The following is a 57,671-nucleotide window of genomic DNA, read 5'->3' as shown; positions in this document are numbered from 1 at the left end:
TGAACAAAAACGCCCTGTAGATATACTTTTTGATAAATATGCAGAAAGTCACCAGAACCAAACTAATGAATTAATTCATTGGATTTGTGTTCCGCTAATTGTTTTTAGTTTATTGGGTTTAGTATGGCAAATCCCTTTTCCACATCTAGATTTTTTAGGGCAGTATAATGGTTATTTAAATTGGGCTTCTTTTTTAATTGCCTTTGCTATGTATTACTATTTTACCCTTTCTCCGGTCTTATTTTTTATCATGATCTGGATTATTGGCTTAATGAGTTACATCATTGTTAAAATAGAATTAATGGTAGGTTTAGGAAGTTCAACGGCTTACCTAATTTATACATCAATATTTGTTTTGGCGTGGGTAGGTCAATTTATTGGTCATAAAATAGAAGGCAAAAAGCCATCGTTTTTAGATGATGTTAAGTTTCTTTTAATTGGTCCAATTTGGCTTTTGCATTTTGTGTGCAAAAAAGTAGGACTAAGATATTAAATTAGAGTAGAGCTCTGAAATGATATTAAGCTAAACCAAATAGTAGGTAGCTAAAATGTTGATTATAATTTGAAGCGCAACACCTGTACAATTATTAATGTTGGTCCCGCTTTTCGTTACAAGTTTTTACCCCTAAATCCCCTAAAGGGAACTTAGGGCAAAAAATCTTTCCACTGCAATCGGGGCTAAAAAATTAGGGCATTGCACCATACAAAGTCGCCGAAGAACAGCAACTCTATACTATAAACTCCTTCCTGTGCGTTAGGCAGGCGATTACAAAGCGGGGCTGCAATTGCCGGACAAGTAACACCATGGTTTTTCAAAACTTCGCTAAAAATTCATCATCTTAATCAGCAATCGGTACATTGAGAGGCGTTATGCCTAAGTTAATTTTAAGTTAATAGCTATTTATTCATTTGATTAACAATGTTGTCGAAAAAATTACCTCAGAACCTAAATTAACTTATCATTTAACAATGAGTTAACATGATGGTAAACGAATGGTAATTTGTAGCTAACATATAGCTAACATTGTGGTAATAGTTTTGCCTAAACAAAAAATAGGCAAATTGAAATCACAATTAACTCTTAAAAAAGCATTCATAACACTACTATTTGTAGTTGTTGGTGCAACTGTTTTCGCTCAAGGAACAGGCAAAATTGCAGGAACTGTAACAGATAGTAAAACAGGCGAAACACTAATTGGTGTTTCTGTTAAAATTGCAGGTACTACAAAAGCTGTTGGTACAGATGTAGAAGGTAGATTTTCATTGGGTGGGTTAGCTAATGGAAAATATGTTCTGGAAGTTTCTTATATCAGTTACGCTAAAAAAAATATTACTGATGTTGAGGTTAAAAACGGACTTACTACTACTGTAAATGTAGGCTTAGAAGAGGCAGGTTCTACCCTCAATCAAGTTGTAATTACTACATCAGTAAAGCAAGAGTCTGTTAATACGCTTTATGCTGCACAAAAAAATAGCATTCGCATTTCAAGCGGTATCTCTGCAGATCAAATAAGAAAATCTCCTGATAAGAACACATCTGAAGTATTAAAAAGAGTAAGTGGAGCAAGTATTCAAGATGGAAAATTCTTAGTGATAAGAGGTTTGTCTGACAGGTATAACGTAGCTTTAATAAATAACTCTTTATTGCCAAGTACTGAGCCAGACAGAAGAGCATTTTCATTCGACATTATTCCGTCGAACATGATCGACAAAATTGTGATCAATAAAACGGCTAGTCCAGATTTGCCAGGTGATTTCGCAGGTGGTGTTACTCAGGTAGTAACAAAGGATATTCCTGATAGCAAATTCATTAATTTTTCTGTGTCTACGGGCTACAATACCCAATCTACTTTCAGAGATTTTGTTTCAAACAAAAGGAATAGTACAGATTTCTTAGGTTTTGATGATGGAACACGTAGTTTGCCTACAAATTTCCCATCTACAAGAGCAAAATACAATAGTGCATCAACAGATTTAAGGCTTGCATTCTCTCGCCTTTTACCTAATTTATATGCTGATAAAACAAGCACAGCTTTACCATTGCAAAACTATCAGTTTACATGGGGTAATGTGGCGAAGTTTAAAAACGAAGGTACTTTTGGTAGCATAATTTCTTTAAATTATAGAAGAGAACAAAATCAAAGACAGGCAGAAAGAGAGTCCTTTGATGGGATTAACTTCATCAATAAATACGAAGATTTAAACTATAGATATAATGTTGCTTTAGGTGGATTAGCTAATTTCTCATATAAGATTAAACGTAACAAGATATCCTTTAAAAACTTATTTAACCAATCTTTTGAAGATAGCTATATTAGTAGAACAGGATTCATTAATCAGAATACGGATATTAGGTATAACTCATCAGAAGTAAACCAAAAGTCACTATTAAGTTCTCAATTAGAAGGTGAGCATCAAATTGGCACTAAAAGTTTAAAATTAGACTGGAACTTAAATTATGCATTAATTAAAAGAGAGCAGCCTGATTTAAGAACTATTATGTATGGAAGCATCCAAAATTCAAATGCTCCTTTTAGTTTAATAGATAATAATACCAAGAGGTTTTTCTCAGACTTGAATGAAGATAATTATGGTGGAAATGTTGCTTTAAGTATGCCATTTACATTTCTTAATAATAAAAGTTTAGTTAAGGTTGGTGGTTTAAAGCAAGTTAAAAAGAGAGAGTTTGATGCAAGAATATTCTTGTATACTGAAGCTAGTTCTAGTCAGTTTGATAACGGAAAATTAATTTTACCAAAAGACTTAATATTTAGTGAGGCAAATATTGCTCGCAACGGTTTCGTATTAGATGAAATTACAAATAATCAGGATAGTTACACAGGAGAAACAGACCTAAATGCTGGATTTTTAATGTTAGACAATACTTTAACTGATAAATTGAGATTAATATGGGGTGCTAGAGTTGAGGGTTATAACCAAACTATAAATGCACTAAACAGCACTGGAAGTAGAGTTTCTTATGATCAAAACTTTTTGGACGTGCTACCTTCTGCCAATTTAACTTATACACTATCGCCAAAAGCAAATTTTCGGTTGTCTGGTTCTAGAACAGTAACAAGACCTGAATTAAGAGAGTTAGCACCGTTTGTGTTTATTAACCAAGAAGAAAATGTGCAAATTGCAGGTAACCCAGATTTGGTTAGAAGTCAAAATACAAATGCAGATATTCGTTATGAATTTTATCCTTCTCCTGGAGAGGCTTTAACTTTATCAGTTTTTTATAAAAACTTCCAAAAACCTATTGAGCAGGTAACAGATGGAACATCAACTGCTGACAATTTAAAATTTAGCTATCAAAATGCCGATGAAGCATATATGTATGGTTTTGAGTTAGATGTTCGCAAAAAATTAAATTTCATTTCAGATGCAGCATGGTTAGAGAACTTTATCGCTTTCGCAAACTTTACTTATTTAAAGTCTGAAGTAAAATCTACTACACCTGGTTTTAAAACAAGACAATTACAAGGGTTATCGCCATTTTTAATTAATGCAGGTATACAGTACAATTCTACGCAAACAGGTCTTTCCTTTAATGCACTTTATAATAGAATAGGTGATAGAATTGGTAAAGTTGGTAATGAATCGGTGCCAAACATCTATGAAAAAGGAAGAGATATTTTCGATTTCCAAGTATCAAAAAAGGTGTTAAAGAATAGGGGAGAAATCAAATTAAATGTTTCTGATATTCTAAACCAATCTAATGTATCATTCTTAAATTTTGGTCCTGACGATAAGAAATTCAACAGGGCTGATGATGCTGTTTTTTACAGCTATAAAAGTGGAACAAACTTTACTTTAGGATTCACTTATAACATAGACTTTAAAGGCAAATAATTATTTAACAATAAGTTAACCAACCGTTGTCTTTAAGTTTAAAGTAGCATGGTTAATTTGTACAAAGAAAAAATAATAAATAAATATGAAAAATTTCAAAGTATTATTAGCAACGTTTTCAATCGTAGCTATCATTATGTCTGGCTGTAATAAGAATAATGATGAACCAGAAGTTATCGAACCAGTTGCTCCAGAAACTATTCCAAGCAATATTTCTGCAAATAAAACTTTAACTAATGATAGGGTTTGGATTTTAAAAGGTGAAACTCACGTTCAAAGCGGAGCGGTTTTAACGATTGATGCTGGTACAATAATTAGAAGTGATGTTTCTAGCAAAGGAGCCTTGGTTATTGATAAGGGAGCAAGAATTGAAGCGGTGGGTACTGCAGATAAGCCAATCGTTTTCACCTCTGGTAGACCAGTTGGAGAAAGAAACCCTGGTGATTGGGCTGGAATTACAATAATTGGTAATGCACCAACTAATAGAACCTCGGTAGGTATTGTTGAGGGTGGTGTTACTGGTACTTTTGGATTAGGTACGGTAAGTAATGATAATTCGGGAACATTAAAGTATGTTCGTATTGAATATGCTGGTGTTGCTTTTAGTACAAACAGTGAAGTAAATGCGTTAAGTTTATATGCGGTTGGTAGTGCTACAACATTAGATCATATTCAAGTTTCTTACGCACAAGACGATGCTTTCGAATTCTTCGGAGGTACAGTAAATGGTAAATATTTAGTTGCTTATGGTACTAAAGATGATGACTTCGATTTTGATTTTGGATATTCAGGTAAATTGCAGTTTTGTGTAAGTTATAAATTAGCGAACTTTTACGATGCTGCTGACCAGAGTAATGGTATTGAGTGTGATAATGAAGGTACTGTTCCTACAACTGGTCCATCTGCACCAATCACAAAACCAATCTTATCAAACTTTACATTTGTTGGTACTAATGGTAATGATGCCGTTGGTTCTACAAACAACTTCGCAGTTCGTTTCAGAAGAGCTTCTAGATTTGCATTACACAATTCGGTATTACTAGGTTATAAAGCTGCTGGTTTTTCTATCGAATCTTCATTTACAGCAGCCGATTATTTATCAGGTGCTGCAACATTTAAAAATAATTTGGTTCATGCAGTAGCTAATCCTTACCAATCTTTTGATGCAAGTGCTCAAGGTATAATTACAAGTGCTGCTATTAAAACTAAAGCAGAATTAGAGGGGTCTGTTACATTAGCTTCAGCTACTGACGCAAACTTAAAAGCACCATTTAATGCAACTGCACCAGATTTAGTGCCGAACACTGGTTCTCCAGCTTTAGCAGGTACTTGGGTTAGCCCAGATAATTCTACTTTCTTCACCTCGGTAACCTATAGAGGCGCATTTAGTGCAACTGATAATTGGATGGCTAACTGGACTAACTTTAATCCAGGTCAAAAAGTTTATTAATACATCTTTCAAAATATAAAAAATGCCGAAGTTTTAAACTTCGGCATTTTTTTTTGGCTTATTATTTTTTACTTGCTACTGCTTTTTTAACCGCCTTTGGTTTGGCTACTTTTTCCACCTGTACTTCTTCAGTTTTTGCTATCGGAGCTGGTTCTTCAACAACTTCTTTAGCAAGCCCTAATTCAACTTTTTTGCTTAACTGTTTTGCGAATTTCTCAATAATTGATTTCGTTTTTTTGGCTTTTCCGTATTCAGCAACAACGGCTGTAAACGCACTTATAAGTTTATCTTCTAGTTCTTTCTTAGCTTTTTTGGTTTCAGATTTCGATTTTTCTTTCTTCATAATGATCAAATTTTAATAATTCCAAAGATAGGCAGCATAGAAATTCGTTAGTATTATCATTATGTTAACTCAACCGAGTGATTTAACACAAATTGACGATGCTATTTTAGTGTAGATGGGGCATAGGCATACACAATTTGGTAGGGCGTGTTTTTAAATTCTGCAGACAATTGTCCAATCTTTAATTTTTGCTTTTGTGGTGTTGGTTCGCAAACAGAATATGATTTTCCTTGGTAGACCACTACATCTCCAACTGGCTTTTCAAATTCAACAGCCATTGTTAAATGAGTAGGATATAAAATAGCAATCATTGGTAAATTATAGATCTCTTTCACTAAATAAAAAAATAAAGCGGCTCTATCATCGCAATCACTTGCTTTAGTTAATAATGTTTGCTCAGGTGATAATCGCTTTTCTTTGCCAAAATTAGTTTCATCATCTTCATACAAAAATGCATACCTGGTAAATCGCATCAAATAATCAACTCCGTTTTTTGTATTCATCTTTTTTAAGTTTTCCTTTAACGTTGGGATAAATGAATGATAAGTTTCTCTGCTTAAAGGAATGTTGAAGTAAGTTTCAAAATCAACAACTGGATAATTGGTGAAAATACTTTCGACCTCATCACTGATTTTGATCTTAAAATGATAAGACTTTTGTTTGTAACTAAACTCAATTTGTTTATCGCTGTAATTTTCCGGCTTAAAATCTGGCAGTCTTGTTACTTTATAACTAAACGGTTGATTTGCTTGGGGAATGTCGATTTTAACAGGAACATACACACTTTCCCGATTAAACAATTTACCAAAATCATGGTAATTTAAGCACATGTATTTTTTCTGGTCAACCGTAAAGGACGGAATGTCAGAAATATCTTCATCATTACATACATAAAAAATGAGTTGATTATTTCCTATGGCCAATTTAGCATCATAACCAGATTTAACCATTAAAAACCATTTATATAAAGTGTATCTATTGTAGTTATCCCTTTTCGGACTAAGTTGTTCAGCTGTTTTTCTTATCAATTGATAATACAACCAATCATTCAGTTTATATTCTGTTTTATACTTTAAAAGAGCGTTGATAAGAGTTTGGTGATTACTTTTGCTAATTTCTGTATAAAAAGACCAAACTGCTTCTTTGTTTAATTGTGAATTAAAACTAATATTTACCGTTTCATCTGCCGTAAAATTAAAAGTGTGCTCATAAAAATCTACAGCATATTGTTGGGCTTTTGTATTGCTGTTGTTAAGTATCAATATCAATATAAATACAATCAAACTTTTGGCAAATGTTTTCATGCTGTTAATATTTAGTTAACATTAAATGTAGTTAAAATTAACAATCAATCAATATTAAGTTTTTCATTAACATAACTGATACTTAACATCAGTTTAACATCCTAAATCTACTTTTGTGGTGTTAAATATTTGGTTAATAAATAACAAGTTTAGGTTAGTTAGTAAAGCAAAAAGCCACGATGGATGTCGTGGCTTTTGTTATTTGTACTCATGGGATGAATATAAAAATTGTGCTATATTCATCCGATGACTATTTCCGAGCAATGTTTAAAAATTCTTTCCAATTTTCTCCAACATCTCTGCCGGAATTTTATGCGCATCAACCACTAAAAATCCATCTAAACAATCAGAAAATTTAGGATCAATATTAAAGCAGATAATTTTGGCATTTAAATTCATATACTGTCTTAGTAAAACAGGAATTTTAATATGAGAATTTTCAATATCACCAATTAATCCATCTAAATCTTTAAGCGATTCACTACTTTCTACCAATAAATCTCTATCAATTGCGGTTAAATCTGCTTTAAATTTATTCTTAGGTTTTACGTAAGATGCCAATTCATAATCAAAATGGTTTTTAATGATGTAATCTACAATCAGCGATTTAGATAATTTCGAGAAATTATTGCTAATGCTTACCGGTCCAAACATGTAACGGTATTGGGGATTGTCAATCAAATATTTTAAAATCCCTTTCCAAAGCAAAAACAATGGAAGCGGTTTCTGTTGATATTCTTTTCTAATCCACGATCTCCCTAATTCTATACCTTGTCTTAATATCGGGTAAAATGGCTCTTTAATTTTAAACAATTCCGATAGGTAAAAACCTCTTCGGCCCATGGTATCCAAAATTTCGTCGCCCTTGCCAATTCTATAAGCACCAACAATATTTTGTAAATCTTTATCCCAAATAAATAAGTGATTATAATAGATGTCGTAATTATCTAAATCTATTTTCTTATTGGTACCTTCTCCAACTTCTCTAAAAGTAATTTCACGTAAACGACCAATTTCTCTTAAAATATTGGGGATACTTGCCGTTGGCACTATATAAACTTCATAGTTTTTTTCTTCCCAAACCCTAAATTCTTCTAGTTTAGTAACCTCTTTAACAATTAATTCTCGATCAGTTTCTGGTACAATGGCATCAGGTTTTTTCTTTATCTTAAATAAATTTATCGGGTTAAAAAGCTTTTTCTCTTGTTCTAGGCTTGTTCCAAGTGCATAAGTTCTTGCCCTTAAAAAATCTAGTAATTTATTAGTGTCCTTTTTATAACTGATATCTTCAATTTTAATAGGCTTGCCAATTCTAACTTTAATTTTAAGTCCTTTTTTGTTTAAAAATTCTGATGGTAATTTGGCAGTTCTTAAAGTTGGATGAATAAAACTTAAGATGTTAAAAAGTACGCCGTTATTGCCATGAAAATAAATTGGTACAACCGGAACTTTTGATCTAGAAATTAGCTTGCCAACCACCGGGTGCCACAATCTATCTGTAATTTCTTGAGTTTCTAAATTAAAGGTAGAAACCTCTCCAGCTGGGAAAATCCCGATAGGAGTACCACTTTGCAATAAATCGAAAGTAGCCTTTAAACCGCTAATGCTTGATGAATGCTGAACATTTTCAAATGGATTTACGGCCACAAAAAACTCACTTAGATTAGGGATTTTTTTAAGAATAAAATTAACCATTACCTTGGCCTCTGGTCTCACTGTACACAAAAGCTTTACCAAAGCTAAACCTTCTACGCCACCATATGGGTGGTTTGCAATGGCAATAAAACCGCCGGTTTTTGGTATATTTTTTAAATCATCCTCATCAAAATCTATAGATACGCCAATAGTTTCTAAAATTTTGTCTACAAACTCTAAACCTGCAAAATGCTCATTTTTACTAAAAACCTTATTAATGTCATTCAGCTTCATCAGCTCCATTAATAAAGTAGCCAGACCAGGTACACCTAACTTATCAATATTAGTTGCTTTGGCAAATTCTTGTTTGGTAATAATCTTCATCTAAATAGCTTGCATTAATTTATAAAGCAATTTCAAAAATAAAGATTTATATTTAGACTACGTATGCTAAATTTAAAACATACCAGTTTTTAGCTAAGTTTTACATCCGTAACACAATAACATTAATATATATATCAAATGCTATTTAAAAAATGGTTAGTAGAGTATTTTAGCTTTACCAAAAGAGAATATAATGGCTTACTTACGCTAACGTTCATTTTAATTCTCATTACAGCATTTCCGTATGCCTATAAACAATTTTTTCTAAGTCCAACTTTTATGACTACTACAGCGCAAAATGCTTTGACTAAGTTGATATTAGTTAATAAAAACCAATCAAATTATTCTTATCAAAATACCCAAAATGATATCGAAGATGCCGATTTAAAAAAATCATTCACTCTTTTTAATTTTGATCCCAATACCATTGATGCTTCAGATTGGCAAAAATTAGGTCTATCTGCTAAACAGGCTCAATCTATTATCAATTACCGCAATAAGGGTGGCAAGTTTTACAAACCAGAAGATCTGCAAAAAATGTACACTATCTCATCAGAAAAATATCAGGCTTTGCTGCCTTACATTCGAATCGAGGGCAAAGATTTTGGTGGTAATTTTGAGAAAAAAACTTATCCTGATAAGGTTCCTTATTTAAAAAAGGAATTAGCGATTATAGATATCAATAATGCAGACACTTTACAATTAGATGAAATTAAAGGTGTTGGAGCTGCTTTTGCAAGGCGAATTGCCAATTACAGAAATAAATTAGGTGGCTTTTACAAAAAAGAACAACTGCTAGAAGTTTTTGGGTTAGATACTGCCAAATTTATCGAAATTAAAGATCAGGTTAAAATTGATGCTTCAGCTATTAAAAAAATCAATATCAATACGGCAACTTTTGATGATCTGAAAGGTCATCCTTACCTAAAATTTAAACAAATTAATGCAATTATACAGTATAGAAAACAGCATGGCAACTTTAATAAACCAGAAGATTTAAAGAATGTGCTTATCTTATCGCCTCAAACAATTCAAAATTTAACACCCTATCTTACATTTTAAAATGCTGCAAACCAAAATTAAACAAACCTTACGTGACGTTGCCGATTTCCCAAAGCCTGGTATCATTTTTAAAGATATTACTCCCGTTTTAAAAGATGCGTCGCTTTGTGCCGAAATTACCGAAGCATTAGCTTTTCAACTTAAGGATATTAAAATAGATGTTGTTGCGGGTATAGAAAGTCGCGGATTTTTGTTTGGTTTAACATTGGCTCAAGCTTTAAAAGTACCATTTGTACCTATTCGCAAAGCAGGTAAATTACCTTATAAAACCATCCAGCAGTCATACAATTTGGAATATGGTAGCGCAACTCTAGAAGTTCATGAGGATGCATTCACTGCCGGACAAAATGTTCTAATTCACGATGATTTGTTGGCAACTGGCGGAACAGTTGTTGCAGCATCTAAATTGGTTAGTCAATTGCAAGCCAATGTTGCGGCATATTCTTTTTTAATTAGCCTCGATTTTTTAAATGGAAAGCAGAAACTAGATCAATTTACCAAACATACTTTTTCCTTAGTAAGTTATTGAGTTATTTTGCAAAGTTAGTGTTTACGTTGATTAACATTTGTTATTTATTTATTCATAATTTGAAAAAGAATGTTAGTGTTTTATCGGCAATTTTAGCCCCGCTATACATTTATCCCGATAAATCGGGATTCATTGCTATCGGGTTTATAAAACTACCTTAGTGTAAAAAACAACCATTTCACTGCAAAATCTATTAATTAGAAAAAATTTCTCAAATTATTTTCAAAAAATATTCAGCTCAAATTCGTTGTATGTTTCTCCGCAGACAAAAGAAATGAACCAAATACCAAATCATTCTACTTTTTAATAGGGCAATTCGCTTTGATGGTATCATTTTATTTGTCTATAATTGTATCAAACCAAATATAAATCTTAAGAAAAGTTTAAATCCAAACGCTTATTTATTGGCGTCGGTTTAAACTTTTCTTTATTTAAAACCAAATCGTATATGCACACAGGCTTAAGCTTTGAAGTAGCAGAAAATCAAGAAATCATCAAAAAAATGGTGAGCGACTTTGCCGAAAAGAACATTCGTCAAAACGTAATGGAATGGGATGAAGCACAACACTTTCCGGTAGAAATTTTTAAACAGTTAGGTGAGCTTGGCTTAATGGGTGTTTTAGTGCCAGAAATTTATGGAGGCTCTGGCTTTGGCTATCAAGAGTATATAGATGTTATTGTAGAAGTTTCTAAAGTTTGTGGTTCTATCGGTTTATCTTTAGCAGCCCACAACTCACTTTGTACTGGTCATATTTTAGCTTTTGGTAATGAAGAACAAAAAATGAAGTGGTTGCCTAAATTGGCTACTGCCGAGTGGATTGGTGCTTGGGGTTTAACAGAAGCTAACACAGGTTCTGATGCTTTAAGAATGACTACAACTGCTGTTTTAGATGGTGATGAATATATAATTAATGGCGCAAAAAATTGGATTACTCATGGCAAATCTGGCGATGTTGCTGTGGTAATGGTACGTACCGGCGAAGCAGGAAGTTCTAAAGGCATTTCTGCTATTGTTGTAGAACGTGGCACACCAGGTTTTAATGCTGGTAAAAAAGAAAATAAATTAGGTATGCGTGCTTCAGAAACAACCGAAATGATTTTCGATAACTGTCGCGTACCTAAAGAAAATTTATTGGGTAATGAAGGTGATGGTTTTAAACAAGCCATGAAAGTATTAGATGGAGGTCGTATTTCTATTGCAGCTTTATCTTTAGGTATTGCAAAAGGAGCTTACATTGCTGCTGTAAATTATGCTAAACAACGCCATCAGTTCGGTGTGCCAATTTCAAGCTTTCAGGGTATTAGTTTTAAGCTGGCAGATATGGCTACAGAAATTGAAGCCGCAGAGTTATTGATTCGCCAGGCAGCAGATTTAAAAAATCGTCATCAACCTATGACTAAAGAATCAGCAATGGCTAAATATTATGCCTCAGAAGTTGCGGTGCGTTGTGCTACAGAAGCTGTTCAGATTTTTGGTGGCTATGGTTATACTAAAGATTTTCCAGTAGAAAAATTTTATCGCGATAGCAAATTGTGTACAATAGGAGAGGGTACTTCAGAAATTCAGAAACTAGTAATCGCTAGAGAGATTTTAAAGTAAGATTATAAAAGATTTAAACAGAAATAGCCACAATTGCGGCTATTTCTGTTTAATATTAGATATTATTTAATTCATAGGTTCTCTCATGGTAACAACACTGTCTACCACGTAAACGCTAAAGCCTCTCCAAGGCAAAGTCCCTTTATATTCTTTATAATGGAGCTCAAATATTTTGCCGCTGTTCAGCATCATCTTTTTAGCTACTTCTTCATCTGCAACAGAAAATTCAAACTCATTAGATTGTACTGTACCAGTTTGTCTAGATCTTATACCCGATTGGATTAACTTTCCTTCGTAGGTTTTAAATAAATAGCCTTTTTTAACAATGTAATTTAGCTCGCCAGCTTTTACACCTTCGCCAAAAACAAAATAAAATCTGTAATAAAAAAAGATAGCAATAATTAATACAACAATTACAGCTATTATTGAGGTAATTTTTTTTCCAGTTGTCATGGTATGATATGTTTAATTTAGGTTTTTAAATGTATGAAATTAATTGATGACAAGGTGAATTGAAATTAATTCCTTTTTAAAGGTATCCACTTATAAAGAAGATTTAAATTTCAAAATCACTTACTAACTAAATTATTGCCAAAAATGTTTGTTTTTTTAATTAGAGAATAAACAATTATTGCATTGAGAATAAAGCTAAATTAAATTTTCAATAAAAACTTTCTCTGTTTCAATTATTTGCTTACATTTGCAACCCCAATTACAGGGTATTTTAAAAACATCGAGAGGAGGTATTTCTACGTTATGATTATCATTAATATTAAAGACGGCGAATCATTAGATAAAGCGCTTAAACGTTTCAAGAAAAAGTTTGAAAAAACTGGAGTTTTGAGAGAACTACGTAGCCGTCAAGCATACGAGAAAAAATCTGTTGCTCGTCGTACAGAAATTAAACACGCTGTTTATATTCAGAACATGAACCAAGAAGGAACTTTATAGTCTTATCTTGTTTAAATAGATATTAAACGTCTCGATTTTAATCGGGACGTTTTTTTTTGGAAAAAAACGAGCAACAAATGGTAAATTTTGTATATTCACATTTAACGAATATCGAATAAAGCCTATGCTTATTGAAAGTTTTTTAATCTACCTGCAGCATGAGAAGCGCTATTCTCCTCATACCATTATCTCATATCAAACAGATTTATTGCAGTTTGTAGATTTTCTTAAAAAAGATTTCGAAATCAATCCTGATCAGGCAAAGGCAACCCATATTAGAAGTTTTATGGTTTTTCTGTTAGATCATCAAATCTCAGAAAATGCAGTTGGGAGAAAAATATCAACCCTAAGAAGTTTTTATAAATATCTATTAAGGGAGGAAGGTTTAAAAACTAACCCAATGGCTTTAATCAAAGCGCCTAAAGTTCCTAAACGTCTACCCGTATTTATAGAAGATGCCAAGATGGATCTATTGTTGGATGGCGGGGTAGAGGGTAACCTAATCTTCGATGAAAGTTTTGCTAGTCAGCGAGACAAAATTGTTTTAGAATTACTTTTTGGTACCGGCATCCGTTTGGCAGAATTATTAATGCTAAAAGAAACTGATATCAATTATTATGAAGGTACAATTAAAGTATTGGGTAAACGAAACAAAGAACGAATAGTTCCTTTGCATGCGCAATTAGAAGCTCAATTAAAAATTTACATTAATTTAAAATTATCACAACAATTTAATAACAAAAACACTACCTTAATCGTTACAAATACAGGTGTTCCTGCTTATCCTAAATTAATATACAGGATAGTAAATAGTTATTTGACATTGATATCAACCCAAGATAAAAGAAGTCCGCATGTATTGCGGCATTCATTTGCAAGCAGTTTGCTCAATAAAGGAGCAGATTTAACTGCAATTAAAGAATTACTGGGCCACGCAAGCTTGGCGGCAACGCAAGTTTATACGCACAACTCAGTAGAGCGTTTAAAATCTATATATAAACAAGCCCATCCAAAGGCATAAAAAAGGAGGAAAAATGAAAATTAGAGTACAGTCAATCCATTTCAATGCAGACAAGAAATTATTAGAATTTATTCAGAAAAAGGTAGATAAGTTAGATCAGTTTTACGATCAGATTATTGGCGGGGAAGTTTACTTAAAATTAGAGAATGTAGAAGATGAAGCAAACAAAATATCAGAAATAAAATTGATGGTACCAGGTGTTACGCTTTTCGCTAAAGAGCAATGCAAATCTTTCGAAGAAGCTACAGATTTGTCAATTGAGTCGTTAAAAAAGCAAATTACAAAACATAAAGAAAAAACTCGTGCAAAATTAAGCGAACATAAAGCATTGCTTAATGCTGATGAAGTAGCTGATTATTAAGCTCATATTTTTTAAAATAGATATAAAAAGTTCGGCAGATAAAATTCTGTCGAACTTTTTTTTAAAATAAATTTTTTTGAAAGATTTATTATTGTAGATTTGCATTCCATTTCGGAAAGGGCATTAGTGCAACAATGAAACGGTAAGTTCTTTTAAAAGATAAAAAAATAAAAAATGTTAAGTTCGATTGTATAAAAACACAATTTTTTATATATTTGCGCCACATTTAAAAAAGATAAAAGCCTCCTTAGCTCAGCTGGTAGAGCAACTGACTTGTAATCAGTAGGTCATTGGTTCGATCCCGATAGGAGGCTCTTTTTTTTATTGACGATTTTAGATTTACTATTTTAGATTTGAGTTAACGCTCAGTCTTTTTTATTAATTGAGAATTGTAAATAAGATGGGGGGATTCCAGAGCGGCCAAATGGGACAGACTGTAACTCTGTTATCGCAAGATTTCGAAGGTTCGAATCCTTCTCCCCCCACCATCTGATTTTAGATTTAAGATTTTAGATTGACGATTTCAAAATCGTAAGTCGCAAATCCTCAATCGTAAATTAGTAAGCGGAAGTAGCTCAGTTGGTAGAGCGATAGCCTTCCAAGCTATAGGTCGCGAGTTCGAACCTCGTCTTCCGCTCTAAAGTGAAGTGAGCAGTTGGCGGTTAACAGTTAGCAGTTTGTACTGAAAACTGAATACTGGGAACTGAAAACTAATAAGCCGACTTAGCTCAGCGGTAGAGCACTTCCTTGGTAAGGAAGAGGTCATGGGTTCAATTCCCATAGTTGGCTCAAAAAAGAAAAGAATTAAAAGCTTTGTTAATCTGGCAGCAGAACGAACAAGGTTTTTTGTATTGAAATTGTATCAAAACAATAAATAAATAAAAAAGTTAACCTACTAATAAGTATAAAAAAATGGCAAAAGAAAAGTTTGACCGCAGCAAGCCGCACTTAAACATCGGCACAATCGGTCACGTTGACCACGGTAAAACAACCTTAACAGCAGCTATCACTAAAGTGTTATCTGATGCAGGTTTATCTGAGGCACGTTCATTCGATTCAATTGACTCTGCTCCAGAGGAAAAAGAAAGAGGTATCACAATTAACACAGCTCACGTTGAGTATTCAACTGCTAACCGTCACTATGCACACGTAGACTGTCCAGGTCACGCGGATTATGTGAAAAACATGGTTACTGGTGCTGCTCAAATGGATGGTGCTATTATCGTGGTAGCAGCTACAGATGGTCCAATGCCTCAAACTCGCGAGCACATTCTATTGGCTCGTCAGGTAGGTGTACCTTCATTAGTTGTTTTCATGAACAAAGTTGATATGGTGGATGATCCAGAATTACTAGAATTAGTTGAGATGGAAGTTCGTGAATTATTATCTTTCTATGAATTCCCTGGTGATGATATCCCTGTAATTCAAGGTTCAGCTCTTGGTGGTTTGAACGGTGATGCTAAATGGGTAGCAAAAATTATGGAATTAATGGATGCCGTAGATAGCTATATTCCAATTCCTCCACGTTTAACTGATCTTCCATTCTTAATGCCTGTTGAAGATGTATTCTCGATCACTGGTCGTGGTACTGTAGCAACTGGTCGTATCGAGCGTGGTCAAATCAACTCTGGAGATCCAGTTGAGATCTTAGGTATGGGTGCTGAGAACTTAAAATCTACAGTAACTGGTGTTGAGATGTTCCGTAAGATTTTAGATTATGGTGAAGCTGGTGATAACGTAGGTTTATTGTTACGTGGTATTGAGAAAACTGATATCCGTCGTGGTATGGTAATCTGTAAACCAGGTTCAGTAACTCCTCACACTGATTTCAAAGCTGAGATCTATGTATTATCAAAAGCAGAAGGTGGTCGTCACACTCCATTCTTCAACAAATACCGTCCACAATTCTATTTCCGTACTACAGACGTTACAGGAGAAATCTCTTTAGCAGAAGGAACTGAAATGGTAATGCCAGGTGATAACGTAACTATCAACGTAAAATTGATCAACGCTATCGCGATGGAAAAAGGTCTACGTTTCGCAATCCGTGAGGGTGGTAGAACAGTAGGTGCTGGTCAGGTTACTGAAATTGTAAAATAAGCTTTAATTCTGTAAAGAATTAAGTTAATAAATAGATAAGCAAAGTGCTTAAGAATAACTTAAGTACTTTGCTTTCTACTTACGGGAATAGTTCAATGGTAGAATAGAGGTCTCCAAAACCTTTGATCAGGGTTCGAATCCTTGTTCCCGTGCTAACAATACTAATGATTGAATTATAGAATTTTTTAATGATTGAATGCTTATTCTCTCATTCAGTCCTTCAAAATTCACTCATTCAAAATTATTTAAATATGGCTAGTGTAGTTCAGTTTATTAAAGAATCATACGAAGAAATGACCCAGAAGGTTACTTGGCCTACATGGAGCGAATTGCAAAGTTCTGCTGTATTGGTTTTAGTAGCTTCATTTATTATTGCTTTAGTAATTTTTGCAATGGATAAAGGCGCTAACTATATCTTAGAAACTTTTTATAACTCACTTTAAAATTAATATGAACGATCAATTAAAGTGGTACGTAGTTAGAGCGGTTAGTGGTAAAGAGAAGAAAGTAAAGCAATACATTGATTCTGAAATTAGTCGTTTAGGTTTATCTCATTTGGTTCCTCAGGTATTAATTCCTATGGAAAAATACTACCAGATGAAAGAGGGAAAGAAAATTGCAAAAGAACGTAATTTTTATCCTGGATATGTTTTAATTGAAGCAACCCTAGACGGAGAATTAGAACACATTATTAAAGGTGTAAATAGTGTAATTGGATTTTTAGGTGATAAAGCCGGTAATGCAATTCCAATGCGCCAAGCAGAAGTTAACCGTATTTTAGGTAAGGTTGATGAAATGAGCCAACAAGCAGAAACAATGAACATCGCTTATTATGTAGGCGAGAACATTAAAGTAATGGATGGTCCTTTCAATGGTTTTACAGGAGTAATTGAAGAGGTTAATGAAGAGAAGAAAAAACTGAAAGTAATGGTTAAAATCTTCGGACGTAAAACTCCTCTTGAGCTTAACTACATGCAAGTAGAAAAAGAATAAAATTTATTTTAATAAAAATATTTGAGGACTGCAAGATAATTCATATCTTTGCAGTCCTTTTGGTTTTATGTGGAGTTGGTTTAACGTTGGTTAAGGCGAAAGTCTCAATTCTCATATCTAAAATCACATATCTCAAAAGGAATCAAAATGTTACATGCTTCCAATATTTAACATTGAGTATTACAATTAACAAATCAGAAAATGGCAAAAGAAGTCGGTGCACTTGTTAAGTTACAAATCAAAGGCGGAGCTGCAAACCCATCACCACCGGTAGGACCTGCATTAGGTGCTAAAGGTGTTAATATCATGGAGTTTTGTAAACAATTCAATGCTCGTACCCAAGATAAGCCAGGTAAAGTATTACCAGTTGTAATTACTGTATATGCTGACAAGTCTTTCGAATTTATCATCAAAACCCCTCCAGTTGCAATCCAATTATTGGAAGCTACTAAATTACAGAGTGGTTCTGCTGAGCCCAACCGTAAGAAAGTTGGTTCGGTGACTTGGGATCAAGTTAAGTCAATTGCTGAAGATAAGATGACTGATTTAAATGCATTCACTATCGAATCTGCTATGAAAATGGTAGCAGGTACAGCACGCAGTATGGGAATCACCGTTAGTGGTGATGCACCTTGGACAAATTAATTAACAAAAAACAGTTTACAACAGTGGCGAAATTAACAAAAAATCAAAAACTGGCACACGCTAAACTAGAAATCGGTAAATCGTATTCTTTACAGGATGCGGCTGCTTTGGTAAAAGAGATCACTACAACTAAATTTGATGCATCAGTAGATATTGATGTTTCTTTAGGTGTAGATCCACGTAAAGCCAATCAAATGGTACGTGGTATTGCTACTTTACCTCATGGTACAGGTAAAACTGTACGTGTTTTAGTACTTTGTAATCCTGACAAGGAAGAAGAAGCTAAAGCAGCAGGAGCAGATTTCGTAGGTTTAGACGAGTATGTGTCTAAGATTGAAGGTGGTTGGACAGATGTTGACATTATTATCACTACTCCTGCTTGTATGGCTAAGGTAGGTAAATTGGGCCGAGTTTTAGGTCCACGTAACCTTATGCCAAACCCAAAATCAGGTACAGTAACTAACGAAGTTGGTAAAGCTGTAACTGACGTAAAAGGCGGTAAGATTGATTTTAAAGTTGACAAAACTGGTATCATTCATGCTTCAATAGGAAAAGTATCATTCTCAGCAGAGAAAATATATGAAAATGCGTTAGAAGTTCTTCAAACCATTTCTAAATTAAAACCTTCTGCTGCAAAAGGAACTTATTTTAAAAGCATTCACGTGTCTTCTACAATGAGTCCTGGAATTGCAATCGAAACTAAATCAGTAGCGGGGATCTAATTATGAACAGAGAAGAAAAACAAGAAGTAGTTTTAGCTCTACAAGAGAAAATGCAAGAGTATGGCAATTTTTATATTGCTGATACCTCAGGCTTATCTGTTGAGAAAGTAAATACCATCCGTCGCAAATGTTTCGAAAGCGGTATCGAAATGAAAGTTGCAAAAAATACATTAATCAAAATTGCGATTGATGGATTAGAAGGCGACTCATCAGAGATATACCCAGCATTAAAAGGTCAATCAGCTTTATTATTTTCTAAAGTAGGTAACGGTCCAGCTAAGCTGATCAAATCATTAAGAAAAGGTAAAGAAACAAAACCAGAGCTTAAAGGAGCTTATATCGATTCAGCAATATTTGTTGGTGATAACCATTTAGATTCATTAGTAAGTCTTAAATCAAGAGAAGAACTTATTGGCGAAATCATTGGCTTATTACAATCGCCAGCTAAAAATGTTGTTTCGGCTTTACAATCTGGCGGTAACAAAATTGCAGGTATTGTTAAAACATTACAAGAAAGAGGTTAACGAACACCTAAAGTTCGAATTAAACAAAATTATTATTACGTAAATTTTTAAAATCTTAATAAAATGGCAGATTTAAAAGCGTTTGCTGAGCAATTGGTAAACTTAACAGTTAAAGAAGTTAACGAATTAGCTCAAATCTTAAAAGACGAGTATGGTATCGAACCAGCTGCTGCGGCAGTTGCTGTTGCAGGTCCTGCTGCTGGTGGCGAAGCTGCTGCAGTTGAAGAAAAATCTACTTTCGATGTAATCTTGAAAGAAGCTGGTGGTCAGAAATTAGCAGTTGTAAAACTTGTTAAAGACTTAACTGGTTTAGGTTTGAAAGAAGCAAAAGACTTAGTTGATGGTGCACCGAAAGAATTAAAATCAGGTGTTGCTAAAGACGAAGCTGAAGCTTTGAAAAAACAATTAGAAGAAGCTGGAGCTGTAGTTGAGATTAAGTAATCACTTAATTTTAACGAACCTTTAAGAAAAGACTCCGACTGCAAAGTCGGAGTCTATTCCTGTTTATAAACATTTCATCTTGTTTGGTTGATGAAATGCATCGAGGCAAACCAAACAAATAGTTTATTCTTAAACTAAATTAAATTTAGTCCCTTGGCAAATAAAGTCGTAGACCAAAGAGTAAATTTTGCACGTAGTAAGCACATCATAGATTATCCAGATTTTTTGGATGTGCAGTTGCAATCATTTAGAGAATTTTTTCAGATAGAAACCACTTCAGATAACCGTCATACAGAAGGTTTGTTTAAAGTATTTGCTGAAAATTTCCCAATCACTGATTCTAGAAATATATTCGTTTTAGAATTTTTAGATTATTTTATTGACCCACCACGTTATGACATTCCAGAATGTATTGATCGTGGGTTAACTTACAGTGTTCCATTAAAAGCTAAGTTAAAACTTTCTTGTAATGATGCAGAACACGAGGATTTTGAAACCATCATTCAAGATGTATACTTAGGAACCATACCTTACATGACTCCTAAAGGTACTTTTGTGATTAACGGTGCAGAACGTGTAATTGTATCTCAATTACACAGATCTCCAGGTGTGTTCTTCGGCCAAAGCCGTCACACTAATGGAACTAAATTGTATTCTGCTCGTGTGATTCCTTTCAAAGGTTCTTGGATCGAGTTTGCTACAGACGTTAATAACGTGATGTATGCTTATATCGACCGTAAGAAAAAATTCCCGGTAACCACCTTGTTGCGTGCTATTGGTTATGATTCTGATAAAGACATCTTAGAATTATTTGATCTTGCTGACGAAGTAAAAGTTAGTAAATCTGGTTTGAAGAAATATATCGGACGTAAATTAGCTGCAAGAGTTTTAAGAAAATGGGTTGAAGATTTTGTAGATGAGGATACAGGTGAAGTTGTTTCTATAGATCGTAACGAAGTTATCTTAGATAGGGATACCGTTCTTGAAGACGACCATATCGATATGATCATCGATGCAGGTGTAAAATCTATTATCTTATCTAAAGATGATGGTGCATCTCAAGCTGATTATACCATTATATATAACACTTTACAAAAAGATACTTCTAACTCTGAGAAAGAGGCTGTTGAAAACATCTATCGTGCTTTGCGTAATGCAGAACCACCTGATGAGGAAACTGCAAGAGGTATTATTGAGCGTTTATTCTTCTCAGATAAGCGTTATGACTTAGGTGATGTAGGTAGATACCGTATCAACCGTAAGTTGAAAATGGATACTCCAGATCATGTAAAAGTATTAACTAAGGCAGATATTATTGCTATTGTTAAGTACTTGATTAAATTGATCAACTCTAAAGAAGAGGTGGATGATATTGACCACTTGTCTAACCGTCGTGTACGTACCGTAGGTGAGCAGTTATATGCGCAATTTGGTGTTGGTTTAGCTCGTATGGCTAGAACAATCCGTGAGCGTATGAACATTCGTGATAATGAGGTTTTTACTCCAACAGATTTAATTAATGCCCGTACTTTATCGTCGGTAATTAACTCTTTCTTTGGTACAAACCAGTTATCTCAATTCATGGATCAAACCAATCCTTTGGCAGAGATTACACACAAACGTCGTTTGTCAGCTTTAGGCCCAGGTGGTTTATCACGTGAGCGTGCTGGTTTCGAGGTTCGTGACGTTCACTATACGCACTACGGTCGTTTGTGTACTATTGAAACTCCAGAGGGACCAAACATCGGTTTGATTTCATCACTATGTGTACATGCTAAAATTAACAATTTAGGTTTCATCGAAACTCCTTATAAAATTGTTGAGAATGGTGTTGTTGCTGTAGATAAAGATGTAATCTATTTATCAGCAGAAGATGAGGATGGAAAAACCATTGCTCAAGCTAATGCGCAATATGATGAAAAAGGTAACTTCACAACTGCAAGAGTTAAAGCACGTTATGAGGGTGACTTCCCGATTATTGAGCCTGAGAAATTAGACTTAATGGATATCGCTCCAAATCAAATTACTTCGATCGCAGCTTCGTTAATTCCTTTCTTGGAGCATGATGATGCGAACAGGGCTTTGATGGGATCGAACATGCAACGTCAGGCAGTACCATTATTACGTCCAGAAGCTCCAATTGTAGGTACAGGTTTAGAAGGTCGCGTTGCTCGTGATTCAAGAACTTTGATCAACGCTGAAGGTGATGGTGTAGTAGAATATGTTGATGCTAATGAAATCACTATTAAATATGTACGTAACGATGGAGATCGTTTAGTATCATTTGAAGGTGATAGCAAAACTTATAAATTAATCAAGTTCAAAAAAACCAACCAGAATACTTGTATCAACTTAAAACCAATTGTTAAAAAAGGTCAAAAAGTTGTTAAAGGACAAGTACTTTGTGAAGGTTATGCAACTGAAAATGGAGAGTTGGCATTAGGAAGAAACTTAAAAGTAGCTTTCATGCCTTGGCAAGGATACAACTTTGAGGATGCGATTGTTATTAACGAACGTATTGTTAGAGATGATATTTTTACCTCTTTACACATTGAAGAATTTGAATTAGAAGTACGTGATACAAAACGTGGTGAAGAGGAGTTAACTCCAGATATTCCGAACGTTTCTGAAGAAGCTACTAAAGATTTAGATGAAAATGGTATTATCCGTATTGGTGCAGAAGTAAAAGAAGGCGATATCTTAATTGGTAAAATTACACCAAAAGGTGAGTCTGATCCTTCTCCAGAAGAGAAATTACTTCGTGCTATTTTCGGTGATAAAGCTGGTGATGTTAAAGATGCTTCATTAAAAACTCCACCATCAATTAAAGGTGTGGTAATTGATACTAAACTATTCTCAAGAGCTAAGAAAACTACTAAAGCAGAAGAAAAATCAGCTATTGAGAAATTAGATAAGAGATATAATTTAGCTACAGAGAACCTTAAAAACGAATTAGTTGATAAATTATTCCAAATTGTAAATGGTAAAACATCTCAAGGTGTATTTAACGTTTATAAGGAAATGTTAATTGCTAAAGGCGCTAAGTTTACTCAGAAAATATTGGCAGACTTAGAGTATGCTCATATTAACCCATACAAATGGACAACTGATGATGATAAAAATGATCAAATCAAGTTGTTGTTACACAATTATGGTATCCGTGTTAACGAAGAATTAGGAGCATACAAACGCGATAAATTTGCAATTAGTGTTGGTGATGAGTTGCCATCAGGAATTGTACAAATGGCGAAAGTTTATGTAGCTAAAAAACGTAAATTAAAAGTAGGTGATAAGATGGCTGGTCGTCACGGTAATAAGGGTATTGTTGCTCGTATTGTACGTGATGAAGATATGCCTTTCTTAGAAGATGGAACACCAGTTGATATTGTGTTGAACCCACTGGGTGTACCTTCACGTATGAACTTGGGCCAGATCTACGAAACCGTATTGGCATGGGCTGGTAAAGAATTGGGTGTAAAATTTGCAACTCCAATTTTTGATGGTGCTAAGCATGATGAGGTTGAAGAGTGGATTGCTAAAGCAGGTGTACCAGCTTCTGGTAGAACTTACTTACACAATGGTTTAACAGGTGAGAAATTTGATCAGCCGACTACAGTAGGTATTATTTATATGCTTAAACTTGGTCACATGGTTGATGATAAGATGCACGCTCGTTCTATCGGACCATACTCATTAATTACACAACAACCGTTGGGTGGTAAAGCTCAATTTGGTGGTCAGCGTTTTGGTGAGATGGAGGTTTGGGCATTAGAGGCATTTGGTGCAGCTAATATCCTTCAAGAAATCTTAACAGTTAAATCTGATGATGTAATTGGAAGAGCAAAAACCTACGAAGCCATTGTAAAAGGCGAAAACCTACCAACACCGGGTGTACCAGAATCATTTAATGTATTGGTACATGAGTTACGTGGTTTAGGTTTAGATATTACGTTAGACTAAAGTATCGAGTATTGAGTATCGAGTATCAAGAAATGGCGTTAAGCTAAGTCTTGATACTTGATACTAGCTACTTACTACTAAAAACAAAAGAGCTATGTCTTACAAAAAGGATAATAAATTAAAAAGCAATTTCACCTCGATAACCATTAGCTTATCGTCTCCAGAAACTATTTTGGAGCGTTCAAGTGGTGAGGTGTTAAAACCTGAGACTATCAATTACCGTACTTACAAACCTGAACGTGATGGTTTGTTTTGTGAACGTATTTTTGGTCCGGTAAAAGATTACGAATGTCACTGTGGTAAATACAAACGTATCCGTTATAAAGGTATTGTTTGTGATCGTTGTGGTGTTGAGGTAACTGAGAAAAAAGTACGTAGAGAGCGTATGGGACACATCAACTTGGTGGTTCCTGTAGCGCATATCTGGTATTTCCGTTCATTACCAAACAAAATCGGATACCTTTTAGGTTTACCAACCAAAAGATTAGATTTGATTATTTACTACGAGCGTTATGTAGTAATTCAAGCTGGTTTAATGGCTGATCAAGGTATCAATTACATGGACTTCTTAACTGAAGAAGAGTATTTAGATATCTTAGATAAATTACCTAAAGAAAATCAATATTTAGATGATAAAGACCCTAATAAATTTGTAGCCAAAATGGGTGCAGAAGCTTTAGAAGATTTATTAAAACGTATTGATTTAGATACCTTATCTTACAATTTACGTCACCAAGCTGCTAACGAAACTTCTCAACAGCGTAAAAATGAGGCTTTAAAACGTCTTCAAGTTGTAGAAGCTTTCCGTGGTGCTAGAACTCGTATTGAGAATAACCCAGAGTGGATGATTATTAAAATCGTTCCAGTTATTCCACCAGAATTACGTCCTTTAGTGCCTTTAGAAGGTGGTCGTTTTGCTACTTCAGATTTGAACGATTTATATCGTCGTGTAATTATCCGTAACAACCGTTTAAAACGTTTGATCGAAATTAAAGCACCAGAAGTTATTTTACGTAACGAAAAACGTATGTTACAGGAAGCTGTAGATTCGTTATTTGATAACTCACGTAAAGTAAATGCTGTTAAAACCGAAGGTAACAGAGCATTAAAATCTTTATCAGATATTTTAAAAGGTAAACAAGGTCGTTTCCGTCAAAACTTATTGGGTAAACGTGTGGATTATTCTGCTCGTTCGGTAATTGTTGTAGGTCCAAACCTTAAATTACACGAATGTGGTTTACCTAAAGATATGGCTGCTGAGCTTTTCAAACCGTTTATCATTCGTAAGATGATTGAGCGTGGAATAGTGAAAACAGTAAAATCTGCTAAGAAAATTGTTGATAGAAAAGATCCATTAGTTTGGGATATTCTGGAAAACGTATTGAAAGGACACCCAGTGTTACTAAATCGTGCACCAACGTTGCACAGATTAGGTATCCAGTCTTTCCAACCAAAATTAGTAGAAGGAAAAGCAATCCAACTGCACCCATTAGTGTGTACAGCATTTAACGCGGATTTTGATGGTGACCAGATGGCGGTGCATTTACCTTTAGGTCATGCAGCAATTTTGGAAGCCCAAGTTTTAATGTTGGCAGCACACAACATCTTAAACCCTGCAAATGGTACCCCAATTACGGTTCCATCTCAGGATATGGTTTTGGGTCTTTATTATATTACTAAAGGCCGTAGAACTGATGAGACACGTGTTGTTAAAGGGCAAGATCAATCTTTCTATTCTCCGGAAGAAGTAATTATTGCTTATAACGAGAAAAAAATCGATTTACACGCTTTTATTAAAGTAAAGGTAAACGTAAAACAAGAAGACGGTACGATTGTAAATAAACTAACAGAAACTACTGTTGGTAGGGTATTATTTAACCAAATGGTACCAGAAGAAGTAGGCTATATAAATGAGCTATTAACCAAAAAATCTTTAAGAGATATTATTGGTGAGGTAGTGAAAATGACTGGTATGGCTCGTTCGGCAAGATTCTTAGATGATATCAAAGAACTTGGTTTTAAAATGGCTTTCCAAGGTGGATTATCATTTAATTTACAAGACGTTAACATTCCTGTAGAGAAACATACTTTATTAGAGCAAGCTGCTAACGAAGTTGAAGAAGTAAGAAACAACTATAACATGGGTTTCATTACCAACAACGAGCGTTACAACCAAATTATTGATATCTGGACACGTATCAACAACCGTTTAACAACGTTTGTAATGAACCAATTGTCTTCAGATAACCAAGGCTTCAACTCTGTTTACATGATGCTTGACTCTGGAGCCCGTGGTTCTAAAGAGCAAATTCGTCAGCTAGCAGGTATGCGTGGTTTGATGGCTAAGCCTCAAAAATCTGGTTCAGGTGGTGAGATTATCGAAAACCCTATTTTATCTAACTTTAAAGAAGGTTTATCGGTATTAGAGTACTTTATCTCTACTCACGGTGCTCGTAAAGGTTTGGCAGATACGGCGTTAAAGACAGCTGATGCTGGTTATTTGACTCGTCGTTTGCATGATGTTGCACAAGATATGATTGTAAACGCTGTTGATTGTGGTACTTTAAGAGGTATGTACACTACTGCGTTAAAAGATCAAGAAGATATTGTTGAGCCGTTATACGAACGTATTTTAGGTCGTATTTCACTACATGATGTTTTCAATCCTTTAGATGGAAAATTATTAGTAGGTGCTGGCGAAGATATTACTGAAGAAATTGCTAAAACAATTGAAGAATCTCCACTTGAAGGAGTAGAAATTCGTTCGGTATTAACTTGTGAAAACAAACGTGGTGTTTGTTCATTGTGTTATGGTCGTAACTTAGCTTCTGGTAAACGTGTTCAAAAAGGTGAGGCTGTAGGTGTAATTGCTGCACAGTCAATCGGTGAGCCGGGTACACAGTTAACCTTACGTACATTCCACGTGGGTGGTACTGCATCAAACATTGCTGCAGAATCTCAAATCAACGCTAAATTTGATGGTGTGATCGAGTTTGAAAATTTACGTACTGTAGAAACTCAAACTGAAGATGGTACCACTGATATTGTTTTAGGTCGTTCAGGTGAATTTAAAATCACTGAACCAGGTACAGGAAAAGTTATTGTAACTAATAACGTTCCTTATGGTGCTTTCCTTTTTGTAAAAGAAGGTGATAAAGTATCCAAAGGCGATAAAATCTGTTCATGGGATCCATACAACGCGGTTATCATATCTGAGTTTGCTGGTAAAATTCAATTTGATGCAATTGTAGAAGGTGTAACCTTCCGCGAAGAGTCTGATGAACAAACTGGTCACCGCGAGAAAGTAATTATCGATACACGTGATAAAACTAAAAACCCTGCTATTCAGGTAGTAGATAAAAAAGGTGAATTAATCAGAAACTACAACATTCCGGTGGGGGCTCACATTGCTATTGAAGAAGGTGAAGCAGTTCAGACAGGACAAATTTTGGTTAAGATACCTCGTGCAACTGGTAAAACTCGAGATATTACAGGTGGTTTACCACGTGTAACTGAGTTATTCGAAGCACGTAATCCATCTAATCCAGCTGTAGTAACTGAAATTGATGGTGTGGTAACTTTAGGTGGTGTTAAACGCGGTAATCGTGAGATGACTATCGAATCTAAAGACGGAGAAGTTAAAAAATATCTAGTGCCATTGTCTAAGCACATTTTGGTACAGGATAACGATTTCGTGAAAGCAGGTATGCCATTATCTGATGGATCGATTTCTCCAGCTGATATTTTAGCAATTAAAGGCCCAGCGGCTGTACAAGAATACTTAGTAAATGGTATCCAAGAGGTTTACCGTTTACAAGGTGTGAAAATTAACGATAAACATTTCGAGGTTATTGTGCACCAAATGATGCAGAAGGTTCATATCGAAGATCCGGGTGATACTCGTTTCTTAGAAAATGATTCTGTTGATAGATGGGACTTTATGGTTGAGAACGATGAAATATATGACAAAAAAGTTGTTGTAGATTCAGGTGATTCTGAAACAGTAAAACCAGGTCAAATTCTTTCGTTACGTAAATTAAGAGATGAAAATTCTCAATTGAAACGTAAAGACATGAAACAAATTGAAGTACGTGACGCACAACCTGCAACCGCGAGTTCAATTTTGCAAGGTATTACTAGAGCTTCATTAGGTACCAAATCGTTTATCTCTGCAGCATCATTCCAGGAAACTACAAAAGTACTGAATGAGGCAGCTATTGCAGGTAAACGTGATAACATGTTAGGCTTAAAAGAAAACGTAATTGTTGGTCACTTGATTCCTTCAGGTACTGGTGTACGTGGCTATGAGCGTATCATTGTAGGTTCTCAAGAAGAATACGATAAATTGTTAGCATCTAAAGCTGAAGAAGAGGTAGAGGCATAATTTGTAAATTTTTTCAAAAAGAAACTTAAGATCAAATCCCTAACATTAATTTGTTAGGGATTTTTTGTTTTACATTGTAATTGCTTATTGAATTAAATCCTATACTAATTTTAGATTATGGCAGTAATGCTGAACTAAGTTAGCTCTTGGCGGCCAACAGGTTTAGAGCGAGAAAAAGGGCTGTAATCTGATGTGCTGATAGGAACTGTAAATAGTATAAATGGCAGACATTTAATAAACGGGATCGTTACGTAAATCCTTTTGTGTAACGCTGACGTGTGCCGATTTTAATCGGTAGCGCAGTCGAAGTGTAATAAAAGATTGAAGTAGAGAGCCCGACTATCGTTAAATAAATCGATTGAATGTGCTTTTCTTAAAGTAATTATAGATTTTATGGTTAGATTTCGAAAATTTAAAAATGCTTTTTATACTTTTGGATATTATGGAAGAGCAACAGAACGAAAATCAAATCAATATAGAATTATCTGAAGAAATTGCTGAAGGCGTTTTTTCTAATTTAGCGATCATTACTCATTCTAATACTGAATTTGTATTAGATTTTATCAGGGTAATGCCTGGTGTACCAAAGGCAAAGGTAAAATCAAGAATTATATTAACACCAGAACATGCTAAGCGTTTATTACATGCAATGCAAGATAATATAGAAAAGTTTGAGATGGCGCATGGTAAAATTAAAACTCAAGATGAACCTCCAGGTTTTCCAATGAATTTTGGTGGACCAACAGCTCAGGCCTAGTATCTCGTCTTCTAATATTAAGCTGTGTTAAATGATTTAACATTTACCACAGCTTATTAAACTCTTTATTGCGATAATACGTAGTTAAGTAGTTTCTCTTTCTACTATTTGTGTGTTTAAAATAACAGTTTTTAGTGTATAATCCATCTTCTCTTTCTTTGCGTTTATCTCATCCAAAAGCAGATTTACTGCTTGTATGCCCATTTCAAAACCAGGTTGATCAATGGTGCTTAGTTTTGGTTTACTAATACTTGATATAAACCAATTGCTAAAGCCAATAATTTTAATTTGATTTGGTATATCTGCCCCTAAATCTTGTAACCCATTTAATACTCCAAGTGCTACTAAATCTGTTATAACAAATATTCCGTCAATATTTTTATGATGCCTATAAATGTCGTTAGCAAATTTAATACCCTCTTCATATTCTACATGAGTACAGGTGAAAACAAGATCAGCATCATAAGGAATAGAATAATATTCTAAAGCTTTTTTATAGCCTAAAAACCTATCAATAGAGTTTTGAGGATTAGTTGGGCCTCTAACATGTGCAATTACTCTGCATCCTTTAAGTATTAAATGTTCAACCGCATTAAATGCCGCCTGCTTATCATCAATAAGAATTTTGGAGCTTGGGATCATTTTAGAAATTTTATCAAACTGAACCAAAGGGATTTTTTTGCTTATAATTTCCTTTAAGTGATTTTCTGCATTTGATTCGTTAGACAAGGAAATTAAAATTCCATCAACACGTTTGTTTATTAATAAATTAACGTATTGCTTTTCTAATTCTACAGATTCGTTAGACTGCAAAACTATTACTAAGTAGCCCATTGATGTTGCTGTTTGAACAACACCACTAACCACATTTCCAAAAAAATGATGTACAATTTCGGGAATGATTAATCCAATTGTTTTCGATTCGTTAGATTTAAGATAAAGAGCAAAATTATTTGGCGTAAAATTAAGCTGCTTTGCAAGATCAATTACTGCAGCTTTTGTCTTCGGACTAACATCGCTATAATTTTTTAAGGCTTTGGAAACCGTTGTTATAGAAATACCAAGTTTAGCTGCTATCTCTTTTAAAGTAACCTCTTTTGTCATCATTTTATATTTGGTGAATCTCTAAATCTAATTAAATTTTGTTAATTCGCACCATCTCCATTTGCACGTAGCAAAGTGAACTTTGCAATATCCTTACCTAATTTTAAACCTTGTTCGCAATCGCTTCTATAATGAATTCCTCCATATAACCTTGACAAAGATGCTTCGTTTGCCATTGCAGCCAAACTTTCGGATTTTTCTGGCATGATATAAGATAATACTGATGCAGCAGCACCACTAAAAGTAGAATGACCAGAAACATAGGCTGGGAAATTGGGTACTCCAGTTAGTGTTTTAATTTGCGGATTAACTTGACATGGTCTAGGATTAAAGTAATAATATTTGGCATCCCAGCAAGATATTGCTGCATCAAACATAGCCATATTTAGTATTGCCATATTTCTGGCCCATCTAACTTCACTGTAAGATTTATATGCAAATAAGTCTATTGCAATTGCGTTCCAATGTCCTGGAGGGGTATAAGTTCCAACCCCATCTGCCCAAAAAGTAACAGTTCTTAATTGATCCTTTGTTGCATTACTTGCATAATATTTCACTTCGTTAAGCTCTTTTAAAAATATTGCAGAATTTGTAGATGGAGGTGGTATTGGCCTTGTCGCTTTAAATTCTGTACTAGTAATTAAGAATGAATTAACATTGCCAAACATTGGTAGCATTGGAGGTCTCACAGGGTTTTCTAGTGATTTCCAAGGTATTTCACCTCTATCTAGAGCACTTTTTTCTAAAGAAGTCCATATTGTTTGGTTACCTACAGCTGCGCCTGCTCCGTCTGTTGCTGCTCTAGCAATGTATTTTGCCGCCACTTTTTTACCTAGTAAAAAACTTGCTTCAACATCATTTCTAATGCTTATACCAGCTATAATTTTATATTTAATCTGCTCTTCAACCTTTTGTTGGATAAAACTGATTTCTGTTGGAAATAACAGCTTCAGTATTTCTGAACTTACACCAGCTAAAACACCATCTTCTGATGGAAAAGAGCTTAGGTTACTTTTGGGAATTAATACTTTTATGTTAGGGTCATTTGCATAAGCAGGTAAGCTATTAAACTTTTTTTTGTAATACCAGGTGGCTATTAAAGCATCATATTGGGCAGTACTTAAGTATGCGTAAGCTCTTGCCGCATACGGAGGATTGGAAAATGGAAATTCTGGGTTTGCAAATGGATTACTAGCTAACGGGATAGGGTAGGTTCCGTTTTCATTTTGATAAGGTGGGCGATTATGCTTTGCCACCAATTCCTGCATAATTTGGTTCCACCTTAAAACTCCGCCAATGCTCCAGTAGTTGATAAGATCTTGATTTTCTTTAGAAAAATTAGCCTGATAGCTCTTAATCTCATTTATTCCTGTTTTGTATGTTGAAGTATTTATTGCAATTGGTGCATCTATAGCAAACTCATCTGGGCTAGCTAATAAAATAGGCTTCCAACTTCCAGCGTTTTCATCGCCATTTTGTGGGTTTAATTGAGGATAATCTGATGTGCGCTCTGTTATCGCTTTTTTGCATGACAAACAAAAGAAAATATTTATGATACAAATAAAAAGTATATTTTTCATTTTAAATAGTTTTAGGTTTGAAGTGTAGAACATAGAAAAAACCGCCAAAATAAGTTGTCGATTGACCTACGTTTCTGCCATTTATAATGTGATTTGCACCTGCTAAAATGGAAAGGTCAGGCAGCTTACCGAAAGTATATTTGCTGTATACTCCAACCTTTTTAAAATCCATCTTATTACTTGGGAAAGGCATATTGTTTGATGTAATATCAAAGCCACCTCTCGTATTCCATTGTTCAAAATTTAACTCAGCTATTAACCTCGATGAACGATAGCCAGATTTGATGCTATACATTGCTGCATTAGGCATATAAACCTCATTAGTATAATGCATCTCTGTTGTAAAATAGGCAGTTCTTTCTATTTTAATATTTGTTTGATGGATGTATGCTACCGATGGCGTGAAGAATAACTTACCATGTTGAAGATCTCCTAACAGCCTGATAGATGCAGTTTTGCTTTTCAACCCAATGTTTAATGGCATATAATCTGCTGAATAATTTGATGTAGGCATTGAAAAACCGGCAATTGCAAATAGACCAAGCTCATTTTTGCCGAAACTTTTATTTAACGCTAGATATTTTAGGTTAATAGATAGGTCTTGCAAGCCAAGTTGCCCTTTCATTGTACCGGCAGAAGCTTTTGTACTGATATATGGAAGACTAAACATTAAATTAAACTTATTTGTTATGCCGTAATTTCCGTTTATTGAAACTTTTTGGGTATGTATATTTCCAAAGTTTAAGTTTTGCCTTTTAAATTTTCCTTCCCAATAATTATCCCATTGGTTTTCATCAAATCTAATTCCTGTGCATAGATTATGTTTAGACATCATTATCCCGTCTATTTCAGTTTGTGCCCAAATATTAAATGGTGCCAAGAGAAGGTATAAGTATAAAATTTTTTTCATTATATGTGTGATTAACCGCTCAAAGGCTAATTAAAAAAAATAACTAACCTCATAAAATTTAATTTATCAAATTGAGGTAATACCCGAAAATTCAAATAAGCATGCTACGCTCATTTGGATATAAGTGATAATAAGTCAATAAATTATTGATATAACTAGAAAATTTTGGGTGGTAGGTAGGCTAGATTTTTATATCCTGATAAGGGCGATTTTACGATGTCGATGTTTTTAACGTAAGCATGAGCTATTTTGAAAGAGCTTGTATTAGATTTATAAGAAATGATTTCTAAAAAATAACCAATAGTAGCCTTCAATACCTTTTTTACAGGTAATTTTGTTTCTGCTCCAGCATCATTTATTAGTCGCTTTAGATTTTTGCTAAGCTGATTTTTGTTTTTGAGATAATAAATGTAGAGGACATTATCTTTAATTTTCCTTTTAAAAACATGATAATTTTTACCTCCAATTGAAACGTTATTATTTACATATTCCATTTCAGAATCTTCGCTAAATGAATAAATTGAAGCATTTAGCTTAATCACATTAAAAGCATGATCAGGAACATTTTGCATAGAGGTAATCCAGTCTTGTTCTTTTATACTTGCCTCATAGCCATAGTAAATAACCAGATTGCTTAACAAAAGTAAACAGACTGTTTGCATAAGTAAATAATAGGCTATTATCTTTTTCATCAAAAATATTTAGTCTAAGCCTTAACTCAAACTAAAGAGAGGTTTTACATTTGGATTACTGGCTAATCTAATGTTCTGTTTTTAAGCGAAGTACAATCGTTTAAAAAAAATGCTATGAACCCCAACGAAATGGTTTTCGTTTATAATATCAATCAATTAAAGTTATTAAATAAGTTCTCATTTTTTTAAATAGAGACATATGATGCCGAAATCCTTTTCGATAGCTATTAAAAAGGAAATAACTGAAGCGAATAATTTATTGTAATTAATACAACTACTTTGGCTTTCTAATTAAAAAAATATGAGGTCATCAAAAGTTAAATTACTAGTTCTTTTGGCATGTTGGGGAAGCATTTTAAGCAATAAAGGATTACTACCCACTCAATGGAAGAAGCTGAAGATTATTGGAGTAGGTGTTAATAACGAAACAATAATAATCAAAGTAAAATAAGATAGCATTAATCAATCCCAAAGGTTTTCGTTGGCTAAAACTACATTTCCTTGCCACTATTTGGTTTAAATATCTAAAAATCAAATACGTTTGAAGAAGTTACAATATATCTATTAACCAAATATCTCAATTTATGAACAAAAGTTTACTCAAAAGCTTTTTAACCTTGCTATTTATGGCGGTTTCTGGCTTTGCTTATTCCCAAAACGTATCTGGTAAAGTATCAGACAGTGGAGGCCCTTTAATTGGGGTTTCTGTAAAAGAAAAAGGAACCACAAATGGTGTCCAAACAGATGCGACTGGAAATTATGCATTAAAAAATCTACAAAAAAATGCTGTCCTAGTTTTTAGTTACTTAGGATACGCTTCGCAAGAAGTAGCCGTTGCAGGTAAAACGACAATTAATGTTGTTTTAAAAGATGATCAACAAAAACTAGGCGAAGTAATGGTTATTGGTTACGGTACCGTGAAGAAGAAAGACGCTACAGGTGCAGTTGATCAATTAAATAATAAAAGCTTTGACAACGTTGCGGCAGCTTCTCCAGCAGATATTTTGCGTGGTAAAATTGCTGGTGTACAGGTAACCTCAACAAGTGGTGAGCCAGGTGCTGCTGCAAGTATTCGTATTAGAGGTAACTCTTCTATTCGTTCAGGCAATGGCCCTTTAATTGTTGTTGATGGTGTGCCTTTAGATGGTGGTGATATATCTTCTGGTGGTAGTGATATCGGCTTGGGTGGTTCTACAGCAAGAAATCCATTAAACTTTATCAATCAAAATGATATCGAAAGTATGACAATTTTAAAAGATGCGTCATCTACCGCAATATATGGTTCTAGAGGAGCAAACGGGGTTATCATTATTACTACTAAAAAATCTAAATCTAAAGATGCGAAGCTAGAATATGGTAACTCATTTACTTTTAGTTCTTTAGCTAGTAATTTAGAAATGATGACTGCCGATGAATTTGTTGCAAATGGTGGTTCAGATAATGGAAGCAGAAGTTATGATTGGAAAGATGCTGTTTTACAAAATGGAGCCTCGAGTAGTCATGATGTAGCTTTTTCTAAATCTTCAGAAACATCAAGTACTCGTCTTTCATTTGGTTCTTCTGTAAACAAAGGAATTGTTAAAAATACTGGTTTTGATAAATATACTTTTGCTGTTAGTAATAGCAATGAATTTTTAGATGGTATATTAAAAGTTGATGCTAAGTTTAATTATGCTGGCATTAAGGATAAAGCAACTCTAATTACTAGTAACACAGGTTATATTGGTAACGTTATAGGTTCGGCATTATATTGGAATCCATCAACACCAATTTATAAAGCAGATGGCTCTTATAACGTAATTAGTGATACTTACATTAATCCAGTACAATTGCTAAATTCTTATAATGATTATACAAATACGAATAAAGTTGTATCAAATGTAAAATCAACTGTTAAAATTAACAGTCATTTGAATTACCAGTTTTTAGTTGGTATTGAAACATCAAATTCAAATAGAAAATCTGAATTGTTACCAACCATTCAAATTCAGGGTGTTGCACAAGCTACAGCTCCTGGAGCAACATCACCTAAATATGGTACGGCAACTATTGCACCTAACAGTCGTTTTAATAAAACATTTGAGCATACGTTAAATTATAACAATTCATTTTCTGATAATTTTGTTTTTGATGCAGTCGCTGGTTATTCATATTATGATTATCGCGGATCAGGTAGTTTTTCAAGTGGTAGGGGCTATGATGCAGCTCAGGTTAACTTAATTGATAATATCGAGGGTGGTTTACAAAATGAATTTAGATCAGCTTCTGATAGATATAGATATGAAGTTCAATCTTATTTCTTAAGAGCAAATGCAACTTTATATAAAAAATTCTTAGTGACAGCTACTATTCGTAGAGATGGATCATCTAAATTAGGTGAAAACAGTAAATACGGTAACTTCCCTGCTTTAGGATTAGGTTATAAAGTTGTTGAGGGTCAGAATGGATTATTAAACTCACTTAAGATCAGAGGTACTTATGGTATTACTGGTAATCAAGAGTTTCCAACAAACCAAGCAATCAGTAGAGCATCCTACGGCTTAAATGGTGCTTTAAATGTTGATGTAAGTGCAAATCCTGATTTAAAATGGGAAACTACTACATCACAAGGCGCTGGTATTGATTTTGCATTGTTAGATAATAAATTAACTGGCTCATTAGATTATTTTAGAAGAAGTACTAAAGATCTTATTTTTCCAGTTCCAGCTGCTTCACAACAACCTGGACCTCCATCGCCAAGATTTGTTAACCTTCAAGGAAACTTGATTAATACAGGTGTTGAAGTTTCGTTAAATTATAAAGTTATAGCTAACAAAGATTTTAACTGGGATATTTCTGCTAATGCTTCTTTCTTGAGCAATAAAATGACAGATTTCACTGGTTTTATCCTTGCAGGTGCATTGCATGGTCAGGGTTTAACTGATGGAAATGCTCAAGTTATTACCAATAATGAGCCAATATATAGCTATTATATGTATGATTTTAAAGGTTATGCGGCTAATGGCGCATCAATTTATACTGATGCTTCAGGAAGTGATGTTAACCTAAGTTTAGCTTCTAAAAAGCTGGTAGGTAAACAAGCATTGCCAAAAATGAACTTAGGTTTTTCTTCTAGCATGTCTTATAAAAACTTTGATGCAGCAGTTTCTTTCTATGGTGCATTCGGACATTATTTGTATAACAACACAGCAAATGCTTATTTCTTTAAAGGTGCTTACTTAGGCGGAAGAAACGTGCCATTGAGTGTAGCTACTTCAGCTCAATCTCAAGGTGATCCAAACTCGCCTTCAACTAAGTTTTTAGAAAAAGGTGATTTCTTACGTATGGGTAACTTAACTTTTGGTTATACATATACAGGTCAAGCATTAGAGAAACTTAAAATTAAATCAGCACGCTTCTTTGTGAATGGACAGAACCTATTGTTATTTACCAACTACAGCGGATTTGACCCTGAGGTAAATACTGATAAAACTTTAAACGGTGTGCCTTCTGCTGGTATTGATTACTTATCATACCCTCGTTCAAAAGCAGTAAGCTTCGGTCTTAATGTTACATTTTAATTTTTAAACAAGATGAAAAGAAATAACTTAATAAAAACTTTTTTATTTGTAGGTGTAATTGCCATGAGCTGTTCAAAACTTGATGAACAGGTGTTGGACGGTGCTGCCTACAAAAGTGGTAGCTCTGGGTCTGTTAACACTGCTGCATTATTAACTTCATGCTATAATGGACTTAGAGGCTTTATGGATCAAGATAAAATGTTTGCATTAGAAGAAATGTCAACAGATTTACTAGCAGGGCCAACTAGAGGTGGGGATTGGGATGACAATGGTAAATGGCGTCAAATTCATACCCTTACATGGGCACCAGATAATATAGAAATAAGAAATGCTTGGAACTCTCTATTATCAAATATTTACAACTGTAATTTAGTGATAGAAAATAGTTCTGTAGCTGCCGAAGTAACAGAAGCAAGATTTTTAAGAGCTTTTTATACTTTCTACATGATAGATTTGTATGGTCAAGTGCCTTACAGACCTGCTGGTTCAAATGCTTTAGATGATCCAAAGGTTTATACACGTAATGAAGCTGTGACTTTTGCTATAGCTGAACTGGAAGCAGTTGTTGCAAATTTACCAAACAGAACAACTGGAGATGCAAGTAAAGCAAATAAAGATGCTGCTCGCTTTTTGTTAGCTAAACTTTATTTGAATAAAGGAGTATATGCAAATGCAGCTGCACCAACTTTTGCAGCAGCTGATATGACCAAAGTTATACAGAATATAGATGCATTAACAAGCTCTTTAAACTCAACTGGCGTGGCAGGTTCGGGTGATGCATATTGGGCTAATTTTTCTCCAAATAACAACATATCAAACGAAATTATCTTCTCTGGTAAAAACTCAAGAGGTGGTGAAGGCGGTGGTATACAATCTCGTTGGAGAATGGGAACGCATTATAACCAAACTCCTGGAGGTTGGAATGGTTTTACATCGGTAGCTGAATTTTATAATACATTTAGTGCTACAGATAAGAGAGCAAAATATTCTACACCAGCTATTATTAGCAGCATTGGAAATCCAGTAGGATTAAATATTGGCCAAATGTATGCACCAGGTGGTGTTACTCCATTGAAAGATAGAAATGGCGCACCATTAGTTTATACTGCAGAATTAACCTTAATTACCGGTGGAGCAACTTTAGAAACAGCAGGTATTCGTGGAATGAAATATATTCCTGATGCTGCCAATTTAGATGCGCCAGATAACGACTACGTTTTAATGCGTCATTCTGATGCGTTGTTAATGAAAGCCGAAGCAATATTAAGAGGTGGTAGTGGAACAATAGGAACAGCTTTAAGTGATATTGCAACTAGAGTTGGAGCTACTGCACCTGCTAATACTTTAGATGGCATTTATGCTGAAAGAGGTAGAGAGCTTTGGTTTGAAGGTTGGAGAAGAAATGACATGATTAGATTTGGTAAATTTTTGAGCGCTAGAGCTTTAAAACCATCTACTTCAGATGTTAAATATCTATTATATCCAATTCCAGCGGATGCGTTGTTTAATCAAAACTTAAAACAAAACCCTGGTTATTAATACTGATTTCTTGAAAATGGAATAAAGAGGGTGTAAAATGCCCTCTTTGTTTTTAAATCATATCTGCCATTATTTGAACATCTTTACTTCCCACAAGATTAGCTAAATTAAAATGCGCATAAAGTTCCCTTTGTTATTTGCCCTCGGATTTATTTTTTTAGGATGTAACCAAATAACCCAAAACCAAGACACGCTATTTTCAAAAATGGAATTGTCTGAAACCGGTATTAATTTCACCAATGAGGTAATTAATAAAGAAAATATGAATATTTTCAAATACCGGAATTTCTATAATGGTGGGGGTGTTGCAATTGGCGATATAAACAATGATGGTTTAGCAGATATTTTTTTCACTGCAAATCAGGGAGAGAACAAACTCTACTTAAATAAAGGGAAATTCAAATTTGAAGACATCTCTGTCAAATCAGGAATAGTGATAGATAAGGCATGGTCTACTGGAGTTGTAATGGTAGATATTAATGCAGATGGTTTGTTGGATATCTTTGTTTGTAATGCTGGAAATGGCATAGATAAGGAAAGGAAAAACCAACTATTGATTAATAATGGAAATTTAACATTCACAAATAAAGCAGAAGAATATCAATTGTCGGAAACTGGTATCACAACCCATGCAGCTTTTTTTGACTACGATAAAGACGGTGATTTAGACTGCTATATTTTGAACAATAGCTTTATTCCTGTGAGTAGTTTAAATTATTCAAATAAAAGAGAGCTAAGAGATAAAGATTGGAATGTACCAGAAATTTTAAAAGGTGGCGGCGATAAATTGTTGAGAAACGACAATGGTAAGTTTGTTGATGTAAGTGAAAAATCTGGAATTTACGGAAGCTTAATAGGCTTTGGTTTAGGTGTTACCGTAGGCGATGTAAATGGGGATCTTTACCCTGATATTTATATTTCAAACGATTTTTACGAACGCGATTATCTATACATTAACAATAAAAACGGTACCTTTTCTGAACAGATCCAAAACTGGACGACTCATATCAGCCAATCGGCAATGGGTGCAGACATGGCAGACATTAATAATGATGGTAAAGCAGATATTTTTGTAACCGACATGCTGCCAGAGCCTGATGAAAGGCTAAAAACAACTACAAGCTTTGATAATTATGATCTATTCAATCGAAAACTTAGTTTAGATTTCTACAATCAGTACATGCAAAACACACTGCAGGTAAATGATGGCACAAACAAATTTAATGAAATAGCAAACTTTTCAGGTGTAGCTAAAACAGACTGGAGTTGGGGAGCGCTCCTTTTTGATATGAATAATGATGGTTACAAAGATATTTATGTTTCCAACGGCATTTATCACGATTTAACCAATCAAGATTTTGTTGATTTTTTCGCGAATGATCTCCTGCAAAAAATGGTAATTACTGGCAAAAAGGACGATATGCAAAGTATTATCGATAAAATGCCAAGTACACCTGTTGCCAATTATGCTTTCATGAATAATAAAAATTTAACATTTACCAACAAAGCAGAAAATTGGGGCTTGTCTGTACCAAGTTTTTCTAATGGCTCAGCCTACGGCGATTTAGATAATGATGGCGATTTAGACTTAGTGGTAAATAATGTAAATATGCCAGCTTTTATATATCGAAATAATTCAGAAAAAGTAAAAGATAACCACTTTATTAAAGTTAAGCTTACTGGAGAAGGAAAAAATACATTTGCAGTTGGAGCAGTTGTTTCTGTTTTTGCTGGTAAAGAAATACTTAGACAAGAACTAATGCCTACAAGAGGATTTCAATCTTCGATAGATTATACAATGACATTTGGGTTAGGTAAAATGAAAGTAGACTCGCTACAAGTGATATGGCCAAATGGAAAATTCGAAACTATTAATAAGGTTAAGCTAAATACATCATTATCATTGCGAATGGGCGATGCTAAAATGGTTTATCAACCTAAAAAAACAAATTTTAAACCTTTATTAAAAGAGCAAAACACATCATTATTGGCGCATAAAGAAAACGACTATATCGATTTTGATTACGAGGGAATAGTTTCTAAAATGATATCTCAAGAAGGTCCAGCAATAGCTATTGCAGATTTTAATGGAGATGGAAATGAAGATGTTTTTATCGGTGGTGCAAAAGGTTTTCCAGGCAATATATATATGAACAAAGGAGCCTCCGGCTTTACGCCTACCAAACAACAAGATCTAATTAATGATGCTCTTTATGAGGATGTTGCCGCAACTGCTTTTGATGTAAATGGCGATGGTTTTATAGATCTAATGGTGGGTTCTGGTGGAAATGAAAAGGCTGATGCCGCGACATATCTAAATCGAATTTACCTGAATAATGGAAAGGGAATTTTTACTAAATCTTCACAGCAAACTCCATCGACCAACACAAACGTTGCCGTAATTGCTCCATGTGATTTTGATGGCGATGGAGATACAGATGTTTTTATCGGAAGTAGAAGTGTACCTGGTGTTTATGGCATTAACCCTAAGCAAATGTTATTAACTAATGATGGAAAAGGAAATTTTACTGATGTTACTGAAAAGATGGCTTATAAGCTTAAAGATATTGGTATGGTAACGGATGCAGTTTGGGAAGATGTTGATAATGATAATAAAAAAGACTTGATTTTAGTTGGGGAATGGATGGCTCCAACCATTTTGAAAAATACAGGTAGGAGGTTGGCTGAATTTAAAACAAACCTTAACAACGAAATGGGTTTTTGGAATGCAGTTGTATGTGTGGATTTAAATAATGATGGTAAAAAAGATTTTGTGTTTGGCAATAAGGGAACAAACACATCTTATAAGTGTAATAAAAGTGCTCCAATGAAATTATTTGTGAACGATTTTGATAACAATGGTACCATAGAGCAAATTGGCACGCAAACCTTAGATAATAAAGATATGCCTTTACACTTAAAAAGTGAGTTGGCTAAACAAATTCCATCCATTAAAAAGAAAAATCTTAATTATTCAGCATATGCTAAAAAATCTATTCAAGAGCTTTTTTCTACTGAAGTAATTGCTAATTCTATAAGAAAGATAGCCAATATTCAGGAGAGTATTGTAGCTATTAATGAAGGAAATGGTAAATTTAAGATCAAAGCCTTGCCTAAAGAAGCACAGTTTTCTACAGTCAATGCAATTTTGGCAAGTGACCTAAATAATGATGGTAATGTTGACCTTATTTTAGGTGGTAATCAATATGAATTTAAACCACAATATGGAAGACTTGATGCAAGTTTTGGCACTATCCTTTTAGGAAGTAAAACCGCTGATTTTACTTTTCTCCCAGCTGATCAATCAGGTGTATTGGTAAATGGTAAAGTAAAAGCAATTAAAAACATCTCCAACAAAAATAAAAAAAGCAACATTTTAATGGTGTTAAACAATAACAAACCTAAAATTTTTAAAAGCAATGAATAGATTTTTTAAAATTTTAATAGGGGGTATGTTATTGTTGGCTTGCAATAACAAGGAAGAAAAATTATTTACTGAGCTAGCTGTTAAAGATACCAACCTAAATTTCATCAACCAGTTAGATAGTGCTAAAAATATTTCAATATTAGATTATCTATATTATTATAATGGTGGTGGTGTAGCGCTTGGAGATATCAATAACGATGGCTTGGTTGATATTTATTTTAGCGCTAATCAGGGTAAAAACAAACTTTTTTTAAATAAAGGAAATAATAAATTTCAGGATATTACCGAAAAAGCCGGCGTAGAAGGACAAAGCGATTGGAATACCGGTACCATTATGGCCGATGTTAATGGTGATGGATTTTTGGATATATACGTTTGTGCTGTTGTTGGTATAAATGGCTTTGAAGGCCATAATGAGTTATTTATAAATAATAGAGATAACACGTTTACTGAAAGTGCAGCAGAATATCACTTAGATTTAGATAATTATAGTTCTTCGGCGGCCTTCTTTGATTATGATTTAGATGGAGATTTAGATATGTATTTGCTAAATCATGCAGTACATTCTGAGCTTTCTTATGGCAATAAAGATATTCGAAACAAACGCAGTTATGAATGTGGTGATAAATTATTTCGCAATGATAACGGGAAATTTACCGATGTAAGCGAAAAGGCAGGAATATATGGAGGTATAAATGGCTACGGATTAGGTATTGCCGTTTCAGATTTTAATCAAGATGGCTATCCAGATCTTTATGTGAGTAACGATTTTCACGAAGATGATTATTACTACATAAATAATGGCGACGGTACTTTTACTGAAGATATTAAAGGACATTTCGGTCATACAAGTAGGTTTTCGATGGGCTTAGATGTAGCAGATGTCAATCATGATAGTTATCCTGATATCATGACACTGGATATGTTGCCCGAAAACGAAAAGGTACTTAAATCTTCATTAGGCGATGATAATGTGCAAATGTTGAAAATGCGAACCGAAAAATTAGGTTATCATTTTCAATATACACGCAATATGCTACAGCTTAATCAAGGTGGTAATCAGTTTGTTGAGTGTGCCTTAATGAGTGGTGTTGCTGCAACAGATTGGAGTTGGAGTACGCTGTTTGCAGATTTTAACCAAGATGGTGAACAAGATGTTTTTGTTGCAAATGGAATTCCAAAACGACCAAACGACTTAGATTACGTTAAATATTACTCTAGTAATGAGGTTAAAACTAAATTACATTCTACAAAATTGCTAGATAAGCAGGCACTTAAATTGATGCCTGAAGGCAAGGTAAATAACTACATTTTTGAAGGTGGAAGTGATTTAAAGTTCACCAATAGATCTAGCACATGGTTGCCGGATAATCCAAATTTTAGTAACGGAAGCGCTTATGGCGATTTAGATAATGATGGCGATTTAGATTTGGTAACAAATAACTTAAATAGTTTAGCAACAATCTATGGCAATCAAACCAATAAAAAATCAAATTGTTTAAAAATCAAATTAAGTTTTGAAGGGAAAAATACTTTTGGAATTGGAACAAAAGTTATTGCTTATGTTAAAGGCAAACAACAATATAAAGAACTGCAAACTACAAGAGGATTTCAATCATCATCCGAGCCAATCATTCATTTTGGTTTAAAAAATGAAAAAAATGTAGACTCTATACTAATCATTTGGCCAGATAGAACTTGCCAAACTTTAAAAAATGTAAAGGCAAATCAAACTTTAACAATCAAACCATTAAAAGGTAGAAAAAGCTTTGATTATAAATTATTCCATCAGCAAGCAAAACAGTTTTTTAAAAAAGTAGACAATAACCTAGGTGTTGATTTTGTGCACCAAGAGAATGATTATGTTGATTTTATTTACCAAAAACTAATACCTTATCAACGTAGTGATAGAGGTCCGGCTACTGCCATTGGCGATTTAAATGGCGATGGTAAAGATGATATTTTCTTTGGAGGCGCTAAAGAAATCTCATCGCAAATTTATCTTCAAACACCACATGGATTTGCTAAAAAGGAGTTTAAAGGAGTAATCCAAGATGCAATTTATGAAGATGCAAGTGCGGTAATTGGTGATTTCAACAACGATAAATTAAATGACTTATTTGTAGCATCTGGTGGTGGGCAAAACGCTGCTGATCTTCAATCTAGATTATACTTTCAAAATAATTCCAATTTGGTTAAATCCAATTTGCCAGAAATTGCGCAAAATGCAGCTGTGGTTAAGGTGTTTGATTATGATAAAGACGGAGATTTAGATCTTTTTGTCGGCAATAATTCTAGAAACAACAAATTTGGCAGTGAGCCTGATTGTTATCTGTTAAATAATAAAAATGGCGTTTTTACATTGGCGCAAGGTAAAGTTTTTGAAAAAATAGGAATGGTTACCGATGCAGTATTTACTGATTTTAATAATGATGGAAATACTGATTTAATTGTGGTTGGTGAATGGATGCAGCCTACTTTTTTTGCTAATAAACAAGGGAAGTTTGTGAATGTTACCAACGATTTGTTGCCTAAAAACACGAATGGCTTATGGCAATCTATTTGTCCTTTTGATATTGATGAAGATGGAGACCTTGATTATTTGCTTGGAAATTGGGGTTTAAATTCAAAGTTTAAGGCATCAGCTGAGTTCCCAATGAAAATGTATTTCGATGATTTTGATACCAACGGCAGCTATGAAACAATTGTAACTGTTGCAACCGATGGCAAGTATTATACCACAATGGGGTTAGATGAATTAGCCGAACAGCTGAGCGGCTATGTTAAAAAGAAATTCAATAACTACAAAAATTTTGCAGGCAAATCTGTTGAAGAAATTTTCGGTTTAAATGCACTTCAAAAGGCAAAATTGTATCAAGTTCATACCCTCCAATCTGGTTATCTAAAAAACCATAATGGCAAATTTAGCTTTGTGCCATTTGAGAATAAAATGCAGCTAGCTCCAATTACCGCATTTACAAAAATCAAAAAAGATAAAGGCGAAATGGTATTAGCCGCTGGTAATTATTTTGGCGTTTCACCATATCATAGTAGGTTTGATAGCTTCGCTGGAGCCTTAATCTTAAATCAAAAAACAATATTAATGGGAAATGAAATAGGAATTGACCTTTCGAGAAAAGTAGTCAAACACCTCGATCTTGTTAATATTAACAATAAAAAATATGTTTTAGTAACCATTAATAGCCAGCCTGCTCAATTTTATGAAATACTTTAAATCAACTACAGTTAGCTTTCATTGTTTTCTTGTTTATGGTTTTCAGCGTTCGCTTTTTAAAAACTTGATATAAAAATTATATCCCAAATATGAAATTTAAACAGTTCATTTATTTATCAATCACAATCCTTGCGGTGGGGTGTAAAAACACAAAATCTATTGTAGTTACACCTCAAGATTACCAGGCATCAATTGATAATGTAACTCAAATTATTATACATGATATCTTTTCTCCACCTGTTGCAAGTAGAATTTACACCTATCCAAATATTGCTGCATTTGAGGTAATTGCTCAACATAGCAAAAAGTATAAAAGTTTACAGAAGCAGTTAAATGGATTAGATTCTATTCCAATAATGGATGAAAAAACCGGTATAAATAAAAATGTTGCAGCCTTGGTGGCGCATTTAGAAGTAAGTAAAGCATTGGTGTTTTCAGAAGAAAACATAGAGATATACCGAGATAGTTTATACAGTTCTTGGAAACAGATCAATGAACATGAATTTGAAGTTTCTAAAGTTTATGGATTACAAGTTGCCGATCATATAAAGAAATGGATGGCAAAGGATAATTATAAACAAACTCGTACAATGCCAAAATTCTCGGTATTTAATAGTCAACCCGGAAGATGGCAGCCAACTCCGCCTGCATATATTGAAGCTGTTGAGCCAAATTGGAGAGAAATAAGAACCTTGGTACTTGATTCAGCTGCTCAGTTTAAACCATCTGCTCCTTATGCATTTTCAACCGATAAAAACTCTCCATTTTTTAAACAGGTAATGGAAGTATATCAAATAGATAAAAAAATAAGAGCAATTGGTGATAGCTCAAATGAAATTGCAATTGCACAGTTTTGGGATTGCAATCCGTATGTAACTGTTAACCAAGGTCATTTGATGTTTGCTAAAAAGAAGATTACCCCAGGTGGACATTGGATGGGAATAACAAAAATTGCTTGCAAAACCGCAAAGGCAGATTTTGAAAAAACTATTTACGCTTATACAGTTACTTCAATTGGTTTATTTGATGCTTTTATTAGCTGTTGGGATGAAAAATATAGAAGCAATGTTGTTAGACCAGAAACCGTAATCAATAAAAATATTGATGAAAACTGGATGCCAATTTTGCAAACACCACCATTTCCAGAATATCCAAGTGGCCATTCTGTGGTTTCTACATGTTCGGCAAGTTTGCTTTCATCTGTTTTTGGAGAGAATTTTAATTATTTAGATGATTCTGAAAAAGCTTATGGACTTCCAGACAGACAATTTAAATCATTTAAAGAAGCGGCAAAAGAAGCCGCAATAAGTAGATTTTATGGAGGCATCCATTACAGGGCGGCTATAGAGAATGGAATTGTGCAAGGTAAAGATATTGGTGATTACATTGTTTCAAGAGTTAAATTTTTAAAATAACTATGAAAGATAAAAAATATCTTATTGGCCTTTTGTTAATTATTGTACTGTTTTTAACATGGTATCTTTTTCTAAAGGAAAGTGATTTTCAGGTATTTTTTAACGTTAAAACGTCAACTGGTACTGTTTTTCAAGGCGTGCAAGAAATGACTGCAGTGTTGTCTAAAAAACAGCAAACAAAATTAATTACTCAAGAAAAATATAAACTAATTGAAGTAGAAGTGGATAAAGATGAAACTGGTTTTATCTATGAGTGGAATTTTAAATCTATAAATGATTCATTAACTACGGTTACCGTAAATATTACCGAAAAAAACAGAAGCATCTACAATCGCCTTACGGTTCCATTTTTTAACACAGATTTTAAGAAGCAACAATTACAATTTGTTAAAGATTTTAGAGATGAGCTAAATCGCCATTTAGCAAAGTTTAATGTAAAAGTAATTGGCGAACGCAGTTTTACAAAAGTTAGGGTTGCTTACATTAACCTACAAAGTATACAACAAGAAAAAGCACAAACAATGATTGGTAATGATGCCATCATAACCGAATTTTTGCATCGTAACAAAATTAAAATTAAGGGTACTCCTTATCTCGAAGTTTTAAATTGGGATCAAAAAACAGAAAAATTAAATTTTAATTATTGTTTTCCTATCGACGAAACACAGCCTGAAATTGAAGATAAAAATATAAGATTTAAATATTTACCAGCCCAAAAAGGCTTGGAAGCTATTTATCATGGTAATTACCGCACTTCAGATAGAGCTTGGTTTGCATTGATTGACTATGCAGAACGTAATAATATCCAAATAAACAACAAACCTATTGAACATTTTTTTGCCAATCCATTTAACGGTGGGGATGAATTAAGTTGGGAAACTAAAATCATCATACCTTTTACTAAATAACGCCTTATGAAAATTAAATTAAGCTTTTGGCAAATCTTAAATATGAATGTTGGATTTTTCGGCATTCAATATAGTTTTGGCCTGCAGCAAAGTGCAGTAAATCCCATTTACGATTTTTTGGGGGCTTCTCCAGATCAAATTCCTATCCTTAATCTGGCAGGACCTGTTACTGGTTTGTTAGTTCAGCCACTTATTGGTGCCTTAAGTGATAAGACTTGGCATCCAAAATGGGGACGCAGAAAACCCTATTTTTTGGTAGGAGCAATACTTTGTAGTTTAGCGCTTTTTGCATTTCCTTTTAGCAGTGCTTTATGGATGGCTGCAGGGTTGTTATGGATTTTAGATGTTGGAAATAATACAGCAATGGAACCTTATAGAGCTTTTGTTGCTGATAAGCTAGATGAAGAACAACAACCCATTGGCTTTCAAATGCAGAGTTTTTTTACGGGCTTTGGCCAATTTCTTTCTTATATCTCTCTGTTTATTTTTCCATTAATATTTATAGGTAAAACAGGATCGTTGCCAAATTGGGTTTATGCTTCGTTTTTTCTTGGTGCAGTTTTGTCTATTGCATCAGTATTATGGAGCGTTAAAACTACTCCAGAAATTCCTCCTACAGAAGAAGAAATAAAAACGTTAAGAGAAAAGAAATTTAGTTACCTCACTCCAATAACAGAAATATGGGAGGCCGTTTTGGAAATGCCGAAAGTAATGTGGCAACTATTTCTAGTTTATTTCTTTCAATGGTTCGCTCTAATGTGTTATTGGCAAAACAATTCAAAAAGCATTGCTTTATCAGTATGGAATACCACCCCAAAAAATACTTTACTTTATGAAGAAGCAGTGGGTTGGAGCGGATTAATTGGTGCATTTGGATTTGTTGTAACTTTCTCCATTGCCTTTTATTTGGCCAGGCTCTCAAAAAAAATCGGCCCAAATATTGTTCATATGGTTTGCTTATTGTTAACTGGAATTTCGTTTTTGGCTTTCCCTTTAATTACTAATAAATTTGTGCTTTTTCTACCCATAATAGGCTATGGCATAGGCTGGGCTAGTATTATGGGCATTCCTTATTTAATGGTTGTTTCCGAAATCCCTAAAGAAAGGTATGGTGTTTACATGGGCATTATAAATATGATGATTGTTATCCCTATGATTATTCAAAACCTATCTTTTGGCTTTATACTTAAACATTTTTTACATAATGATGCAAGGTTAGCTGTAAATTTTGCAGGTGTTTTGTTATTAATGGCTTCTGTTTGCACCCTATTCATTAAACCTAAAAAGACATTTAGTTAGTTATGGAATTAGATTTATGTTACAACAAGGCCATTGATCTTTTAAAAAAGGTAACCACAACAGATGGTTTTTTAGCGAGCAGTGAAAATTTATCAAATTACAATAGAGTGTGGGCACGTGATGGTGTAATTTGTGGTTTGGCAGCACTTGCCTCTGCTGATGAAACCTTGATCAACGGGTTTAAAAATACACTACAAACACTTGCAAAAAACCAACACCAAAATGGCACAATCCCTTCTAATGTTAGCATTATAACAGATAAATATGATGTTAGCTATGGCGGTTTAGCTGGCAGGGTAGATGCAGTAAATTGGTTTTTAATTGGTATTTGTCAATATGCCTATCATCAGAATGAACCTAGTTTCGTAACACAATACTTGCCGAATATCAATAAATGTTTATCATTATTAGAAGCTTGGGAATTTAACAATAAACACCTTTTATACGTGCCTTTATCTGGTAATTGGGCCGATGAATATATTACTGATGGTTACGTGTTATATGATCAATTGTTGCGTGTTTGGGCTTTAAGATGTCTAAAATATTTTATCAAAGATGATTATATAGCGCAGAAAGAATTACAAGTAACTAGCCAAATAAAAATTAATTATACACCAAACAATGCTGGCGAAAAATACCATCAGAATGCTTATAATAAACTGGTGTTCGATAAATTTATGCCATGTTCTTTCTCACCAGCGGGATATAAAACAGAGTTTGATGCATTTGCAACTTCTTTAGCATTAATGTTAAACATTGGTGATGCTGATTTTCAGCAGCAAAGCCTAAATTATGCTTTTAACTTATCAAAAAGTACAGCGCTAAAAATGCTACCTGCATTTTGGCCTCCAATTTTTGAAACTGACCCTCATTGGTACTTGCTAAAAGACAATTGCAAGTACGAATTTCGAAACTTTCCTTATGAATTTCATAACGGTGGAAGTTGGCCAATGGTGAATGGATTTTTTGGATTAGCGCTTCAGCTTAAAAATGAAAGTGATAAAGCGAATGAAATTTTAAACGCTTTAAATGAGGCAAATGCCATTAACGATTTTTCTTTTTTTGAAAATTTTAATACAGAAACTAAACAAGTTAATGGTGTACCATATTGCTCTTGGAGCGCTGCTGCCACCGTTTTGGTACATCAATCATTAAATAATAAATATAAACCCCTATTGTAATTGAAAAGTATAGACATTATTAGTATAGGAGAAGTCCTAATTGATTTTATTGGACATCAACCAAATTCAAAAATCAGTAAATTAACAGATTATCATAGGTATTTAGGCGGTTCGCCAACCAATGTTGCAATAAATGCATCCCTTTTAGGCCTAAAAACCGCATTAGTAGCAACTTGTGGAGCCGATGGATTAGGAGATTACATTATAGAGGCTTTAAATGAAAGCAACGTAATTACTACCCAAATTAATCGTGACAGCGAACTCCCAACCTCTATTATGCTTATCTCTAAAGGAAGTGAAACACCCGATTTTATACCTTTTAGAGCTGCGGATGGCCAAATTATTAAATCGCAATTGCCGGAAGAGCTAATGGTTAAGGCGAAAATATTACACACTACCTGTTTTGCTTTAAGTTTAAAACCTGCTAGAGAAACAATTTTAGAAATGGCAATGTTGGCACACAAACATGGTTTAAAATTGAGTATTGATTTAAATTATTCTGAAAAAATTTGGCCTGACAAGGAAATCGCTACAACTATTATAGCCAAATATATGCGCTATAATCCTTTGGTAAAATTAAGTAGTGATGATTGTTTTCGCTTATTTGGTGAGCATCTTACCGAAGATGAAATTTTTAATTATTTTCATGATTTGGGAGCACAAATAGTCTGTCTAACTAAAGGAAAAGATGGTGTAACTTTATCAGACAAATTAACAGGTATTTTTAAGCAGCCAGCATTACAAATTGACGATATAAAAGATACAACTGGTGCAGGAGATGCATTTTGGACTGGATTTTTATATGGTTACATTAATGAAGAAAGTTTAAGCAACAGTATTACTATTGCACAAAAAATAGCCGCAATTAAACTAAGTAATTTAGGGCCATTAAGTGAAGATATTGATATGAAGAGCCTTTTGTTAAGCTAATTTGAGATAAGCTAATATTTCTTGAAATTGTTTTGGCTCAAACCAAGCCATATTTTCATCTCTCCTAAACCAGGTGAGCTGTCTTTTGGCAAAGCGACGCGTATTTTGTTTAATCATCGCGACAGCGGAGGCTAAATCTGTTTTTCCATCTATAAAATCGAATAGCTCAGTATAACCAACTGTATTTAACGCATTGAAATTGCGATAGTTTTGTAAATTTTCAACTTCTTCCAATAAACCAGCGTCTATCATTAAATCAACACGCTGGTTTATTTTATCATATAATAAACTTCGCTCGGTGTTCAATCCAATTTTAATGACCTTAAAAGGTCTATCTTTCTTTTTTGCGGTTAAAAAAGAACTTAGTTTTTTTCCAGAAGAAAGCACAACTTCTAAGCCTCTAATCATTCGCTGCGGATTTGATTGATCAACTTTAGCAAAATACGCTGGATCTAAAGCTTGCAATTGACTTTTAATAACATCAATTCCATAAATTGCCAATTGTTGATTTAATTGCTCACGAATATTTAAATCTATTTCAGGTAATTCATCTAATCCCTTGCAAACCGCATCAATGTATAATCCTGATCCTCCAACCATAATTAAAGCATCGTTTTTTAAGAATAATTGATCAATTAGCTTTAATGCCTCTACTTCAAAATCGCCAACACTAAATAGGGTTTTTACAGAATGAGAATCGATAAAATGATGTGGAGCAGCTGCCAGTTCTTCTTGCGAAGGTTTGGCTGTACCAATATTCATTTCTTTAAAAAATTGCCTTGAATCAGCAGAGATAATTTCTGTTTTATAAAACTGCGCTAATTGAATTGCTAACGCAGTTTTACCAATAGCCGTTGGGCCAACTATAACAATTAGAGTTTTAGGATTGTAAGATTGTTGGATTTCAGTAGTCCCATTTTCCTTCATCCCTCTTACATTTTCCATTTTAATTAATAGTCTTCTTTTTCGCTTCCGTATTCTTCATCTGCAAAATCGTCTCCATCTGCAAATTCATCTTTTTCTACATCTTCATCCTCTTCGTCAACTTCTTCGGCCATTATTCCTCTACCACCCATCGCTTCTAATTCCTCTGTATCTTCTGGCACAAAATCCATCTCATTTAAAAAATCGAAGTCTGAAGAAGCAGCAACAGCACTACCGGTAAAGCTACCAATATTGTTTTTATCGATAATTTTTGGGGCTTCACCAACACTTTTAACCAAATATGGATATTCGATGTTCGGATCATTTTCTAAGATAATTTTTATGAGCTCTACATGAAAATCAAATGGACGTTCGAAATCGTAGATATAGTAAAATTTTTGATGTGGATCTTCGATGAAGTTACTCAATTTTGAATTCTCCATCAGCGCAACACCATTATCAATTTTTCTTTGATTTGGCAAAATGGCTATTTCGTCACCCTTAATCCAGTTATCTGTGCTTACATAAAATGATGATGATTTATCTGCATTATATCCTGTTGAGCGGTGAAATGCCCTGTGTAAATCCTCAAAAGTTTGGTTTGTTTTGATGTCGATTTCTCTGTTAACTTCATCAAAATCTTCAAACGAAATTCTAAATCTATAAATTGCCATTGCGCTGTTCTGTTTCTGTGTGTAAAATTAAGAAATAAAAAATAAAATTTGCCCTTTGGATTACTTTGTAACCTGATTTAAACCTAATTGTTTGGCTTTATTTAACATAAAATTAAATGCCTCGTTGAAATCGTTTTTTATTTCGCCCTCTAGAATAGCCTCTCTTATAGCGTTTTTTAAAATTCCAACTTCTTTACCCGCGGTTAAACCAAATGCTTCCATAATATCATTACCAGAAATTGGTGGTTGCCAATTGCGTAATTGATCACGCTCTTCCACATCTTTTAGCTTTTGCTTAACCAACTCAAAATTATTACGGTATTTTTTAATTTTGTATTCATTTTTGGTAGTTACATCAGCATTGCATAGAAGCATTAGGCTTTCTATTTCTTCGCCTGCTTCAAAAAGTAACCTTCGGACTGCAGAGTCTGTTACTTGTTCTTGTGCTAAAACTATCGGTCTTAAGTGTAGTTGCACAAGTTTTTGCACAAATTTCATTTTTTCATTCAACGGAAGTTTTAGCTGAGCAAATATTTGCGGAACCATTCTTGCGCCTTTGTCCTCATGTCCATGAAATGTCCAGCCATGTCCTTCTTCAAATCTTTTGGTAGCAGGCTTCGCAATATCATGTAAAATAGCTGCCCAACGTAACCAAAGGTCGTCGGTAGTTTTACAAATATTATCTAAAACCTGTAGCGTGTGGTAAAAATTATCCTTATGTCCTTTTCCTTTAATGATATCAACTCCGTATAAGTTGGCCATCTGCGGAAAAATGATATGCAATAAACCTGTATCAAATAAGTGTCTAAATCCTATTGATGGGGTTTTGGAAAGGATGATTTTGTTTAGTTCATCCGTAATTCGTTCTTTAGATACAATGCTAATCCTTTGTTTTTGAGCAGCAATTGCTTCAATTGCATCCTTATCAATCTCAAACTCTAATTGTGTAGCAAAGCGGATAGCTCGCATCATTCTTAAAGGATCATCAGAAAAAGTTATTTTTGGATCTAAAGGAGTGCGAATAAATTTATTTTCTAAATCTGTTAACCCATTAAATGGATCAACTAAATGGCCATAGTTTTCGTGGTTAAGCGATATAGCCAGGGCATTTATGGTAAAGTCTCTTCTTAGTTGGTCGTCTTCTAAAGTGCCATCTTCTACAATTGGTTTTCTAGAGTTTGCTCGATACGATTCTTTTCTTGCGCCAACAAATTCGATTTCTAGATCTTTATACTTGAGCATGGCAGTGCCGAAATTTTTAAAAACCGCAACTTTGGTTTTTAATTGCTCGCCCACTTTTTCGGCAAATTCAATTCCGTTACCTAATATTACAATATCAATATCTTTTGATGGTCGTTGCAAAAATAGATCGCGAACAAAACCGCCAATTACAAAGGCTTGAGTTTCTGATTGCCTAGCAATTGATGCTAAAACATTAAATATAGGATTGGATAGGTGATGCTGCATATTTGTATATTTTGTCATGAAGGGCGAAGCATCCTTTTCAGAGATTTTTCGAGAGTTCAGAATGACAAAGAATGGCTAAAATTAATAAAACTATTGGTGCTTATTTAATTTAATAATGAATAAAAAGCCACATTAGTTTACTTACGAATCAATTCAAATTGCCCAGAAGGACCAAGTTTGATAATTGTAGATGGTTTTTTTTCAGTTCTATCTTCCTGATTGTAGTCAACTACATAATCTACAGCATCTTTTACATCTTCACTTATTTCATCAAAAAATTTTGGTGTGGGTTGCCCACTAATATTTGCTGATGTAGAAACAATAGGTTTTCTAAAACGCTGAAGCAATTGTTCGCAAAAATCATTCTTAACAATTCTTATGCCTACAGTTCCATCACTATTAATTACATTTTTCGCTAAATTTTTGGCTCCCGAGAAAATTATAGTCATGGGGTTTTCTGCATACTCAATTAACTGATAAGCTACCTCCGGTATTTCTGTAACATAGCTTTGCAGTTTATTGTCAGTATCTAATAACACAATAAGGCTTTTATCCGCCCCGCGGCCTTTAATGTTGTTCACTTTTGATACCGCTTCTTCATTTGTTGCGTCACACCCTAAACCCCAAACGGTGTCAGTTGGATATAGGATCACACCACCATCTTTTAATACTTCTAGAGCCTTATTCACTTCGTCTTTTAGCATATACAAAGTTAATGATTTTGAGTGAATGTTAAATTTTAGTAATATGTTAAAACCGGCGGCTATATCCAAAAACTAAATTGATTTGTTAATCGTTTGTATAATAACAGAGTTGAGGTGAAAAAATTACGTATAAATCATTATAAATGAAATGATTATTTACTATTTTTATATAAGGTTAATCAAATATAAATACACACAAAATGAAAAATTTAATTAAATTATTAATGCTATTTACGATAGGGATAGCATTTGTTGGCTGCAGTAGTTTACGTACTGTTTCTGATGTTGACAAAGATGTAAATTTAAGTGTTTACAAAACTTACAACTTTTACGACAAGGGTTTAGAAAAAATTAGACTTAACAACTTAGACAAAAGAAGATTGATGGCAGCTGTTGAGGCTGAAATGAATTTAAAAGGTTTTGTTAAAACTGATAAACCAGACATGTTGGTAAATTTGGTTGTTGTAGCCAGAGAAAGAGCTGATATTTATGACTCAGGATTTTATGGTGGCCTTGGTTGGGGTTGGGGTGGAAGATGGGGCTGGGGCTGGGGTGGTCCGTGGGGTGGCCCTGCTTATGTAAATCAATATAGTGAAGGAACTATCATCATCGATTTTCTAGATCCTGCTAAGAAAATTTTGTTTTGGCACGGAAGAGGCGCTGGCTTTAATTTAGATAACTTCGCAAAAAGAGAAGAGCGTTTACAGCAAGGTGTTGGAGAAATCTTAAAACAATACCCAAGTGTAACTACAACTGCAAAGTAGAATAGAAAATTAATTAATAGAAAGAGCTGCTAAATTCATTTGGCAGCTTTTTTATTTGCAACTAAAGCCAATTTATTTTTTTCCCTATTATCGACTTTCTAATTGCGGTAACGACGTTATTTAAATTATAGCTAACACCAAGTTTCTCCTGTATTGTTTTAATGTTTTTTCGAGAAATTTGAATTTCCTCCTTTTTAGTTAAAAACCCAGCTAAGCTTTTAAATATCCAAAACTGTCCTTTAACAACATGTCCAATTAAGGTTATTGTAAATAATTGTACATGCCAAGTGAGGCGCTTTAAACCTTGCAAATGAATACTTTGTAGGATAAAACTATTTCTGTTGTAAGTAATTTGGACAAAATTAGATTGATTTAATTTATTGGTCGAAGAACTTATTTGATGATGGCAAACAGCTTCGTGCTCATAGTACAATCTCCAACCTAAACGCCAAGCCCTTAATCCCAAATCGAAATCTTCAAAATAAAAAGGAGAATAAATTTCGTCGAAGCCATTTAGCAATAAAAGTTTTTCTCTTTTAACCAAAGCATTTGCTCCAGACAAATAACACGTAAGTGTTCTGTGATCCTGATCAGTTATGAAATAGAATTTATTTGCTTTAAATTTTGATCCTTTAAAATAGGGTAATCGAGCTGCATCTTCAATTCTATTGCCATCCATGCTCATTATTCTGCCCATTACTCCAAAAGTATCTTCTTTATCGAAATACTTAAATTGTTGTTCGAAATAGTTTGCAGTTAGTTTAACATCGGTGTTAAGCAGTAAAACCAAATCTTTTGTAGCAACAGCAATTCCTCTGTTACAGGTGTAAGAAAAACCACTATTTTTTTCATTTTTTAATAAAATGATATCAGGGTAATTATTTTGGATAAAAGATATAGATTCGTCGGCAGAGCAATCGTCTATAACAATGATTTCATAACTAACATTGCTGCAAATTAAGGCATCAACTGTACTGGGTAAATACATTTCTAGCAGATGCTTACCATTGTAGTTAGGCAATATTACTGAAATACTGAGCTCTTTATTAGCCATTCGCTATTCAATTATTTTGTAGTTTTTATATTCAAATAGTCTTATCCCCGTTTTGTCCTCAATCCAAGCTAATAATTTTCTTCTAAAAGGTAATTTTTTTTGCGTTTGCGTAGGGTCGAAGTTAAATTTCCAATTGCTCTTATCAATGCGGTTTTGCATTACTAGAGGGTGACTATCTTCAAATTTAAAGAGCTGATCGGCATTTTGATAATCAAATTCTGCAAACTCAGGATAGGTATCTTCAATCCATTGATCATCTGTGGTATAGAACTGATTGAAATTTCTAACCTTATTATTTAAGCCAGTTGGTGGTTTAACCCAGCCATAATGGTAAATATATGCGGCAATATGTTTAACCTTGATTTTGCGATTATCAATTCTAAATCCTTGTGCGTCTCGGTAAGAATGTACGCCTGGTAAATTTCGGATAATTCTTACCTCTCTGCGGTACCATCTTCTCGAATGAGCGAAAAAATCATACGAGCCATAAAAATGTTTATAGTTAAATAACAAACCCTCTATTTTGGGGCTATTTAAGCAGTTTTGCATTTCGTTTTTAATGCTTTCTAAATATTTTTCGTGAACGCATTCATCACCCTGAATATAAAATGCCCAATCTACATCACTACTAATTGCCTTAAATGCCTTATCAGTTTCTAATGCAAATACTCTTCCACCTTCTCTAGCCGTATCATCCCAAATAGTTTGTATAATTTTAATTTTCGGAGAACCAATTTGTTCAATTAAATGTAGTGTCTCGTCATCAGAATTACCATGGGCAACAATAAATTCATCGCAAATAGGAAGAATAGAAGTTATTGCCTCAACGATTGAATAATCATTTTGAATGGCATTTCTAATAAATGTAAAGCCAGCTACTTTCATTAAGGATGATAAAATATCAGTTATTTTTTACTAAATTGAATAACCACGAAGGTATGTAATTTAAGTTAAATGGTTAAAGTTTTGCTGTAGCAAGCCATTAAATGATCATTTATCACTTCATTATTAAACTTTTGTACATATTGTAGTCCTTTTTCCTTCATCAACTGCTGTAGGGCTTTGTTATTTAAAACACCATTAATCGCATTTGCAAAGCCTTCAAAATCATCTGCATCAACATATAAACTGTTTGGTCCACCAGCTTCTTCTAAGCAAGAACCATTTGCAGCAACTACTGGTACTTGGCTATATAAAGCCTCAATTATTGGGATACCGAAACCTTCGTAGTACGATGGAAGTACAAATAAACTCGCCATTTGGTAAATACTCGGCAAGTCGTT

General features: G+C 34.0%; 44 protein-coding genes and 5 tRNA genes (2 of these 49 running past the window's edge). 34 read left to right on the top strand and 15 right to left on the bottom strand.

Annotated elements, in window-relative coordinates:
* The 3 genes from AC07XU_RS00755 to AC07XU_RS00745 form a co-directional block, all read left to right on the top strand.
* Window positions 1–493 carry the 3' portion of an Mpo1 family 2-hydroxy fatty acid dioxygenase gene (locus AC07XU_RS00755; protein ID WP_494941715.1) on the top strand. The gene continues 11 nt to the left of window position 1, outside the view, so 493 of the gene's 504 nt are visible here — the last part of the coding sequence; its start codon lies beyond the left edge, outside the window; its stop codon occupies window positions 491–493.
* Window positions 494–1,062: 569 nt separating this feature from the next.
* Window positions 1,063–3,855 carry a TonB-dependent receptor gene (locus AC07XU_RS00750; protein ID WP_494941714.1) on the top strand — a complete coding sequence of 931 codons (2,793 nt, stop codon included), beginning with the start codon at window positions 1,063–1,065 and terminating at the stop codon, window positions 3,853–3,855.
* Window positions 3,856–3,940: 85 nt separating this feature from the next.
* Complete coding sequence (locus AC07XU_RS00745; protein WP_494941713.1) at window positions 3,941–5,305, top strand: beta-helix domain-containing protein; 1,365 nt, start codon at window positions 3,941–3,943, stop codon at window positions 5,303–5,305.
* A 61-nt stretch (window positions 5,306–5,366) separates the two neighbouring features.
* Here AC07XU_RS00745 and AC07XU_RS00740 read toward each other — a convergent pair whose 3' ends face one another.
* From AC07XU_RS00740 to AC07XU_RS00730, 3 genes are all read right to left on the bottom strand, one after another.
* Entirely contained in the window at window positions 5,367–5,648 is a 282-nt protein-coding gene (locus AC07XU_RS00740; RefSeq protein WP_494941712.1) for a hypothetical protein, read from the bottom strand.
* 101 nt (window positions 5,649–5,749) lie between these two features.
* Window positions 5,750–6,952, bottom strand: a complete 1,203-nt coding sequence (locus AC07XU_RS00735) for a hypothetical protein (RefSeq protein ID WP_494941711.1) — start codon at window positions 6,950–6,952, stop codon at window positions 5,750–5,752.
* Between the two features lie 267 nt (window positions 6,953–7,219).
* Complete coding sequence (locus AC07XU_RS00730; protein ID WP_494941710.1) at window positions 7,220–8,971, bottom strand: bifunctional lysophospholipid acyltransferase family protein/GNAT family N-acetyltransferase; 1,752 nt, start codon at window positions 8,969–8,971, stop codon at window positions 7,220–7,222.
* Window positions 8,972–9,109: 138 nt separating this feature from the next.
* Here AC07XU_RS00730 and AC07XU_RS00725 point away from each other — a divergent pair, with 138 nt between their 5' ends.
* The 3 genes from AC07XU_RS00725 to AC07XU_RS00715 all read left to right on the top strand — a co-directional run bounded on the left by AC07XU_RS00725 (window position 9,110) and on the right by AC07XU_RS00715 (window position 12,162).
* The gene (locus AC07XU_RS00725; RefSeq protein ID WP_494941709.1) at window positions 9,110–10,033 is read left to right on the top strand and encodes a ComEA family DNA-binding protein; all 924 of its coding nucleotides are present in this window, start codon (window positions 9,110–9,112) and stop codon (window positions 10,031–10,033) included.
* A 1-nt stretch (window position 10,034) separates the two neighbouring features.
* Window positions 10,035–10,562: an adenine phosphoribosyltransferase gene (locus AC07XU_RS00720; protein ID WP_494941708.1), complete on the top strand. Its 528-nt coding sequence runs from the start codon at window positions 10,035–10,037 to the stop codon at window positions 10,560–10,562.
* 448 nt (window positions 10,563–11,010) lie between these two features.
* Window positions 11,011–12,162, top strand: a complete 1,152-nt coding sequence (locus AC07XU_RS00715) for an acyl-CoA dehydrogenase family protein (RefSeq protein WP_494941707.1) — start codon at window positions 11,011–11,013, stop codon at window positions 12,160–12,162.
* Window positions 12,163–12,228: 66 nt separating this feature from the next.
* On the opposite strand, the gene AC07XU_RS00710 is transcribed toward AC07XU_RS00715, so the two are convergent.
* A complete protein-coding gene (locus AC07XU_RS00710; RefSeq protein ID WP_494941706.1) occupies window positions 12,229–12,615 on the bottom strand; it encodes a hypothetical protein in 387 nt (128 codons plus the stop codon).
* Window positions 12,616–12,918: 303 nt separating this feature from the next.
* Here AC07XU_RS00710 and rpsU point away from each other — a divergent pair, with 303 nt between their 5' ends.
* The 18 genes from rpsU (at window position 12,919) to AC07XU_RS00620 (ending at window position 29,021) form a co-directional block, all read left to right on the top strand.
* Window positions 12,919–13,113, top strand: coding sequence for a 30S ribosomal protein S21 (gene rpsU / locus AC07XU_RS00705; RefSeq protein ID WP_055132547.1), 195 nt, complete (start codon window positions 12,919–12,921; stop codon window positions 13,111–13,113).
* A gap of 124 nt (window positions 13,114–13,237) precedes the next feature.
* Entirely contained in the window at window positions 13,238–14,134 is an 897-nt protein-coding gene (locus AC07XU_RS00700; RefSeq protein ID WP_494941705.1) for a tyrosine-type recombinase/integrase, read from the top strand.
* Between the two features lie 13 nt (window positions 14,135–14,147).
* Window positions 14,148–14,495, top strand: coding sequence for a ribosome hibernation-promoting factor, HPF/YfiA family (gene hpf / locus AC07XU_RS00695; RefSeq protein ID WP_494941704.1), 348 nt, complete (start codon window positions 14,148–14,150; stop codon window positions 14,493–14,495).
* A gap of 241 nt (window positions 14,496–14,736) precedes the next feature.
* A tRNA-Thr gene (locus AC07XU_RS00690) sits at window positions 14,737–14,809 on the top strand.
* Window positions 14,810–14,897: 88 nt separating this feature from the next.
* A tRNA-Tyr gene (locus tag AC07XU_RS00685) sits at window positions 14,898–14,983 on the top strand.
* 76 nt (window positions 14,984–15,059) lie between these two features.
* Window positions 15,060–15,132: transfer RNA gene (locus AC07XU_RS00680), tRNA-Gly, on the top strand.
* A gap of 80 nt (window positions 15,133–15,212) precedes the next feature.
* A tRNA-Thr gene (locus AC07XU_RS00675) sits at window positions 15,213–15,284 on the top strand.
* Window positions 15,285–15,407: 123 nt separating this feature from the next.
* A complete protein-coding gene (gene tuf, locus AC07XU_RS00670) occupies window positions 15,408–16,595 on the top strand; it encodes an elongation factor Tu (protein WP_494941703.1) in 1,188 nt (395 codons plus the stop codon).
* Between the two features lie 81 nt (window positions 16,596–16,676).
* Window positions 16,677–16,747, top strand: a tRNA-Trp gene (locus tag AC07XU_RS00665).
* Window positions 16,748–16,846: 99 nt separating this feature from the next.
* On the top strand, window positions 16,847–17,038 hold the full coding sequence (secE, locus tag AC07XU_RS00660; RefSeq protein WP_494941702.1) for a preprotein translocase subunit SecE: 192 nt from the start codon (window positions 16,847–16,849) through the stop codon (window positions 17,036–17,038).
* Between the two features lie 7 nt (window positions 17,039–17,045).
* Window positions 17,046–17,588 (top strand): transcription termination/antitermination protein NusG, encoded by a 543-nt coding sequence (gene nusG, locus AC07XU_RS00655; protein WP_136877555.1) that lies wholly within the window; start codon window positions 17,046–17,048, stop codon window positions 17,586–17,588.
* Window positions 17,589–17,789: 201 nt separating this feature from the next.
* Entirely contained in the window at window positions 17,790–18,233 is a 444-nt protein-coding gene (rplK, locus tag AC07XU_RS00650) for a 50S ribosomal protein L11 (protein ID WP_494941701.1), read from the top strand.
* Window positions 18,234–18,256: 23 nt separating this feature from the next.
* Entirely contained in the window at window positions 18,257–18,955 is a 699-nt protein-coding gene (gene rplA / locus AC07XU_RS00645; protein WP_494941700.1) for a 50S ribosomal protein L1, read from the top strand.
* A gap of 2 nt (window positions 18,956–18,957) precedes the next feature.
* Window positions 18,958–19,479, top strand: coding sequence for a 50S ribosomal protein L10 (gene rplJ / locus AC07XU_RS00640; protein WP_494941699.1), 522 nt, complete (start codon window positions 18,958–18,960; stop codon window positions 19,477–19,479).
* Between the two features lie 63 nt (window positions 19,480–19,542).
* Window positions 19,543–19,920: a 50S ribosomal protein L7/L12 gene (gene rplL / locus AC07XU_RS00635; protein WP_090994163.1), complete on the top strand. Its 378-nt coding sequence runs from the start codon at window positions 19,543–19,545 to the stop codon at window positions 19,918–19,920.
* Window positions 19,921–20,073: 153 nt separating this feature from the next.
* The gene (gene rpoB / locus AC07XU_RS00630) at window positions 20,074–23,880 is read left to right on the top strand and encodes a DNA-directed RNA polymerase subunit beta (protein ID WP_494941698.1); all 3,807 of its coding nucleotides are present in this window, start codon (window positions 20,074–20,076) and stop codon (window positions 23,878–23,880) included.
* Window positions 23,881–23,974: 94 nt separating this feature from the next.
* Window positions 23,975–28,264, top strand: coding sequence for a DNA-directed RNA polymerase subunit beta' (rpoC, locus tag AC07XU_RS00625; RefSeq protein WP_494941697.1), 4,290 nt, complete (start codon window positions 23,975–23,977; stop codon window positions 28,262–28,264).
* Between the two features lie 442 nt (window positions 28,265–28,706).
* Window positions 28,707–29,021, top strand: coding sequence for a DUF3467 domain-containing protein (locus AC07XU_RS00620; RefSeq protein ID WP_494942984.1), 315 nt, complete (start codon window positions 28,707–28,709; stop codon window positions 29,019–29,021).
* Between the two features lie 84 nt (window positions 29,022–29,105).
* Here AC07XU_RS00620 and AC07XU_RS00615 read toward each other — a convergent pair whose 3' ends face one another.
* The 4 genes from AC07XU_RS00615 to AC07XU_RS00600 all read right to left on the bottom strand — a co-directional run bounded on the left by AC07XU_RS00615 (window position 29,106) and on the right by AC07XU_RS00600 (window position 33,307).
* Window positions 29,106–30,128, bottom strand: coding sequence for a LacI family DNA-binding transcriptional regulator (locus AC07XU_RS00615; RefSeq protein ID WP_494941696.1), 1,023 nt, complete (start codon window positions 30,126–30,128; stop codon window positions 29,106–29,108).
* A 38-nt stretch (window positions 30,129–30,166) separates the two neighbouring features.
* Window positions 30,167–31,705, bottom strand: coding sequence for a vanadium-dependent haloperoxidase (locus AC07XU_RS00610; RefSeq protein WP_494941695.1), 1,539 nt, complete (start codon window positions 31,703–31,705; stop codon window positions 30,167–30,169).
* A 1-nt stretch (window position 31,706) separates the two neighbouring features.
* Window positions 31,707–32,615, bottom strand: a complete 909-nt coding sequence (locus AC07XU_RS00605; protein ID WP_494941694.1) for a hypothetical protein — start codon at window positions 32,613–32,615, stop codon at window positions 31,707–31,709.
* 155 nt (window positions 32,616–32,770) lie between these two features.
* The gene (locus AC07XU_RS00600; RefSeq protein ID WP_494941693.1) at window positions 32,771–33,307 is read right to left on the bottom strand and encodes a hypothetical protein; all 537 of its coding nucleotides are present in this window, start codon (window positions 33,305–33,307) and stop codon (window positions 32,771–32,773) included.
* A gap of 584 nt (window positions 33,308–33,891) precedes the next feature.
* On the opposite strand from AC07XU_RS00600, the gene AC07XU_RS00595 reads away from it, so the two are divergent.
* The 9 genes from AC07XU_RS00595 to AC07XU_RS00555 all read left to right on the top strand — a co-directional run bounded on the left by AC07XU_RS00595 (window position 33,892) and on the right by AC07XU_RS00555 (window position 50,801).
* Window positions 33,892–36,867 (top strand): SusC/RagA family TonB-linked outer membrane protein, encoded by a 2,976-nt coding sequence (locus tag AC07XU_RS00595; protein WP_494941692.1) that lies wholly within the window; start codon window positions 33,892–33,894, stop codon window positions 36,865–36,867.
* A gap of 12 nt (window positions 36,868–36,879) precedes the next feature.
* Entirely contained in the window at window positions 36,880–38,406 is a 1,527-nt protein-coding gene (locus AC07XU_RS00590; RefSeq protein ID WP_494941691.1) for a RagB/SusD family nutrient uptake outer membrane protein, read from the top strand.
* 205 nt (window positions 38,407–38,611) lie between these two features.
* A complete protein-coding gene (locus tag AC07XU_RS00585) occupies window positions 38,612–41,833 on the top strand; it encodes a VCBS repeat-containing protein (RefSeq protein ID WP_494941690.1) in 3,222 nt (1,073 codons plus the stop codon).
* Complete coding sequence (locus AC07XU_RS00580; protein WP_494941689.1) at window positions 41,826–45,068, top strand: VCBS repeat-containing protein; 3,243 nt, start codon at window positions 41,826–41,828, stop codon at window positions 45,066–45,068. Before AC07XU_RS00585 ends, AC07XU_RS00580 begins: the two co-directional genes overlap by 8 nt.
* Window positions 45,069–45,157: 89 nt before the next feature.
* Window positions 45,158–46,483, top strand: a complete 1,326-nt coding sequence (locus tag AC07XU_RS00575) for a vanadium-dependent haloperoxidase (protein ID WP_494941688.1) — start codon at window positions 45,158–45,160, stop codon at window positions 46,481–46,483.
* 2 nt (window positions 46,484–46,485) lie between these two features.
* Window positions 46,486–47,391 carry a GyrI-like domain-containing protein gene (locus AC07XU_RS00570; protein WP_494941687.1) on the top strand — a complete coding sequence of 302 codons (906 nt, stop codon included), beginning with the start codon at window positions 46,486–46,488 and terminating at the stop codon, window positions 47,389–47,391.
* A gap of 6 nt (window positions 47,392–47,397) precedes the next feature.
* Window positions 47,398–48,690, top strand: a complete 1,293-nt coding sequence (locus tag AC07XU_RS00565; RefSeq protein ID WP_494941686.1) for an MFS transporter — start codon at window positions 47,398–47,400, stop codon at window positions 48,688–48,690.
* A gap of 2 nt (window positions 48,691–48,692) precedes the next feature.
* Window positions 48,693–49,871, top strand: a complete 1,179-nt coding sequence (locus tag AC07XU_RS00560; protein ID WP_494941685.1) for a glucosidase family protein — start codon at window positions 48,693–48,695, stop codon at window positions 49,869–49,871.
* Window positions 49,872–50,801, top strand: coding sequence for a carbohydrate kinase family protein (locus AC07XU_RS00555; protein WP_494941684.1), 930 nt, complete (start codon window positions 49,872–49,874; stop codon window positions 50,799–50,801).
* Here the strand turns inward: AC07XU_RS00555 and miaA are convergent.
* From miaA to AC07XU_RS00535, 4 genes are all read right to left on the bottom strand, one after another.
* A complete protein-coding gene (miaA, locus tag AC07XU_RS00550) occupies window positions 50,793–51,746 on the bottom strand; it encodes a tRNA (adenosine(37)-N6)-dimethylallyltransferase MiaA (protein ID WP_494941683.1) in 954 nt (317 codons plus the stop codon). The two genes, AC07XU_RS00555 and miaA, sit on opposite strands and share 9 nt — an antisense overlap.
* Window positions 51,747–51,751: 5 nt before the next feature.
* Entirely contained in the window at window positions 51,752–52,399 is a 648-nt protein-coding gene (locus tag AC07XU_RS00545) for an IS1096 element passenger TnpR family protein (protein WP_494941682.1), read from the bottom strand.
* A gap of 60 nt (window positions 52,400–52,459) precedes the next feature.
* A complete protein-coding gene (locus AC07XU_RS00540) occupies window positions 52,460–53,866 on the bottom strand; it encodes a CCA tRNA nucleotidyltransferase (RefSeq protein WP_494941681.1) in 1,407 nt (468 codons plus the stop codon).
* 137 nt (window positions 53,867–54,003) lie between these two features.
* Complete coding sequence (locus AC07XU_RS00535) at window positions 54,004–54,570, bottom strand: L-threonylcarbamoyladenylate synthase (protein WP_494941680.1); 567 nt, start codon at window positions 54,568–54,570, stop codon at window positions 54,004–54,006.
* A gap of 200 nt (window positions 54,571–54,770) precedes the next feature.
* Between AC07XU_RS00535 and AC07XU_RS00530 the strand changes: the two genes are divergently transcribed.
* Complete coding sequence (locus tag AC07XU_RS00530) at window positions 54,771–55,334, top strand: DUF4136 domain-containing protein (protein WP_494941679.1); 564 nt, start codon at window positions 54,771–54,773, stop codon at window positions 55,332–55,334.
* A 61-nt stretch (window positions 55,335–55,395) separates the two neighbouring features.
* On the opposite strand, the gene AC07XU_RS00525 is transcribed toward AC07XU_RS00530, so the two are convergent.
* From AC07XU_RS00525 to AC07XU_RS00515, 3 genes are all read right to left on the bottom strand, one after another.
* On the bottom strand, window positions 55,396–56,388 hold the full coding sequence (locus AC07XU_RS00525) for a glycosyltransferase family 2 protein (RefSeq protein ID WP_494941678.1): 993 nt from the start codon (window positions 56,386–56,388) through the stop codon (window positions 55,396–55,398).
* Between the two features lie 3 nt (window positions 56,389–56,391).
* Window positions 56,392–57,273 carry a glycosyltransferase family protein gene (locus AC07XU_RS00520; protein WP_494941677.1) on the bottom strand — a complete coding sequence of 294 codons (882 nt, stop codon included), beginning with the start codon at window positions 57,271–57,273 and terminating at the stop codon, window positions 56,392–56,394.
* A gap of 65 nt (window positions 57,274–57,338) precedes the next feature.
* Window positions 57,339–57,671 carry the final stretch of a glycosyltransferase family 4 protein gene (locus AC07XU_RS00515; RefSeq protein WP_494941676.1) on the bottom strand. The gene runs 786 nt beyond the window's last position, so only the last 333 of its 1,119 coding nucleotides appear in the window; the start codon falls outside the window, past its right edge — the gene reads right to left on this strand; it ends in the stop codon at window positions 57,339–57,341.

The organism is Pedobacter sp. GW456-11-11-14-TSB4, assembly GCF_059424425.1.
The sequence above is the reverse complement of the archived record's forward strand: the minus strand, read 5'-3'. Positions and strand labels throughout refer to the sequence as shown.

Bases quoted from the DNA above. Each gene is read 5' to 3' on its own strand.
- AC07XU_RS00745 (WP_494941713.1), top strand. From the start codon at position 3,941: ATGAAAAATTTCAAAGTATTATTAGCAACGTTTTCAATCGTAGCTATC.
- AC07XU_RS00740 (WP_494941712.1), bottom strand. From the start codon at position 5,648: ATGAAGAAAGAAAAATCGAAATCTGAAACCAAAAAAGCTAAGAAAGAA.
- AC07XU_RS00735 (WP_494941711.1), bottom strand. From the start codon at position 6,952: ATGAAAACATTTGCCAAAAGTTTGATTGTATTTATATTGATATTGATA.
- AC07XU_RS00730 (WP_494941710.1), bottom strand. From the start codon at position 8,971: ATGAAGATTATTACCAAACAAGAATTTGCCAAAGCAACTAATATTGAT.
- AC07XU_RS00725 (WP_494941709.1), top strand. From the start codon at position 9,110: ATGCTATTTAAAAAATGGTTAGTAGAGTATTTTAGCTTTACCAAAAGA.
- AC07XU_RS00720 (WP_494941708.1), top strand. From the start codon at position 10,035: ATGCTGCAAACCAAAATTAAACAAACCTTACGTGACGTTGCCGATTTC.
- AC07XU_RS00715 (WP_494941707.1), top strand. From the start codon at position 11,011: ATGCACACAGGCTTAAGCTTTGAAGTAGCAGAAAATCAAGAAATCATC.
- AC07XU_RS00710 (WP_494941706.1), bottom strand. From the start codon at position 12,615: ATGACAACTGGAAAAAAAATTACCTCAATAATAGCTGTAATTGTTGTA.
- rpsU (WP_055132547.1), top strand. From the start codon at position 12,919: ATGATTATCATTAATATTAAAGACGGCGAATCATTAGATAAAGCGCTT.
- AC07XU_RS00700 (WP_494941705.1), top strand. From the start codon at position 13,238: ATGCTTATTGAAAGTTTTTTAATCTACCTGCAGCATGAGAAGCGCTAT.
- hpf (WP_494941704.1), top strand. From the start codon at position 14,148: ATGAAAATTAGAGTACAGTCAATCCATTTCAATGCAGACAAGAAATTA.
- tuf (WP_494941703.1), top strand. From the start codon at position 15,408: ATGGCAAAAGAAAAGTTTGACCGCAGCAAGCCGCACTTAAACATCGGC.
- secE (WP_494941702.1), top strand. From the start codon at position 16,847: ATGGCTAGTGTAGTTCAGTTTATTAAAGAATCATACGAAGAAATGACC.
- nusG (WP_136877555.1), top strand. From the start codon at position 17,046: ATGAACGATCAATTAAAGTGGTACGTAGTTAGAGCGGTTAGTGGTAAA.
- rplK (WP_494941701.1), top strand. From the start codon at position 17,790: ATGGCAAAAGAAGTCGGTGCACTTGTTAAGTTACAAATCAAAGGCGGA.
- rplJ (WP_494941699.1), top strand. From the start codon at position 18,958: ATGAACAGAGAAGAAAAACAAGAAGTAGTTTTAGCTCTACAAGAGAAA.
- rplL (WP_090994163.1), top strand. From the start codon at position 19,543: ATGGCAGATTTAAAAGCGTTTGCTGAGCAATTGGTAAACTTAACAGTT.
- rpoC (WP_494941697.1), top strand. From the start codon at position 23,975: ATGTCTTACAAAAAGGATAATAAATTAAAAAGCAATTTCACCTCGATA.
- AC07XU_RS00620 (WP_494942984.1), top strand. From the start codon at position 28,707: ATGGAAGAGCAACAGAACGAAAATCAAATCAATATAGAATTATCTGAA.
- AC07XU_RS00615 (WP_494941696.1), bottom strand. From the start codon at position 30,128: ATGATGACAAAAGAGGTTACTTTAAAAGAGATAGCAGCTAAACTTGGT.
- AC07XU_RS00610 (WP_494941695.1), bottom strand. From the start codon at position 31,705: ATGAAAAATATACTTTTTATTTGTATCATAAATATTTTCTTTTGTTTG.
- AC07XU_RS00605 (WP_494941694.1), bottom strand. From the start codon at position 32,615: ATGAAAAAAATTTTATACTTATACCTTCTCTTGGCACCATTTAATATT.
- AC07XU_RS00600 (WP_494941693.1), bottom strand. From the start codon at position 33,307: ATGAAAAAGATAATAGCCTATTATTTACTTATGCAAACAGTCTGTTTA.
- AC07XU_RS00595 (WP_494941692.1), top strand. From the start codon at position 33,892: ATGAACAAAAGTTTACTCAAAAGCTTTTTAACCTTGCTATTTATGGCG.
- AC07XU_RS00590 (WP_494941691.1), top strand. From the start codon at position 36,880: ATGAAAAGAAATAACTTAATAAAAACTTTTTTATTTGTAGGTGTAATT.
- AC07XU_RS00585 (WP_494941690.1), top strand. From the start codon at position 38,612: ATGGAATTGTCTGAAACCGGTATTAATTTCACCAATGAGGTAATTAAT.
- AC07XU_RS00580 (WP_494941689.1), top strand. From the start codon at position 41,826: ATGAATAGATTTTTTAAAATTTTAATAGGGGGTATGTTATTGTTGGCT.
- AC07XU_RS00575 (WP_494941688.1), top strand. From the start codon at position 45,158: ATGAAATTTAAACAGTTCATTTATTTATCAATCACAATCCTTGCGGTG.
- AC07XU_RS00570 (WP_494941687.1), top strand. From the start codon at position 46,486: ATGAAAGATAAAAAATATCTTATTGGCCTTTTGTTAATTATTGTACTG.
- AC07XU_RS00565 (WP_494941686.1), top strand. From the start codon at position 47,398: ATGAAAATTAAATTAAGCTTTTGGCAAATCTTAAATATGAATGTTGGA.
- AC07XU_RS00560 (WP_494941685.1), top strand. From the start codon at position 48,693: ATGGAATTAGATTTATGTTACAACAAGGCCATTGATCTTTTAAAAAAG.
- miaA (WP_494941683.1), bottom strand. From the start codon at position 51,746: ATGGAAAATGTAAGAGGGATGAAGGAAAATGGGACTACTGAAATCCAA.
- AC07XU_RS00545 (WP_494941682.1), bottom strand. From the start codon at position 52,399: ATGGCAATTTATAGATTTAGAATTTCGTTTGAAGATTTTGATGAAGTT.
- AC07XU_RS00540 (WP_494941681.1), bottom strand. From the start codon at position 53,866: ATGCAGCATCACCTATCCAATCCTATATTTAATGTTTTAGCATCAATT.
- AC07XU_RS00535 (WP_494941680.1), bottom strand. From the start codon at position 54,570: ATGCTAAAAGACGAAGTGAATAAGGCTCTAGAAGTATTAAAAGATGGT.
- AC07XU_RS00530 (WP_494941679.1), top strand. From the start codon at position 54,771: ATGAAAAATTTAATTAAATTATTAATGCTATTTACGATAGGGATAGCA.
- AC07XU_RS00525 (WP_494941678.1), bottom strand. From the start codon at position 56,388: ATGGCTAATAAAGAGCTCAGTATTTCAGTAATATTGCCTAACTACAAT.
- AC07XU_RS00520 (WP_494941677.1), bottom strand. From the start codon at position 57,273: ATGAAAGTAGCTGGCTTTACATTTATTAGAAATGCCATTCAAAATGAT.